The sequence below is a fragment of the Streptococcus sp. CL5.50 genome, assembly GCF_049738015.1.
GTDB classification, from domain to species: Bacteria; Bacillota; Bacilli; order Lactobacillales; family Streptococcaceae; genus Streptococcus; species Streptococcus mitis_CA.
The window spans coordinates 1-56,588 of the sequence record NZ_JBKOTR010000009.1; the positions used below are offsets into that span (position 1 = coordinate 1).

Annotated in this window: 57 protein-coding genes and 2 pseudogenes (1 of these 59 running past the window's edge); 36 read left to right on the forward strand and 23 right to left on the reverse strand. The window is 39.5% G+C overall.

What is annotated here, in order from left to right; genetic code table 11:
• Positions 1–4: 4 nt before the first annotated feature.
• The 3 genes from ACLNCV_RS06925 to ACLNCV_RS06935 are packed head-to-tail and all read right to left on the reverse strand — an operon-like array spanning position 5 to position 1,854.
• The gene (locus ACLNCV_RS06925) at positions 5–820 is read right to left on the reverse strand and encodes a TIGR03943 family putative permease subunit (protein ID WP_084887046.1); all 816 of its coding nucleotides are present in this window, start codon (positions 818–820) and stop codon (positions 5–7) included.
• Entirely contained in the window at positions 817–1,722 is a 906-nt protein-coding gene (locus ACLNCV_RS06930) for a permease (RefSeq protein ID WP_084887048.1), read from the reverse strand. Before ACLNCV_RS06930 ends, ACLNCV_RS06925 begins: the two co-directional genes overlap by 4 nt.
• On the reverse strand, positions 1,723–1,854 hold the full coding sequence (locus tag ACLNCV_RS06935) for an SPJ_0845 family protein (protein ID WP_084887050.1): 132 nt from the start codon (positions 1,852–1,854) through the stop codon (positions 1,723–1,725).
• 281 nt (positions 1,855–2,135) lie between these two features.
• On the opposite strand from ACLNCV_RS06935, the gene ACLNCV_RS06940 reads away from it, so the two are divergent.
• The 3 genes from ACLNCV_RS06940 to ACLNCV_RS06950 are packed head-to-tail and all read left to right on the forward strand — an operon-like array spanning position 2,136 to position 5,032.
• The gene (locus ACLNCV_RS06940) at positions 2,136–4,265 is read left to right on the forward strand and encodes a Tex family protein (RefSeq protein WP_424845030.1); all 2,130 of its coding nucleotides are present in this window, start codon (positions 2,136–2,138) and stop codon (positions 4,263–4,265) included.
• Positions 4,252–4,701 carry a SprT family protein gene (locus ACLNCV_RS06945; RefSeq protein WP_247930289.1) on the forward strand — a complete coding sequence of 150 codons (450 nt, stop codon included), beginning with the start codon at positions 4,252–4,254 and terminating at the stop codon, positions 4,699–4,701. Before ACLNCV_RS06940 ends, ACLNCV_RS06945 begins: the two co-directional genes overlap by 14 nt.
• A 58-nt stretch (positions 4,702–4,759) precedes the next feature.
• Positions 4,760–5,032: a PspC domain-containing protein gene (locus tag ACLNCV_RS06950; RefSeq protein WP_049487080.1), complete on the forward strand. Its 273-nt coding sequence runs from the start codon at positions 4,760–4,762 to the stop codon at positions 5,030–5,032.
• A gap of 142 nt (positions 5,033–5,174) precedes the next feature.
• Here ACLNCV_RS06950 and ACLNCV_RS06955 read toward each other — a convergent pair whose 3' ends face one another.
• Positions 5,175–5,366 carry a hypothetical protein gene (locus ACLNCV_RS06955; RefSeq protein WP_261008956.1) on the reverse strand — a complete coding sequence of 64 codons (192 nt, stop codon included), beginning with the start codon at positions 5,364–5,366 and terminating at the stop codon, positions 5,175–5,177.
• Positions 5,367–5,794: 428 nt separating this feature from the next.
• On the opposite strand from ACLNCV_RS06955, the gene ACLNCV_RS06960 reads away from it, so the two are divergent.
• Both ACLNCV_RS06960 and ACLNCV_RS06965 read left to right on the forward strand, forming a co-directional pair.
• Positions 5,795–6,553, forward strand: coding sequence for an ABC transporter ATP-binding protein (locus ACLNCV_RS06960; protein ID WP_261065200.1), 759 nt, complete (start codon positions 5,795–5,797; stop codon positions 6,551–6,553).
• A 1-nt stretch (position 6,554) separates the two neighbouring features.
• Positions 6,555–8,543: an ABC transporter permease gene (locus tag ACLNCV_RS06965; protein ID WP_424845031.1), complete on the forward strand. Its 1,989-nt coding sequence runs from the start codon at positions 6,555–6,557 to the stop codon at positions 8,541–8,543.
• A gap of 194 nt (positions 8,544–8,737) precedes the next feature.
• On the opposite strand, the gene ACLNCV_RS06970 is transcribed toward ACLNCV_RS06965, so the two are convergent.
• A complete protein-coding gene (locus ACLNCV_RS06970; RefSeq protein WP_033681722.1) occupies positions 8,738–9,433 on the reverse strand; it encodes a VIT1/CCC1 transporter family protein in 696 nt (231 codons plus the stop codon).
• A gap of 230 nt (positions 9,434–9,663) precedes the next feature.
• On the opposite strand from ACLNCV_RS06970, the gene ACLNCV_RS06975 reads away from it, so the two are divergent.
• Genes ACLNCV_RS06975 through ftsY form a run of 3 tightly spaced genes read left to right on the forward strand, consistent with a single transcriptional unit; the run spans position 9,664 to position 12,566 of the window.
• Positions 9,664–10,455, forward strand: coding sequence for a Cof-type HAD-IIB family hydrolase (locus ACLNCV_RS06975; protein ID WP_227325797.1), 792 nt, complete (start codon positions 9,664–9,666; stop codon positions 10,453–10,455).
• Positions 10,455–11,273 carry a Cof-type HAD-IIB family hydrolase gene (locus ACLNCV_RS06980; RefSeq protein WP_227325798.1) on the forward strand — a complete coding sequence of 273 codons (819 nt, stop codon included), beginning with the start codon at positions 10,455–10,457 and terminating at the stop codon, positions 11,271–11,273. The genes ACLNCV_RS06975 and ACLNCV_RS06980 overlap by 1 nt, the downstream gene beginning before the upstream one ends.
• A gap of 3 nt (positions 11,274–11,276) precedes the next feature.
• Positions 11,277–12,566 carry a signal recognition particle-docking protein FtsY gene (gene ftsY / locus ACLNCV_RS06985; RefSeq protein ID WP_424845032.1) on the forward strand — a complete coding sequence of 430 codons (1,290 nt, stop codon included), beginning with the start codon at positions 11,277–11,279 and terminating at the stop codon, positions 12,564–12,566.
• Between the two features lie 47 nt (positions 12,567–12,613).
• Here ftsY and zwf read toward each other — a convergent pair whose 3' ends face one another.
• The 3 genes from zwf to ACLNCV_RS07000 form a co-directional block, all read right to left on the reverse strand.
• Entirely contained in the window at positions 12,614–14,101 is a 1,488-nt protein-coding gene (zwf, locus tag ACLNCV_RS06990; protein WP_424845033.1) for a glucose-6-phosphate dehydrogenase, read from the reverse strand.
• Between the two features lie 289 nt (positions 14,102–14,390).
• Positions 14,391–15,131, reverse strand: a complete 741-nt coding sequence (locus ACLNCV_RS06995) for an amino acid ABC transporter ATP-binding protein (protein ID WP_001096315.1) — start codon at positions 15,129–15,131, stop codon at positions 14,391–14,393.
• A complete protein-coding gene (locus tag ACLNCV_RS07000) occupies positions 15,131–17,296 on the reverse strand; it encodes an ABC transporter substrate-binding protein/permease (protein ID WP_424845034.1) in 2,166 nt (721 codons plus the stop codon). The genes ACLNCV_RS06995 and ACLNCV_RS07000 overlap by 1 nt, the downstream gene beginning before the upstream one ends.
• Before the next feature lie 173 nt (positions 17,297–17,469).
• Between ACLNCV_RS07000 and ACLNCV_RS07005 the strand changes: the two genes are divergently transcribed.
• From ACLNCV_RS07005 to ACLNCV_RS07015, 3 genes are all read left to right on the forward strand, one after another.
• Positions 17,470–18,423 (forward strand): CPBP family intramembrane glutamic endopeptidase, encoded by a 954-nt coding sequence (locus ACLNCV_RS07005; RefSeq protein WP_424845035.1) that lies wholly within the window; start codon positions 17,470–17,472, stop codon positions 18,421–18,423.
• 76 nt (positions 18,424–18,499) lie between these two features.
• Positions 18,500–20,488: an excinuclease ABC subunit UvrB gene (gene uvrB / locus ACLNCV_RS07010; protein WP_049544180.1), complete on the forward strand. Its 1,989-nt coding sequence runs from the start codon at positions 18,500–18,502 to the stop codon at positions 20,486–20,488.
• A gap of 22 nt (positions 20,489–20,510) precedes the next feature.
• Positions 20,511–20,978, forward strand: coding sequence for an 8-oxo-dGTP diphosphatase (locus ACLNCV_RS07015; protein ID WP_424845036.1), 468 nt, complete (start codon positions 20,511–20,513; stop codon positions 20,976–20,978).
• Here the strand turns inward: ACLNCV_RS07015 and ACLNCV_RS07020 are convergent.
• A pseudogene (locus tag ACLNCV_RS07020) lies at positions 20,975–21,052 on the reverse strand (DNA-binding transcriptional regulator); the annotation flags it as partial. The gene ACLNCV_RS07015 and the pseudogene ACLNCV_RS07020 sit on opposite strands and share 4 nt — an antisense overlap.
• Positions 21,053–21,185: 133 nt before the next feature.
• On the opposite strand from ACLNCV_RS07020, the gene ACLNCV_RS07025 reads away from it, so the two are divergent.
• The 7 genes and pseudogenes from ACLNCV_RS07025 to ACLNCV_RS07055 all read left to right on the forward strand — a co-directional run.
• On the forward strand, positions 21,186–22,163 hold the full coding sequence (locus tag ACLNCV_RS07025; protein ID WP_000207598.1) for a LacI family DNA-binding transcriptional regulator: 978 nt from the start codon (positions 21,186–21,188) through the stop codon (positions 22,161–22,163).
• Positions 22,160–23,071, forward strand: coding sequence for a ribokinase (gene rbsK, locus ACLNCV_RS07030; RefSeq protein WP_261050747.1), 912 nt, complete (start codon positions 22,160–22,162; stop codon positions 23,069–23,071). The genes ACLNCV_RS07025 and rbsK overlap by 4 nt, the downstream gene beginning before the upstream one ends.
• On the forward strand, positions 23,046–23,444 hold the full coding sequence (gene rbsD, locus ACLNCV_RS07035) for a D-ribose pyranase (RefSeq protein WP_000759835.1): 399 nt from the start codon (positions 23,046–23,048) through the stop codon (positions 23,442–23,444). The genes rbsK and rbsD overlap by 26 nt, the downstream gene beginning before the upstream one ends.
• Before the next feature lie 13 nt (positions 23,445–23,457).
• Positions 23,458–24,936 carry a sugar ABC transporter ATP-binding protein gene (locus ACLNCV_RS07040; protein ID WP_033685159.1) on the forward strand — a complete coding sequence of 493 codons (1,479 nt, stop codon included), beginning with the start codon at positions 23,458–23,460 and terminating at the stop codon, positions 24,934–24,936.
• A gap of 1 nt (position 24,937) precedes the next feature.
• A complete protein-coding gene (locus ACLNCV_RS07045) occupies positions 24,938–25,882 on the forward strand; it encodes an ABC transporter permease subunit (RefSeq protein ID WP_004248623.1) in 945 nt (314 codons plus the stop codon).
• 103 nt (positions 25,883–25,985) lie between these two features.
• Positions 25,986–26,951, forward strand: coding sequence for a substrate-binding domain-containing protein (locus tag ACLNCV_RS07050; protein ID WP_000789622.1), 966 nt, complete (start codon positions 25,986–25,988; stop codon positions 26,949–26,951).
• A gap of 77 nt (positions 26,952–27,028) precedes the next feature.
• Positions 27,029–27,169, forward strand: a pseudogene (locus tag ACLNCV_RS07055) (8-oxo-dGTP diphosphatase); the annotation flags it as partial.
• Here the strand turns inward: ACLNCV_RS07055 and ACLNCV_RS07060 are convergent.
• The 5 genes from ACLNCV_RS07060 to coaB all read right to left on the reverse strand — a co-directional run bounded on the left by ACLNCV_RS07060 (position 27,166) and on the right by coaB (position 30,311).
• Positions 27,166–27,681: a transcription repressor NadR gene (locus ACLNCV_RS07060; RefSeq protein ID WP_173212542.1), complete on the reverse strand. Its 516-nt coding sequence runs from the start codon at positions 27,679–27,681 to the stop codon at positions 27,166–27,168. The pseudogene ACLNCV_RS07055 and the gene ACLNCV_RS07060 overlap by 4 nt on opposite strands.
• 11 nt (positions 27,682–27,692) lie before the next feature.
• A complete protein-coding gene (locus ACLNCV_RS07065; protein WP_060628206.1) occupies positions 27,693–28,220 on the reverse strand; it encodes an ECF transporter S component in 528 nt (175 codons plus the stop codon).
• A gap of 291 nt (positions 28,221–28,511) precedes the next feature.
• Positions 28,512–29,075, reverse strand: coding sequence for an ECF transporter S component (locus ACLNCV_RS07070; protein ID WP_000747412.1), 564 nt, complete (start codon positions 29,073–29,075; stop codon positions 28,512–28,514).
• Entirely contained in the window at positions 29,059–29,610 is a 552-nt protein-coding gene (gene coaC / locus ACLNCV_RS07075) for a phosphopantothenoylcysteine decarboxylase (RefSeq protein ID WP_414304965.1), read from the reverse strand. Before coaC ends, ACLNCV_RS07070 begins: the two co-directional genes overlap by 17 nt.
• An 11-nt stretch (positions 29,611–29,621) precedes the next feature.
• Positions 29,622–30,311 (reverse strand): phosphopantothenate--cysteine ligase, encoded by a 690-nt coding sequence (coaB, locus tag ACLNCV_RS07080; RefSeq protein ID WP_261804721.1) that lies wholly within the window; start codon positions 30,309–30,311, stop codon positions 29,622–29,624.
• 136 nt (positions 30,312–30,447) lie between these two features.
• Here coaB and ACLNCV_RS07085 point away from each other — a divergent pair, with 136 nt between their 5' ends.
• The 5 genes from ACLNCV_RS07085 (at position 30,448) to radC (ending at position 38,209) form a co-directional block, all read left to right on the forward strand.
• Positions 30,448–31,614 (forward strand): hypothetical protein, encoded by a 1,167-nt coding sequence (locus ACLNCV_RS07085; protein WP_261126593.1) that lies wholly within the window; start codon positions 30,448–30,450, stop codon positions 31,612–31,614.
• Positions 31,607–33,082 (forward strand): hypothetical protein, encoded by a 1,476-nt coding sequence (locus ACLNCV_RS07090; RefSeq protein WP_261126595.1) that lies wholly within the window; start codon positions 31,607–31,609, stop codon positions 33,080–33,082. The genes ACLNCV_RS07085 and ACLNCV_RS07090 overlap by 8 nt, the downstream gene beginning before the upstream one ends.
• 174 nt (positions 33,083–33,256) lie before the next feature.
• Positions 33,257–34,927, forward strand: a complete 1,671-nt coding sequence (locus ACLNCV_RS07095) for a formate--tetrahydrofolate ligase (RefSeq protein WP_000845297.1) — start codon at positions 33,257–33,259, stop codon at positions 34,925–34,927.
• A gap of 267 nt (positions 34,928–35,194) precedes the next feature.
• Complete coding sequence (gene pcrA, locus ACLNCV_RS07100; protein WP_261126597.1) at positions 35,195–37,486, forward strand: DNA helicase PcrA; 2,292 nt, start codon at positions 35,195–35,197, stop codon at positions 37,484–37,486.
• Between the two features lie 42 nt (positions 37,487–37,528).
• Positions 37,529–38,209, forward strand: a complete 681-nt coding sequence (radC, locus tag ACLNCV_RS07105) for a RadC family protein (RefSeq protein ID WP_261126598.1) — start codon at positions 37,529–37,531, stop codon at positions 38,207–38,209.
• Here the strand turns inward: radC and ACLNCV_RS07110 are convergent.
• The 7 genes from ACLNCV_RS07110 to ACLNCV_RS07140 all read right to left on the reverse strand — a co-directional run bounded on the left by ACLNCV_RS07110 (position 38,206) and on the right by ACLNCV_RS07140 (position 42,977).
• Positions 38,206–38,895 (reverse strand): gamma-glutamyl-gamma-aminobutyrate hydrolase family protein, encoded by a 690-nt coding sequence (locus ACLNCV_RS07110; protein ID WP_261126600.1) that lies wholly within the window; start codon positions 38,893–38,895, stop codon positions 38,206–38,208. The two genes, radC and ACLNCV_RS07110, sit on opposite strands and share 4 nt — an antisense overlap.
• 17 nt (positions 38,896–38,912) lie before the next feature.
• Positions 38,913–39,554, reverse strand: a complete 642-nt coding sequence (locus ACLNCV_RS07115; protein WP_061438969.1) for a redox-sensing transcriptional repressor Rex — start codon at positions 39,552–39,554, stop codon at positions 38,913–38,915.
• An 82-nt stretch (positions 39,555–39,636) separates the two neighbouring features.
• On the reverse strand, positions 39,637–39,852 hold the full coding sequence (locus ACLNCV_RS07120; protein WP_424845037.1) for a DUF4649 family protein: 216 nt from the start codon (positions 39,850–39,852) through the stop codon (positions 39,637–39,639).
• Between the two features lie 7 nt (positions 39,853–39,859).
• A complete protein-coding gene (locus ACLNCV_RS07125; protein ID WP_000863540.1) occupies positions 39,860–40,207 on the reverse strand; it encodes a DUF1831 domain-containing protein in 348 nt (115 codons plus the stop codon).
• Positions 40,208–40,211: 4 nt separating this feature from the next.
• On the reverse strand, positions 40,212–41,327 hold the full coding sequence (locus ACLNCV_RS07130; RefSeq protein ID WP_424845038.1) for a cysteine desulfurase family protein: 1,116 nt from the start codon (positions 41,325–41,327) through the stop codon (positions 40,212–40,214).
• Between the two features lie 9 nt (positions 41,328–41,336).
• Complete coding sequence (locus tag ACLNCV_RS07135; protein ID WP_424845039.1) at positions 41,337–42,296, reverse strand: ribose-phosphate diphosphokinase; 960 nt, start codon at positions 42,294–42,296, stop codon at positions 41,337–41,339.
• A 111-nt stretch (positions 42,297–42,407) separates the two neighbouring features.
• Entirely contained in the window at positions 42,408–42,977 is a 570-nt protein-coding gene (locus ACLNCV_RS07140; RefSeq protein ID WP_424845040.1) for a CYTH domain-containing protein, read from the reverse strand.
• A gap of 128 nt (positions 42,978–43,105) precedes the next feature.
• On the opposite strand from ACLNCV_RS07140, the gene ACLNCV_RS07145 reads away from it, so the two are divergent.
• The 11 genes from ACLNCV_RS07145 to ACLNCV_RS07195 all read left to right on the forward strand — a co-directional run bounded on the left by ACLNCV_RS07145 (position 43,106) and on the right by ACLNCV_RS07195 (position 52,178).
• A complete protein-coding gene (locus ACLNCV_RS07145) occupies positions 43,106–43,777 on the forward strand; it encodes a GTP pyrophosphokinase (protein WP_000171682.1) in 672 nt (223 codons plus the stop codon).
• Positions 43,761–44,579 (forward strand): NAD kinase, encoded by an 819-nt coding sequence (locus tag ACLNCV_RS07150; RefSeq protein WP_261028767.1) that lies wholly within the window; start codon positions 43,761–43,763, stop codon positions 44,577–44,579. The genes ACLNCV_RS07145 and ACLNCV_RS07150 overlap by 17 nt, the downstream gene beginning before the upstream one ends.
• A complete protein-coding gene (locus ACLNCV_RS07155) occupies positions 44,576–45,472 on the forward strand; it encodes an RluA family pseudouridine synthase (RefSeq protein ID WP_261028768.1) in 897 nt (298 codons plus the stop codon). Before ACLNCV_RS07150 ends, ACLNCV_RS07155 begins: the two co-directional genes overlap by 4 nt.
• A 43-nt stretch (positions 45,473–45,515) precedes the next feature.
• On the forward strand, positions 45,516–46,490 hold the full coding sequence (gene pta, locus ACLNCV_RS07160; RefSeq protein WP_000451580.1) for a phosphate acetyltransferase: 975 nt from the start codon (positions 45,516–45,518) through the stop codon (positions 46,488–46,490).
• Positions 46,491–46,678: 188 nt separating this feature from the next.
• Complete coding sequence (gene mutY, locus ACLNCV_RS07165) at positions 46,679–47,854, forward strand: A/G-specific adenine glycosylase (RefSeq protein WP_261028769.1); 1,176 nt, start codon at positions 46,679–46,681, stop codon at positions 47,852–47,854.
• A 55-nt stretch (positions 47,855–47,909) separates the two neighbouring features.
• Positions 47,910–48,617 carry a response regulator YycF gene (gene yycF, locus ACLNCV_RS07170; RefSeq protein WP_000722072.1) on the forward strand — a complete coding sequence of 236 codons (708 nt, stop codon included), beginning with the start codon at positions 47,910–47,912 and terminating at the stop codon, positions 48,615–48,617.
• On the forward strand, positions 48,610–49,959 hold the full coding sequence (gene vicK / locus ACLNCV_RS07175; RefSeq protein ID WP_084926525.1) for a cell wall metabolism sensor histidine kinase VicK: 1,350 nt from the start codon (positions 48,610–48,612) through the stop codon (positions 49,957–49,959). Before yycF ends, vicK begins: the two co-directional genes overlap by 8 nt.
• Before the next feature lies 1 nt (position 49,960).
• Positions 49,961–50,770 (forward strand): MBL fold metallo-hydrolase, encoded by an 810-nt coding sequence (locus ACLNCV_RS07180; RefSeq protein WP_004254224.1) that lies wholly within the window; start codon positions 49,961–49,963, stop codon positions 50,768–50,770.
• A 90-nt stretch (positions 50,771–50,860) separates the two neighbouring features.
• On the forward strand, positions 50,861–51,103 hold the full coding sequence (relB, locus tag ACLNCV_RS07185; RefSeq protein ID WP_000208079.1) for a type II toxin-antitoxin system RelB family antitoxin: 243 nt from the start codon (positions 50,861–50,863) through the stop codon (positions 51,101–51,103).
• 1 nt (position 51,104) lies between these two features.
• The gene (locus tag ACLNCV_RS07190) at positions 51,105–51,359 is read left to right on the forward strand and encodes a type II toxin-antitoxin system RelE family toxin (RefSeq protein ID WP_004254226.1); all 255 of its coding nucleotides are present in this window, start codon (positions 51,105–51,107) and stop codon (positions 51,357–51,359) included.
• Between the two features lie 45 nt (positions 51,360–51,404).
• Positions 51,405–52,178, forward strand: coding sequence for a potassium channel family protein (locus ACLNCV_RS07195; protein WP_004254229.1), 774 nt, complete (start codon positions 51,405–51,407; stop codon positions 52,176–52,178).
• 37 nt (positions 52,179–52,215) lie between these two features.
• Here the strand turns inward: ACLNCV_RS07195 and ACLNCV_RS07200 are convergent, their stop codons facing one another.
• Both ACLNCV_RS07200 and ACLNCV_RS07205 read right to left on the reverse strand, forming a co-directional pair.
• Positions 52,216–52,563: a thioredoxin gene (locus tag ACLNCV_RS07200; protein WP_004254233.1), complete on the reverse strand. Its 348-nt coding sequence runs from the start codon at positions 52,561–52,563 to the stop codon at positions 52,216–52,218.
• Positions 52,564–52,674: 111 nt separating this feature from the next.
• Positions 52,675–54,393, reverse strand: a complete 1,719-nt coding sequence (locus tag ACLNCV_RS07205) for a phospho-sugar mutase (RefSeq protein WP_004254235.1) — start codon at positions 54,391–54,393, stop codon at positions 52,675–52,677.
• Between the two features lie 153 nt (positions 54,394–54,546).
• Between ACLNCV_RS07205 and ACLNCV_RS07210 the strand changes: the two genes are divergently transcribed.
• Together ACLNCV_RS07210 and ligA are read left to right on the forward strand one after the other, a co-directional pair.
• Positions 54,547–56,448, forward strand: a complete 1,902-nt coding sequence (locus ACLNCV_RS07210; protein ID WP_084947058.1) for an ABC transporter ATP-binding protein — start codon at positions 54,547–54,549, stop codon at positions 56,446–56,448.
• A 63-nt stretch (positions 56,449–56,511) separates the two neighbouring features.
• A protein-coding gene (gene ligA, locus ACLNCV_RS07215; protein ID WP_424845041.1) for an NAD-dependent DNA ligase LigA crosses the window boundary here: on the forward strand, positions 56,512–56,588 show its beginning. Its footprint extends 1,882 nt past the window's final position; 77 of the gene's 1,959 nt are visible here — the first part of the coding sequence; the start codon lies at positions 56,512–56,514; its stop codon lies off the right edge, out of view.

Sequence of the window (56,588 nt, forward strand, 5' to 3'; positions counted from 1 at the left end):
TTTTTTAAAACACGCGATACACATAGGGATTCTCTGGTTTATCGACTTTGGTAAAGCTATCGATTTCCAAGGTTGGGAGGTTTTGTTTGAGTTCTTTATGATAGTGATTGACCAGTTTTCCTTTGGCTGTTATCCAGGTGTTGTTCTCATACTGACGGGTATTTCCCTTGGTCAGCAATCCATAGACACCGGAATCTGCGATACAGTGGATAATGCCGAAGCGGAACAGAAATTGACTATCAGCATGACTGGGGTCATTATAGACAAAGCCTGTGAACTGGACTGTCTTGCCCTCAAATTCATCTGGATAGTCATAAATAGCCTCCATGACTTCCATATAGTTTTCATTCGTAATCTGAATACTATCTTGGGACAAGTATTTATCTGCTGCCGTTCGCATCTCCTTTTCATAGGCTGATTTTGAAAAATAAGAACTGGTATCTGGTTTCAAATATTGGCTTGTCGTCCCTTCACTTGTCTGAATGGCTTGATCAGTGCCTTCTGATAAGGGGAAATGATAGCCTTTGGCAGAAACGGTCTGAGAATCCAAGCTAACAGTTGGGAAAGTTAAGCCGACGACAATTGGAATGGCAAGAAGAGCAATACTAGTTCCTTTAGCTAATCGGCTATTCAGATGACTATGGGTTTTGACTGGCTTCATCCAGATATACAGTTGAACAATTGCCAAAATAAAGGAAAGTACCATGGAAATATAGGCCAGATAGGAATAGTGCATGTTGATGTACTGGTTTAATTTGCCCGACAGATGGAGATAAATGGTCAGTTCAAAATAGCCAGCTAAAACTAAAAATCGAATCATAGAATGACTCCAATCAATAGAGAATATACTAAGACAACGAGTGTCACAATCGTTATGAAGTGACTGATAAATCGTGCTTTCAAGTAATTTTTCATCATGAGAATATTTTTGATATCCAGCATTGGGCCAATGACGAGAAAGGCCAAAACTGGTGCTAAGCCGAAACTCGAGAGAAGAGAAGCCCCGATAAAAGCATCGGCTTCACTACAGAGCGAAAGAAGAAAGGCCAAAAGCATCAAGAGCAGGATGGCAAAAAGAGGGGTTGCGCTGATAGAAGTCAGAATCCGAGTCGGAACATAGACCTGTATCATAGAGGCAAAGAGACAGCCGAATACCAAATAACGTCCCGTATCAAAAAATTCATCAATTGCTTGCACAAAGACCTGAAAAACTTTTTTTGCAGGGCTCAAGTGAGAAAAATCGTGCTCATGACAGGCCAAACGATTTTCTTTTTGAATCGGTTCTTGCCAGAAAAATCCTAGAAAAATCCCAAGTATCACAGCTACAAGAATGGAACCTAGAGCTCGTAACAGAGCGACATGGAAGGAGTTGCCAAAGGCAGAATAGGTCGCAAAGAGAACAATGGGATTGATGACAGGTGCTGTTACGAGAAAGGGAACGGCCGTGTAACTGGGAACCTTTTTTTCCAGAAAACGATTGATAATGGGGACAATCCCACATTCACAAGAAGGGAAAAGCATCCCGACAAAGGTCCCAAAAAAGATTCTCCCCCAACGATTTCGAGGGAGAAAATGATAAACCTTATCAGGTGTGATATAAACCTCAATTAGCCCTGAAACAATACTTCCTATCAGAACGAAGGGTAGGGCTTCAATGATTATAGAGAGAAAAATAGCCCCAGTCTGAAGCAAACTAGAAGGGAGTTGTTGGAAAGCAGTCATCTAGTTTTTCTTTTCTGCTTTGGATTTTTTCTCTTTGTCATCAGGGAAAGTGACTTGTTTCAAATCAGGGAGTTTAGCAAACTCTTCAAACATCTTGTCCAAGTCGTCCGTTTTTGTAAATTTTACAGCCATAGGTGTACCTCGATTCTAAATTCTACCTCTATTATACTATTATTTTGAGGAAAAGGGCGGTTTTTAATTTGTTTTCGATAGTTGATATTCTTCGAAAATCTCTTCAAACCACGTCAGCTTCGCCTTGCCGTAGATATATGTAACTGACTTCGTCAGTCTTATCTGCTACCTCAAAACGGTGTTTTGAGCAACCTGCGGCTAGCTTCCTAGTTTGCTTTTTGATTTTCATTGAGTATGAAAGGGATTGGAGCAAGCCTTCCAGCTTGTGGTATAATAGGTTTATGGATAAAAAATATGAAAAAATCTCTCAGGATTTGGGAGTGACGTTAAAGCAAATTGATACCGTTCTAAGTTTGACAGCTGAAGGGGCGACAATTCCCTTCATAGCGCGTTATCGCAAGGACATGACTGGTAGTTTGGATGAGGTGGCAATTAAGGCCATTATCGACTTGGATAAAAGTCTGACAAATCTCAACGACCGTAAGGAAGCTGTTTTAGCTAAGATTCAAGAACAAGGCAAGTTGACCAAGGAGTTGGAAGAAGCTATCTTAGTTGCCGAAAAATTAGCAGACGTTGAAGAACTCTATCTTCCTTACAAGGAAAAGCGTCGGACCAAGGCAACCATTGCCCGTGAAGCAGGGCTTTTCCCACTTGCTCGCTTAATCTTGCAGAATGTAACTGACTTAGAGAAAGAAGCTGAGAAGTTTGTCTGTGAAGGATTTGCGAATGGGAAGGAAGCTTTGGCTGGTGCAGTTGATATCTTGGTCGAAGCCTTATCGGAAGATGTTACACTGCGAGCCATGACTTATCAGGAGGTGCTGAGACACTCTAAACTTACTTCTCAAATTAAGGATGAAAGTCTCGATGAAAAGCAGGTCTTTCAGATTTACTATGATTTTTCAGAGACAGTTGGAAATATGCAAGGCTATCGTACCTTAGCCCTCAATCGTGGGGAGAAGCTAGGTGTCTTGAAGGTCGGTTTTGAACATGCGACGGACCGTATTCTTGCCTTCTTTGCTACTCGTTTCAAGGTGAAAAATGCTTATATTGATGAAGTGGTTCAGCAATCTGTTAAGAAAAAAGTCTTGCCTGCTATCGAGCGCCGTATTCGGACAGAATTGACTGAAAAAGCAGAAGAAGGAGCTATCCAACTCTTTTCTGACAACCTGCGCAATCTCCTTTTGGTTGCTCCATTGAAAGGGCGCGTGGTTCTTGGGTTTGACCCAGCCTTTCGTACAGGTGCCAAGCTAGCTGTCGTGGATGCAACAGGGAAAATGCTGACGACTCAGGTCATTTATCCTGTCAAACCAGCATCAGCTCGTCAAATCGAAGAAGCCAAGAAAGATTTGGCAGATTTGATTGGTCAATACGGTGTAGAGATTATTGCCATCGGTAATGGAACGGCCAGTCGTGAAAGTGAAGCCTTTGTGGCAGAAGTCCTTAAGGATTTTCCAGAAGTCAGCTATGTTATCGTCAATGAAAGTGGTGCTTCGGTCTATTCTGCCAGCGAACTTGCTCGTCAGGAGTTTCCAGACTTGACCGTTGAAAAACGCTCTGCTATTTCTATCGCCCGTCGTTTGCAAGATCCTCTTGCAGAGTTGGTTAAAATCGATCCTAAGTCAATCGGTGTCGGTCAGTACCAGCACGATGTCAGCCAGAAGAAGTTGTCTGAAAGTTTGGACTTTGTCGTGGATACAGTGGTTAACCAAGTCGGTGTCAACATCAATACAGCCAGTCCTGCTCTTCTTTCACACGTAGCTGGACTCAATAAAACCATCTCTGAAAATATCGTCAAATACCGTGAGGAAGAAGGAAAAATTACTTCACGTGCCCAAATCAAGAAAGTTCCTCGTCTGGGGGCCAAGGCCTTTGAACAGGCAGCTGGTTTCCTCCGTATCCCTGAAAGTAGAAATATCCTTGATAATACAGGGGTTCACCCAGAAAACTATGCTGCGGTTAAGGAGCTCTTCAAACGCTTGGATATCAAGGACTTAAATGAAGAAGCACAAAATAAGCTTAAGTCCCTTTCTGTCAAGGAAATGGCGCAAGAGCTAGACCTTGGTCCAGAAACTCTTAAAGATATCATTGCAGATCTTCTCAAACCAGGTCGAGATTTCCGTGATTCCTTTGACGCACCTGTGCTTCGCCAAGATGTCCTAGATATCAAGGATTTAGTGGTTGGTCAGAAGCTAGAGGGTGTGGTGCGTAATGTAGTTGACTTTGGTGCCTTCGTTGACATTGGAATTCACGAAGACGGCTTGATTCACATTTCCCATATGAGTCGCAAGTTTATCAAACACCCTAGTCAAGTTGTGTCAGTCGGAGATTTGGTGACCGTTTGGGTCAAGAAAATTGATACTGAACGTGAAAAAGTCAATCTGTCGCTTCTCGCTCCAAATGAAACTGACTGATTACGTCAAGCAAGTTTCGCTAGAAGACTTCGGGAGACCTTTTATCCATCAAGCTCAGTGGAATTCTCGTCTACGTTCGACAGGTGGGCGATTTTTCCCCAAAGATGGGCATTTGGATTTTAATCCCAAGGTTTATCAGGAACTGGGTCTGGATGTTTTTAGGAAAATTGTCCGACATGAACTCTGTCATTATCACCTCTATTTTCAAGGGAAGGGCTATCAACACAAGGATCGTGATTTTAAGGAACTTTTGAAAGCAGTGGATGGATTACGCTTTGTGCCCTCCTTGACAAATAGCCACTCTAAACCACTCAAACTCTATCGTTGTCAATCCTGCCAGCAAAGGTATCAGCGTAAGCGTAGGATTGATACCAAACGCTATCGCTGTGGACTTTGTCGAGGAAAGTTATTACTAGTAAATCAGCCTGAGGACTGATGAAAGCCGAGCCTACCCGTGATATACTATGACTAACCTAGCAGAAAGAGGAAATATTATGAACAGTAAATTTTATAAAATGAGACGAAACCGTATGGTGTCAGGAGTTTTAGCTGGTCTATCAGATAAGTGGAATTTTGATGTTACCCTTGTTCGTTTTCTATTTGCTATTTTTACAGTCGCAAACTTTGGACTTGGCGTGATTATCTATATCATCCTAGCTTCTATCATGCCAACCAAGGAAGAAATCGAAGCAGAAATGTACGGAACAGGCCCACGTAAACGCAAAGAAGCCCAGGCCATTGACGATAATGAAGGATGGTTTTGGTGAGGTTCTTCAAAAGATTTGGAATAAGCAAAAAGCTTTAAATCAATAGTCTAAACTGCTTGATTTAAAGCTTTTTTACTTTTAATGATATTTTTCCAGTTTCATCTGTAAACTAAAAATATTATTTTAAACTCAGTTTTTTAATCTATTTTTGCTGCTGAGAGAAAACTGTTTTTGAAAAATGGTGGATGCTGATAACAACTGATAACCAGCAAACAACATAAGCAGTACCTGTAAATTCTGTACCGATAAAGTATGTTTTTTCAACTAAGAGCTGACCGATGAATGGGGAGAGGAGATAGAGAATTCCGATGAGTATATGTTCTTTATGTTTCATTAAAGCGCACCTTCTTTCCTGATGCTTAGAACGACTTACAAGTGTTAAATTGAATGGTGTTTCATCGAAGTAAGCTTACTAGAGTAATAATTTTCGATTCCCTCCTTTTCAAAGTAAGCCTTTTCACACTTATATTTTACAATTTTAAAAACAGGAAATCAAATCATTTTCTAAGTAATTTGGCTTACATTTCCCCCAATCTTACAAAAATGTAAGATTAAAGTCTCTTTTGTAAGGTTAGGTTATGGCAAGCGGTCTTTTTTTGATGTAAACTAGACTCATAAAGAACAAAGGAGTAACATCATGAAACAAATCTTACAGAAGAAAACAAGAAAACCAAGCCACAAAGATATCGAGCGTGTTCAACTGGGATGCGCTATGATGCAAGCAACATTTCATTTGATGGGATATTAAGAAAGGAGATTCTCATGACACTTTTAGATGTAAAACACGTTCAAAAAATTTACAAAACTCGTTTTCAGGGCAACCAAGTAGAAGCCCTTAAGGATATTCACTTTACCGTCGAAAAGGGTGACTACGTTGCCATCATGGGTGAGTCTGGTTCTGGTAAATCAACTCTTCTCAATATCCTAGCTATGCTGGACAAACCAACTCGTGGCCAGGTTTACTTAAATGGAACTGACACAGCAACCATTAAAAATTCACAGGCTTCTAGCTTCCGTCGTGAAAAATTGGGCTTTGTCTTTCAAGATTTTAACTTGCTAGATACTCTGTCTGTTAAGGACAATATCTTGCTTCCGCTTGTCTTGTCAAGGAGACCTATTACGGAGATGATGAAGAAATTGGTGGTGACAGCTGAGAATCTAGGCATCAACCAATTGCAAGAGAAGTACCCTTACGAGATTTCTGGTGGTCAGAAACAGCGTGTAGCAGTAGCACGCGCCATCATCACAGAACCTGAAATTCTCCTTGCTGACGAACCAACAGGGGCCCTTGATTCCAAGTCATCTGCAGCTCTTCTTGATGTTTTTGGTGAAATCAATGAGCGTGGCCAAACCATTCTTATGGTAACCCACTCAACAGCAGCAGCTAGCAGAGCTAAACGTGTACTCTTTATCAAAGACGGCATTCTTTACAATCAAATCTACCGTGGAGAGAAGACAGAGCGTCAGATGTTCCAAGAAATCTCTGATACCTTGACTGTCATGGCAAGCGAGGTGAATTAGTATGTTTCGATTAACCAATAAGTTAGCGGTATCGAACTTGATTAAAAACCGCAAACTCTACTATCCTTTTGCGCTGGCTGTTCTCTTGGCAGTCACCGTCACCTATCTCTTTTACTCTCTAACCTTCAATCCCAAGATTTCGGAAATCCGTGGAGGGACAACCATTCAAGCTACTCTTGGATTTGGTATGTTTGTCGTCACCCTTGCGTCAGCTATTATCATCCTTTATGCCAATAGTTTTGTTATGAAAAACCGTTCCAAGGAACTAGGGATTTATGGCATGTTGGGCTTGGAGAAGCGCCATCTAATCAGTATGACCTTTAAAGAGTTAGTGCTATTTGGAATTCTAACTGTTGGAGCAGGTATCGGTATTGGAGCCTTATTTGACAAGTTGATTTTTGCATTCTTGCTCAAACTGATGAAATTGAAGGTTGAACTGGTCGCCACCTTCCAAATGAATGTTGTCATTGCAGTACTTGTTGTCTTTGGATTGATTTTCCTAGGCCTCATGTTCCTGAATGCCCTTCGAATCGCCCGTATGAATGCCCTCCAGCTCTCGCGTGAGAAAGCAAGCGGAGAGAAAAGAGGTCGTTTCCTACCTCTACAAACTATTCTTGGTTCCATAAGTTTAGGGATTGGTTATTATCTTGCGCTTACTGTAAAAGATCCTCTTACAGCCCTAACAATCTTCTTCTTAGCTGTTTTGCTGGTTATCTTTGGTACTTATCTTTTGTTCAATGCAGGAATTACAGTTTTCCTTCAAATCTTAAAGAAAAACAAGAAATACTATTACCAGCCCAATAACCTTATCTCAGTGTCCAACTTGATTTTCCGTATGAAGAAAAATGCGGTTGGACTAGCAACTATCGCTATTTTGTCAACAATGGTTTTGGTAACCATGTCAGCAGCGACTAGTATTTTCAATGCCTCAGAAAGCTTTAAAAAAGTTCTAAATCCTCATGATTTTGGGGTTTCAGGACAAAATGTTGAAAAAGAAGACTTGGACAAACTCTTGAGCCAGTTTGCAAGTGACAAAGGTTATAAGATTAAAGAGAAAGAAGTTCTTCGTTACGCTTACTTTGGTGTTGCAAACCAAGAAGGTAGCAAGTTAACCCTTTTTGAAAAAGGACAAAATCGTGTCCAACCCACAACAGTTTTCATGGTATTTGACCAAAAAGATTATGAAAATATGACTGGCCAAAAATTGTCTCTATCAGGAAATGAGGTCGGACTCTTTGCAAAGAATGAGGGAGTTAAAGAACAGAAAGCTCTAACTCTAAATGATCATCAATTTTCTGTCAAAGAAGAATTTACTAAAGATTTCATTGTAAACCATGTTCCAAATCAGTTTAATATTTTGACTGCTGATTACAATTACCTTGTTGTACCTAATTTACAAGCCTTTTTGGATCAATTCCCAGATTCGGCTATCTATAATCAGTTTTACGGTGGTATGAATGTAAATGCCAACGAAGAAGAACAACTCAAGGTCGCTGAAGAATATGATAAATACCTCAATCAGTTTAATGCTCAATTAAACACGGAAGGTAGCTATGTTTACGGTAGCAATCTAGCAGATGCTCGTTCTCAGATGAGTGCCCTCTTTGGTGGTGTCTTCTTTATCGGTATTTTCCTATCCATTATCTTTATGGTCGGAACCGTTCTGGTCATCTATTACAAACAAATTTCTGAAGGCTATGAAGACCGTGAGCGCTTTATTATCTTGCAGAAAGTTGGTTTAGATCAAAAGCAAATCAAGCAAACCATTAACAAACAGGTTTTAACTGTTTTCTTCCTTCCTTTGCTCTTTGCCTTCATACACCTAGCCTTTGCCTACCATATGCTTAGTCTGATTTTAAAAGTGATTGGTGTAATAGATACGAATATGATGTTGATTGTGACCTTGTCTATCTGCGCTATCTTCCTCATCGCCTATGTGCTGATTTTCATGATTACTTCTAGAAGTTATCGTAAAATTGTGCAAATGTAAAAAAAGATACCTCGACTTCAAAATCGAGGTATTTCTTGTATTTTATACTCAATGAAAATCAAAAAGCAAACTAGGAAGCTAGCCGCAGGTTGCTCAAAGCACTGCTTTGAGGTTGCAGATAGAACTGACGAAGTCAGTAACCATATATACGGCAAGGCAACGCTGACGCGGTTTGAAGAGATTTTCGAAGAGTATTAAATGCTGAAAAGTTGTCCGAGCAGGAAAGTAACTCCCATGGTCAAGAGACCAATAGCTAGGTTCCGAATCATAGCTGTTTTGGTTGGGGCTTTTCCAAGTTTGGCACTAGTGTAACCAGTGAGAAGAAGGGCCACACCGACGATAAGGACAGTAGCAGGGATGCGGTATTCACTTGGGAAAATGGTAATTGAAAGCATTGGTGGTAAGCTACCAAGGAAAAAGGAAATAAAGCTAGAGATGGCAGCATGCCAAGGGTTGGTAAATTCTTCATACTCAATCCCATATTTTTCCTCTACCAAAGCCTTGAGCGGATTATTTAAAAAGGCTTTGTTGGTGAGAAGTTGGGCTGATGTTTCACATTCTCCATTTTGGATATAGGCAGCATAGAGAGACTTTTTGGCTAATTCCATATCTTGGTCTAGCAAGACTTGCTCACGCGCAACGGCTGCTTCCTCGGTATCTTTTTGAGTTGAAACGGACACATATTCTCCACCAGCCATTGAAAAGGCACCGGCCAAAATAGCTGCAAATCCAGATAAAAAGATAATCCAGATATTGCTGGTAGCACTGGCAACCCCGATAACCACACCAGCAATGGAAATAATCCCATCGTTGGCACCAAGAACACCCGCACGCAGGATATTTAAACGACCTGCAAAATTTGAATCGATTTCGTGATTTGTTTCTGACATACTATTCTCCTTTTTATCCAGTATAAAGGAAAAATATAGGGAAATCAATCTTTTAAAAGTATCTGAAAAAAGTTGCACGATTTTAATTTTACGAGCTTTTTTAAAAGTTAGAAACAGTACTAGCTAGTAGAGAAGGATAAAAGAGATGCAAAGCTGATAGACTAGTCCTTTTTCTACTTATCTATGGTATAATAGGAGGTAGATTTACTAATCGGAGTAAGAAAGATTTTATGATTAAACTAGTAGCAACAGATATGGATGGAACCTTTCTAGATGGGAATGGGCGCTTTGATATGGACCGTCTCAAGTCTCTCTTGGTTTCCTACAAGGAAAAAGGGATTTACTTTGCGGTGGCTTCGGGGCGCGGATTTCTGTCTCTAGAAAAATTATTTGCTGATGTTCGTGATGACATTATTTTCATCGCGGAAAATGGCAGTTTGGTAGAATATCAAGGTCAGGACTTGTATGAAGTGACTATGTCTCGTGACTTTTATCTATCAACTTTTGAAAGGCTGAAAACGTCACCTTATGTAGATATCAATAAACTGCTCTTGACGGGAAAAAAGGGAGCTTATGTTCTAGATACGGTTGATGAGACCTATTTAAAAGTGAGCCAGCATTATAATGAAAATATCCAAAAAGTAGCAAGTTTGGAAGATATCACAGATGACATTTTCAAATTTACAACCAACTTCACAGAAGAAACGCTGGAAGCTGGGGAGGCTTGGGTAAACGAAAATGTCCCTGGTGTTAAGGCCATGACAACTGGCTTTGAATCCATTGATATTGTTCTGGACTATGTCGATAAGGGTGTGGCTATTGTTGAATTAGCTAAAAAACTTGGTATCACAATGGATCAGGTTATGGCTTTTGGAGATAATCTAAATGACTTGCATATGATGCAGGTTGTGGGACATCCTGTAGCTCCTGAAAATGCACGACCAGAAATTTTAGAATTAGCAGAGACTGTGATTGGTCACCATAAGGACCAGTCGGTTATAGCTTATATGGAGGGTTTATAATGGCAGATATAAAATTGATTGCATTGGACTTGGACGGTACCTTGCTGACTACTGATAAAAGGCTGACGGATCGCACCAAGGCAACCTTGAAAGCTGCGCGTGATCGTGGTATCAAGGTCGTATTGACAACTGGTCGTCCCTTAAAAGCCATGGATTTCTTTCTCCATGAGCTAGGGACTGACGGTCAGGAAGATGAGTATACGATTACTTTTAATGGTGGATTAGTTCAGAAAAATACAGGTGAGATCCTTGATAAAACAGTCTTTTCATATGATGATGTGGCACGCTTGTATGAGGAAACAGAGAAATTATCACTGCCTCTTGATGCTATCTCAGAAGGAACTGTTTATCAAATCCAATCGGACCAAGAAAGTCTTTATGCCAAATTCAATCCAGCATTGACCTTTGTTCCAGTGGACTTTGAAGACTTGTCTAGTCAAATGACTTATAATAAATGCGTAACTGCCTTTGCTCAAGAACCCTTGGATGCAGCTATTCAGAAGATTTCTCCAGAATTGTTTGACCAATATGAAATCTTTAAATCACGAGAAATGTTGCTAGAGTGGTCACCAAAGAATGTTCATAAAGCAACAGGTTTGGCAAAACTAATCAGCCATCTTGGAATCGACCAAAGCCAAGTCATGGCCTGTGGAGATGAGGCCAATGATTTGTCTATGATTGAGTGGGCAGGACTTGGTGTTGCCATGCAAAACGCTGTTCCTGAAGTCAAGGAAGTCGCAAATGTGGTAACTCCAATGACCAATGATGAAGAGGCTGTCGCCTGGGCTATCGAAGAATATGTGCTAAAGGAGAACTAAGATATGGGATTATTTGACCGCCTATTCGGAAAAAAAGAAGAACCTAAAATCGAAGAAGTTGTAAAAGAAGCTCTGGAAAATCTTGATTTGTCTGAAGATGTTGAGCCTGCCTTAACAGAAGCTGAGGAAGTTTTTCAAGAAGAAGCAGAGGTTGAAAGTTCTGAAGAAGCTGTGTTTAAAGAAGACGAAAATCAAGAGACAGTTGAAGAAAATAACAATTTAGAGCCAGTTGTAAAAGTTCCTCAAGAAGAAATAGAAGAATTACCAAACTCAGAAGAAGTCTCATATGAAGAGAAGGTTGAGCACGAAGGAACTGTAGAAGAAAATAGTTCTGAAGTTCTTGAACCAGAAACTCCTCAAGCAGAAGAAACCGTTCAGGAAAAATATGACCGTAGTCTTAAGAAAACTCGTACAGGCTTTGGTGCTCGCTTGAACGCCTTCTTTGCTAACTTCCGCTCTGTTGACGAAGAATTCTTTGAGGAGCTAGAAGAACTGCTGATCATGAGTGACGTTGGTGTCCAAGTTGCTTCTAACTTAACAGAGGAGCTACGCTACGAAGCCAAGCTTGAAAATGCCAAGAAACCTGACGCACTTCGTCGCGTCATCATTGAGAAATTGGTTGAGCTTTATGAAAAGGATGGTAACTACGATGAAAGTATCCACTTCCAAGATGGCTTGACAGTCATGCTCTTTGTCGGGGTCAATGGTGTTGGGAAAACAACTTCTATCGGAAAACTAGCCCACCGCTACAAACAAGCTGGTAAGAAGGTCATGTTGATTGCGGCAGATACCTTCCGTGCAGGGGCAGTAGCCCAGTTAGCTGAATGGGGCCGTCGTGTAGGTGTTCCAGTTGTAACTGGACCTGAAAAAGCTGACCCAGCCAGTGTCGTATTTGATGGCATGGAACGTGCCGTTGCTGAAGGTATCGACATTCTCATGATTGATACGGCTGGTCGTCTGCAAAACAAGGACAACCTTATGGCTGAGTTGGAAAAGATTGGTCGCATCATCAAACGTGTGGTGCCAGAAGCACCCCATGAAACCTTCTTGGCTCTTGATGCTTCAACAGGTCAAAACGCTCTTGTACAGGCCAAAGAATTTTCGAAAATCACTCCTTTGACAGGAATTGTCTTGACTAAGATTGACGGAACAGCTCGAGGTGGTGTTGTTCTAGCCATCCGTGAAGAACTCAATATTCCTGTAAAATTGATTGGTTTTGGTGAGAAAATCGATGATATTGGAGAATTTAACTCAGAAAACTTTATGAAGGGTCTCTTGGAAGGCTTAATCTAATCAGAAGCAAAAATCCTGCAAGGTACAAACTTGCAGGAATTTTTTTATTATTCTAAGCGACCATCTTGACGATAGGCGATATCTGGTTGCCAAGTCCATTTGGCACCGAATTTTTCAAGTAAGTCAAAGCTTGCTTGAGGTCCCATGCTTCCAGCTTTATAGTCATGAAGTGGGGCACCATTTTCAGCCCAGAGTTCTTCGATACGGTCAATCAACTTCCATGATGCACCAACTTCATCCCAGTGACTAAAGTTAGTTGAGTTGTTATTTAAGACATCATAAATCAATTTCTCGTATGGTTCTGGAGAAGCACCAGTTGCGGTCGCGTCTGTACGGTAATCAAGTGAGTTCGGAGCCAAGTTGAATTCTTCTCCTACTTGCTTTCCATTTAGGCTAAGAGAGAAGCCTTCTGTTGGTTGGATATAGATGGTCAAAATGTTTGGAGCAAGTGGTTCTCCAAAGATAGAATCCATTTGTTTAAAGACGATGTTGACATGAGTTCCTTTTTCAGTCAGACGTTTACCAGTACGGAAGAAGAAAGGAACACCACGGAAGCGATCGCTGTCTACAAAGAAGGCACCAGATGCAAAGGTTTCAGTTGTAGATTCTGGATTCACATTTGGCTCGCTACGATAAGAGATGTATTTCATGCCATCAATCTTACCTGAACGGTATTGGCCACGGATAAAGTGTTCTTTAAGCTCTTCATCTGTTGGATGATAGAGGTTTTTAAAGACCTTAATCTTTTCGGCACGAATCTCGTCTTTTGTGAAGCTTGCTGGCTTGTCCATGGCAAGGAGGGAAAGCAGTTGTAGTGTATGGTTTTGTACCATGTCACGGAGGGCACCAGATTGATCATAGTAGCCACCACGTTCTTCTACGCCTAAGCGCTCCGCAAAGGTAATTTGAACATTATCGACAAAGTCCTTGTTCCACACATTTTCAAAAATCAAGTTTGCAAAGCGAACTGCAAAGATACTTTGGATCATTTCCTTACCAAGATAATGGTCGATACGGAAAATTTGTTCTTCGTCAAATGTTGCTAGGAGCTCGTCATTCAACTTGCTTGCAGTTGCGTAATCTGTACCAAATGGTTTTTCAACGATTAAGCGTTCAAAACCTTTACCGTCAACAATGTTTTCAGACTTGAGGTGTTTGGCAATAGTTCCAAAGAACTGAGGTGCCATAGACAAGAAGAAGAGCTTGTTGTGTTCAGCTTGGTACTTGTCATTTAGTTCAGTCTGCAATTGACGTAAAGCAATGTAGTGTTCTGTATCGTTGACATCATGACTTTGATAGTAGAAGTGGCTAGCGAATTCTTGAGCCTGTTCGGTACTATCTGCCAAATCAAGGATTGATTCGACTACTACAGATTCAAAATATTCCTTGCTCCAAGGACGACGTGCAGTTCCAATGACTGCAAAGTGCTCGGAAAGATTGCCGGATTTATATAGTCTAAAAAGGGAAGGGTAGAGCTTGCGTTTAGCCAGGTCCCCACTCGCACCGAAAATTGTAACAATAACCTTAGATGACATCTAGCTACCTAATTTCTATTTTTATTCCTAGTCTTGCTAGGTATGAGGAAACCTCATTTCATAAACTTAATTCTAACATAATTTTCCGAAAAATCAAAAAATCCAATACGAGATAGAAAAAAACTGCAAGGAAATCCTTACAGTTTGAGTTTATACTCAATGAAAATCAAAGAGCAAACTAGGAAACTAGCCGCAGGTTGCTCAAAGCACTGCTTTGAGGTTGTAGATAGAACTGACGAAGTCAGTAACATATCTACGGCAAGGCGACGTCGACGCGGTTTGAAGAGTATTAGACGTTTAAGACCTTGTCCAAGAACTCTTTCAGACGTGGGTGTTGTGGGTTGTCAAAGATTTGATCAGGTGTGCCGTCTTCAAGGAATTCACCGTCTGCAGTAAAGATAACGCGGTTGGCAACCTGACGAGCAAATCCCATCTCATGGGTTACGATAATCATGGTCATACCTTGCTCAGCCAATTCCTTCATAACGTTTAGTACGTCTCCGACCATCTCAGGGTCAAGGGCAGAAGTTGGTTCATCAAAGAGCATGATGTCTGGATTCATTGCTAGTCCACGAGCGATGGCCACACGTTGTTTTTGTCCCCCTGATAGGCTATCTGGGTTGGCATTAGCTTTATCTGCTAGACCAACCTTGTCAAGCAGCTCCATTCCCAATTTCTCAGCTTCTTCCTTAGTCATCAACTTGTGCTCAATAGGAGCAAAGGTAATGTTGTCCAATACAGACATGTGTGGGAAGAGGTTGAAGTGTTGGAAAACCATTCCAATATTTTCACGGACGTGGTCAACGTTGGTAGTTTTTTCAGTTAAGTCATAACCGTTCACAGTGATGTGACCACTCGTAACTTCTTCTAAAAGATTAAGGCTACGGAGGAAAGTTGACTTACCAGAACCTGAAGGACCAATGATACAAACAACATCTCCTTCATAGAACTTAGTCGTGATTCCTTTTAAAACCTCATTTTTTCCATAGTGCTTGTGTAAATCATTTACATCAATTTTTAGTTTTGCCATTAACGAATCCTCTTTTCTAAGCGTTTCGCTAGTCTAGTCAAAAGTGTGATAATTACAAGATAGAAGATAGCAAGGATTGCATACATCTTGAAACTTTGGTAGTTACGGGCGATGATAATCTTACCAGTTTGGAAGAGTTCAACCAAACCGATAGCAGATACGATGGTTGTATCTTTAAGAGCGATAACGAATTGGTTAACAAAGTTTGGCAACATCAATTTAGTTGCTTGTGGCAGGATAATCTTACGCATGGTTTTGCCATAAGAGATACCCAAGCTTCGGCTGGCTTCCATTTGACCAACTGGAACGGCTTGAATACCACCACGAACGATTTCAGCGATATAAGCCGCTGCATTGAGTGAGAGGGCGATAGTACCAGCTACGAAGTCGTTAATTGGACTTTGTTGGCCTGTGATAGACTCGATGAAGTTTGGAATTCCCCAGAAGATGAAGGCTGCAAGAATCATCAATGGAATACCACGGATAACGTCCACGAAAATCTCAGAGATCACACGAAGAGATTTGTAGGGGCTGACACTAAACATACCGAAGATAATTCCGATAACAATGGCAATAGCAAATGAGATAAGAGCTAGAGCAAGAGTGATACCAAGCCCGCTAAGAAGTTGTTTGTAGTTGTTTTGAAGCAAACCCCAGATAGTTGTTTCGTCAACAGTACTTGTTGAAGCAGTTGATGATTCGCTAGCTAGATATTTATCAAGAATCTTTTGGAATTCTCCGTTTGCTTTAAGGTTTGCAAGTCCTTTATTGAACATTTCAATCAATTCTGGATTTGCTCCTTTTTTAACGGCAAAGGCTGTTTCACCGATTGGAGTTCCAGCGATTGGAGTTTTCAATTTTTGTCCTTGGCTGATAGAATATTTGAGGACAGGCTCATCATCCATAACGGCATCGATAGCACCAGTGTTTAAACTGTCATACATTGAAGAACCATCAGCAAAAGTTTTGATTTTGTAACCGTATTTGCTTTGATTTTCTGTTAGGAAGGTTTGAGAGGCAGTTCCGTTTTTAACACCAACTGTCTTTCCTTTTAAATCTTCATAAGAAGCAATGGTGCTTGATTCTTTGACACCAAGGATTGTATTAGCAGTGTAGTATGATTCTGAGAAGTCAAAAGTTGCCTTACGAGCATCTGTGACAGACATACCAGCAATGATACCATCAGCTTGTCCAGCTTGAACAGCACTGATAGCGGCATCGAAACCAGGATTGGTGATTTCAATTTCAAAACCTTGGTCTTTAGCGATGGCCTTAATCAAGTCTATATCAATACCGGTAAATTGGTTGCTTGAGTTTTGGAACACAAAAGGTGCAAAAGAAGAATCGCTGGCAATGATGTATTTAGCTTTAACAGGAGTTGCTTTTAGACCAGCTGTAGTCGTTGTAGTTGGTACTGCTGAAGAAGATGATGCAGTCCATTTCTTGATGATTTTATCAAGACTTCCATCTTTTTTCATTTCAGCCAAGGCTTGGTTAAATTCAGTCACCAGGTGCTCGTATTTACTTCCTTTTTTCACACCAAAAGCAAAACTTCCTACAGCTTCACCATCCATTTCAATATGGAGGTCTTGACCTTGGTTAATGGCATACTCGATAACAGGTTTGTCATCCATCATAGCATCGATAGCACCAGCAGTCAAGCTGTTGTTCATCAAATCACCAGTGTCAAATGTTTTAATAGTAAAGCCGTATTTGTCTTTGATACTTTCAAGGAAACGTTGAGCGGCTGTTCCGTTTTTAACACCAACGGTTTTACCAGTTAATTGGTCGTACTTGCTAATCTTGTGTGCCTTTGTAGTAGCAATGACAACTTTTGTATCATAGTAAGTATCAGACATGGTGAAAACTTTTTCACGTTCTGCAGTTTTTGTCATTCCTGCCATGATAGCGTCAGCTTGACCAGCTTGAACTGCATTCACAGCTGCGTCAAATCCAGGATAGGACATCTGAATGTTCCATCCTTTAATCTCAGCGACTTTATTGATAATGTCCACATCAATTCCTTTATAAGTTTGATCTGAATCTTTAAACTCAAAAGGTGCATAGGCGGTATCAGACACAATCTTAATCGTCTCTGCTTTTGCAATACCTAATGAGAAAATTGGGAATAAAATTAGCAAAAATGCTAGAAATTTTTTCTTCATTTTTAGTCTCCTTTTCCGAATATTTTCCCATTATATCAGAAAAAACTAAAAAATGCAAATTTAGGGACTTTTATGTTAGAAGATATAACATAAAAACCCTTTATTTCTTTCTTGAACTGCTACCACAAAGTGCTATAATAATAGTATATAATAGAAGAAAAGAGGACAGGAATATGAAGAACAAAAGAATATTTAAAGACTTCCAAGCTTCTCAAATGCGGTTAAACATTTACACAAGCCCCTTGTTAGCCTTTGCTTTTGTCTTCATAGGAGAGTTTGTGGCTTATACTCTGTATGGTATTAGTTTGTTAGCTCTCATCGGACTTGCTAGAAATTTTGGAGAGGCTGGTCAAGCTTTTGCTACCTACTTGCAGACTTTGCAGCAGAGCATGATGGATAAAACAAGTGATTTTCATTTAATTTTAGAATTGCTGGCCTTTGGTTTTATTCTCAACACTGTGTTCAGATGGACTAGAAAAGTTGAGAAAAGACCTATTCGAACCTTGGGATTTTATAGAGAAAATTTCCTCAGCAGTCTTCTGAAAGGATTTGGGCTAGGTCTGGCACTTTTTCTTCTGACCTTGTTAGGTTTAGTAGCATTAGGGCAATATCGTTTTGAGTCCATTCATTTGAATCCTTATTCGCTTGCCTTTGTCATTTTTACCATTCCATTTTGGATTTTACAGGGGACAGCAGAAGAAGTGGTATCCCGTGCTTGGCTCCTTCCTCAATTGGCATCAAGAACCAATCTAAAACTTGCTGTTCTTATATCTAGCCTGTTCTTTACCCTGCTTCATATGGGCAATTCGGGTCTCACACCTCTATCTCTAGTGAATCTCTTTTTATTCGGAGTTGCCATGTCACTTTACCTTCTCAAAACTGATACAGTTTGGGGTGTTGCAGGTATTCATGGAGCCTGGAATTTTGCTCAGGGTAATCTCTTTGGGATTTTAGTTAGTGGTCAACCATCCGGAACGTCTCTGATGACCTTTTTTCCACAAGGCGATCAAGGCTGGCTATCAGGTGGTTCTTTTGGCATAGAAGGTTCTATCATGACAAGTCTAGTTTTGTTACTGCTGATTCTCTATCTCGTCTATCAATTAAAGAAAGAAAATGAAAGGATGTGACTTCGATCCGTCCTTTTCTTCGTGAAAATGCTATAAGTATGCTAAAATAGGAATAGCATATCGAGAGAGGATTCTTATGATTAACCGCATTACTGACAATCAATTTAAACTAGTATCAAAATATCAACCATCAGGAGATCAACCCCAAGCTATTGAGCAGTTGGTTGATAATATCGAGGGGGGAGAAAAAGCTCAGATTCTGATGGGGGCGACCGGAACAGGGAAGACCTATACCATGAGTCAGGTCATTTCTAAAGTCAATAAACCAACTCTGGTCATTGCCCACAATAAAACTCTGGCAGGACAGCTCTATGGGGAATTTAAGGAATTTTTCCCTGAAAATGCAGTTGAGTACTTTGTGTCTTACTATGATTATTACCAACCTGAGGCCTATGTCCCTTCTAGCGATACCTATATTGAAAAGGATAGCTCTGTCAATGATGAGATTGACAAACTTCGACACTCAGCGACTTCAGCCCTTCTGGAGCGTAATGATGTTATTGTCGTTGCCTCAGTCTCTTGTATCTATGGTTTGGGGTCGCCCAAGGAATACGCTGATAGTGTCGTTAGTCTCCGTCCAGGTCTTGAAATTTCTCGTGATAAACTCTTGAATGACTTGGTTGATATCCAGTTTGAACGAAATGATATTGATTTCCAACGCGGAAGATTTCGCGTTCGTGGGGATGTAGTGGAGATTTTCCCAGCCTCCCGTGATGAGCATGCCTTTCGAGTAGAATTTTTTGGAGACGAAATTGACCGTATTCGTGAGGTTGAAGCCTTGACTGGTCAGGTATTGGGAGAAGTGGATCATTTGGCGATTTTCCCTGCGACTCATTTCGTGACCAATGATGACCACATGGAAGTTGCCATTGCTAAAATTCAAGCAGAGTTAGAGGAGCAGTTAGCTGTCTTTGAAAAGGAAGGTAAACTGCTAGAAGCCCAGCGTTTGAAACAGCGGACAGAGTATGATATTGAGATGTTGCGTGAGATGGGCTATACCAACGGGGTTGAAAACTATTCACGCCACATGGATGGTCGTAGCGAAGGTGAGCCTCCTTATACGCTTCTCGATTTCTTCCCAGATGATTTCTTAATCATGATTGACGAGAGTCACATGACTATGGGGCAAATCAAGGGAATGTACAATGGAGACCGTTCGCGTAAGGAAATGCTGGTTAATTATGGTTTTCGTTTGCCATCAGCTTTGGACAATCGGCCTCTCCGTCGTGAAGAGTTTGAAAGCCATGTGCATCAGATTGTTTACGTTTCAGCGACACCTGGTGACTATGAAAATGAACAGACTGAGACAGTGATTGAGCAAATCATTCGTCCAACAGGACTATTGGATCCAGAGGTAGAAGTCCGTCCGACAATGGGACAGATTGATGACCTCTTAGGTGAAATTAATGCCCGTGTTGAAAAGAACGAACGAACCTTTATCACCACCTTGACCAAGAAAATGGCAGAAGACTTGACCGACTACTTCAAAGAAATGGGCATCAAGGTCAAGTACATGCACTCAGATATCAAGACTTTAGAGCGGACAGAGATTATCCGTGACCTGCGCTTGGGTGTCTTTGATGTCTTGGTCGGAATCAACCTCCTTCGTGAAGGAATTGACGTTCCTGAAGTGAGCCTCGTAGCGATTCTCGATGCTGACAAGGAAGGCTTCCTTCGTAACGAGCGTGGTCTCATTCAGACCATTGGTCGTGCTGCTCGTAATAGTGAGGGACATGTCATTATGTATGCGGACACTGTGACTCAGTCTATGCAACGTGCCATTGATGAAACTGCCCGCCGTCGGAAAATTCAGATGGCCTATAATGAAGAACACGGTATTGTGCCTCAGACAATCAAGAAAGAAATCCGTGACCTGATTGCTGTGACCAAGGCAGTTGCTAAGGAAGAAGACAAGGAAGTCGATATCAATAGTCTTAATAAACAAGAGCGCAAGGAACTCGTCAAAAAACTGGAAAAACAAATGCAAGAAGCCGTTGAAGTGCTTGACTTTGAACTAGCAGCTCAGATCCGAGATATGATGCTGGAAGTCAAGGCGTTGGATTAGAATATTACCTAAAGGAGAAAATATGTCCCGTTCCCAATTAACGATTTTAACAAACATTTGTCTGATTGAAGATCTCGAAACCCAGCGCGTGGTGATGCAGTATCGCTCTCCTGAAACCAATCGCTGGTCTGGTTATGCCTTTCCAGGAGGCCATGTAGAAAATGGCGAGTCTTTCACAGAGTCTGTCATTCGTGAAATCTACGAAGAAACAGGGTTGACTATCCAAAATCCTCAACTTGTCGGCATTAAAAATTGGCCTCGGGATACAGGCGGGCGCTATATCGTCTTTTGTTATAAGGTGACTGAGTTCTCTGGTACCCTTCGCTCTTCAGATGAAGGAGAAGTTTCTTGGGTGCAAAAAGACCAGATTCCAAACTTGGATCTGGCCTATGATATGTTACCATTGATGGAGATGATGGAAGCTCCTGACAAATCTGAATTTTTCTACCGCCACCGTACAGAAGATGGCTGGGCGAAGAAAATCTTCTAGTCTTTTACTAAATAACCTAGCTGATCTAAGGCCTCCTCGATATAGTGGAGGTCTTGTTGTGTTTCGTATCTAATAGTAATAGGAGATTAGTAAAAACATGTGTACTCTGAAATAAATTTAAAATATTTCTAAAAAAGTATTGACAAAACAAAAGAAAACGCTTACTATATAAATAAGGGAACGGTTCCACAATAAAAAGGAGGAGTGATGACTACAATAAAACAGGTTGCTGAAGAAGCTGGAGTATCAAAGTCAACAGTTTCAAGATATATTTCGAAAAAAGGCTATGTCGGAGATGATGCGAGAGAAAAGATAAAAAATGCTATCAAGAAATTAAATTACACACCAAATGTATTAGCACAATCTTTAAAAACTAAAAAAAATCAAATGGTAGGACTCTTATTGCCAGATATTTCTAATCCGTTCTTCCCAAGATTGGTTCGAGGAGCCGAATCATATTTGAAAGATAAAGGTTATAGGATTATGGTTGGTACTATTTCAGATCATGATTCGTTAGAAGAATATATAAACCTTTTGTTAAAAACAAATGCAGCTGGTATTATAACAACCCTTGACTTTACAAAGGAATTTCCAAATCTAACATTACCTGTTGTTGTGGTTGACCGGATTAGTAAAGATACAGGCTATGGTGTTTTTTCTGATAATCAGTTGGGTGGACGTTTGGCTGCTAAAGCAATTTGGAATGCTGGCGCTGAGCAGGTTATGATCATCAAAGTTTTAGATGATAAAGCTGAGAATATTGTGGAACGATTTGAAGCAAGTTTAAACTATTTGAGGAATAAAAATTTAGAAATTTGTATTGAAGAAAGTGAAACTTTTGACTTTGAAAAAATTCAAAAAGAAGCTAAAGAGAATCTAAAAAGAAATCCAAATATTGATAGTATTATAGCACCTTCTGATATTCATGCGATAGCTTATATTCATGAAATTTTAGCAATTGGGAAAAAAATTCCAGATGATATTCAAATCATTGGTTATGATGATATTGTACTTAGTCAATTTATTTATCCTTCTTTATCAACTATCCACCAATCATCATATAAAATGGGAGAACAGGCTGCAAAGCTAATCTATAATATGGCAAATAAGTTCTCTATAGATGAAGCTAAAATTAAACTCCCTGTTAGGTACATAGAAAGAAATACATTAAGGAGAAAGAAATGAGTAAAATTGTTGTTGTTGGAAGCATTTCAATGGACTTAGTTATGAGAACAAAAAGGATTCCAGAAGGAGGTGAAACGATTTTTGGCGATTCATTTAATATAGTTCCAGGTGGAAAAGGTGCAAATCAAGCTGTAGCTATTGGTAGATTATCCAGTGTTGAAGATAATATTTACATATTTGGGAACGTAGGAGAAGATATTTTTTCAGCAGATTTATTAAGTAATCTGCAAAATAATGATATTTCTACAGCATATGTGGGAACGGTACCACAGTCTTCAGGAGTTGCACAAATTACTTTATATGGAGGTGATAATAGGATTATTTATTATCCCGGAGCTAATAATTTAGTTAAAACAAATGATTGGAAAAATGAGTGGAAATTACTTAGTGATGCAAGTATTGTTGTATTACAGAATGAAATACCACATGAAGCCAACTTATCTATAGCTAAATTTTGCCAAGAAAATCAAGTTAAGGTTCTTTACAATCCTGCACCAGCTAGAGAAACAGACAAAGAGATGATTCCTTTTTGTGATTTTATTACTCCTAACGAGCACGAATGTTCAGAGCTTTTTCCAGATAAGAAATTTGAAGAAATTATTAAAATTTATCCTAATAAAATGATTGTGACATTAGGAGTTGAAGGTTCTATTTATTATGATGGGACAGCAGTTAAGAAAATTCCTGCTATAAAAGCAGAAGTAGTTGATACTACAGGAGCAGGAGATACGTTTAATGGTGCTTTTGCTTATGCTATCTCAAAAGGAAAAGAGATGGATGTTGCATTGTCCTTTGCAACGATTGCTTCACATCTTTCTGTTCAAAGATTTGGAGCGCAAGGAGGTATGCCGAGTTTGAAAGAAATAAAGGAGCATTCAGGATATGAAGAAATATGGGATTTTAAATAGTAATATAGCTAAACTAGCTGATGATTTAGGTCATATGGATTTGGTTTGTATCGGAGATTTAGGATTGCCAGTTCCAAAAGGTGTTGATAAAATTGATTTAGCATTAAGAAAAGGTAGTCCAAGTTTTTTAGAAGTTTTAAAAGAATATTCAGATCATGTACTTATCGAAAAAATTTTCTTAGCAGAAGAAATTAAGGAAAAAAACAAAGAACAGTGGCAAGCAGTTCTAGATCTTTTAGGATCGAATATAATTATTGAATATATTAGTCATGAAGAATTGAAAGCTATGAATACTAAAGTTAAGGCAGTTATTCGCACTGGGGAAGATACACCATATTCGAATATAATCTTGCAATCAGGAGTTATTATTTAGAAGGAGGTTGCCTATGAAAATTGAAATGAAGAACATTTCAAAATCTTTTGGGAATAATCGTGTTTTAGAAAGTATTGATTTGGTTCTTAATTCAGGAGAAGTTCATGCTTTAATGGGGGAGAATGGCGCAGGCAAATCAACCTTAATGAATATTTTAACTGGACTTTTTCCAGCTACTTCAGGAACTATTTTTATTGATGGAAAAGAAAAAACATTTTCTAATCCTCAAGAGGCAGAACGGTTTGGACTGAGTTTTATTCATCAGGAAATGAATACTTGGCCAGATATGACTGTACTTGATAATCTTTTTTTAGGAAGAGAAATTAAAAATTCGATTGGGTTTCTAGATAAAGTTAGTATGGAAAGGAAAGCTAAAGAAGCATTTAAACGTCTTAATATCTCTATTCCTCTCGATGCAATCATTGGTCAATTATCAGTCGGACAACAACAAATGATAGAAATAGCAAAATGTTTATTATCAGAAGTTTCCTTGTTAATTATGGATGAACCCACAGCAGCTTTAACTGATCGTGAAACTGAAACACTTTTTAAAGTGATAGAAGGATTAAAATCTGATGGTGTAGGTATTGTGTATATTTCACATCGGATGGAAGAAATCTTTAAGATCACAGATCTTATAACTGTTATGAGGGATGGGTTTGTAATTGATACCAAGAAAACGAAGTTAACTAATGCAGATGAATTAGTTCAGAAGATGGTAGGCCGTGAATTAGAAGATTATTATCCAGAAAAAAAGGCTGAGATTGGGAATATTGTTTTTCAAGCTAAGAATCTTTCTGGTGATGCTTTTACGGATATTTCTTTCTATGTACGTCAAGGGGAAATTCTTGGTTTTTCTGGTTTGATGGGTGCTGGTCGTACTGAAATAATGCGAGCAATTTTTGGAATTGATTCTTTAAAATCTGGTCAAATTATAATAAACGGAGAACAACTGATAATTAAAAATCCTTTTGAAGCAATTAAGCATGGAATTGGTTTCTTAACAGAAGATCGTAAAGATGAGGGATTGATTTTAGATTTTTCTATTAAAGATAATATGACTTTACCTAGTACTCGTGATTTTGTTAAAAATGGCATTTTCGATAATAAAACAAGTGGTATATTTGTACAACGCTTAATTGATAGGTTACAAATTAAATCAGGTTATCCAGATAAGGAAGTTGGGACACTTTCTGGTGGTAATCAACAGAAAGTAGTTTTAGCAAAATGGATAGGTATTGCACCAAAAGTACTGATTTTAGATGAGCCAACTCGTGGGGTAGATGTTGGAGCTAAGCGTGAAATTTACCAATTAATGAATGAATTAGCTGAACGAGGTGTACCGATTATTATGGTCTCTTCAGATTTACCAGAAGTGATTGGAGTCAGTGATCGCATTATGGTCATGCATGAAGGTAGAATTAGTGGGGAATTAACACGTCGAGAAGCTACACAAGAAAAAGTTATGCAACTAGCTACAGGAGGACAATAGTGTGAAAAATACTATGAAGTACATGTCAGAATTGACAACGGTAATAGCATTGATAATTTTAATGGCTGTCATCACTATTATCAATTCAAATTTTTTAACAGCAAATAATCTGTTAAATTTACTATTGCAAGTAACATCAAATGCACTGATTGCTTTTGGAATGACTTTTGTTATTCTAACAGGTGGAATCGATTTATCAGTAGGATCAATTTTAGCCTTATCCAGCGCGCTAACAGCAGGTTTATTAGGATCTGGAATGCCTGTTACGTTAGCAATTCTCATCTCTTTAATTTTGGGTTGCATTCTAGGTATGATGAATGGGTTATTGATTTCCTACGGGAAATTAGCTCCATTTATCGTCACTTTAGCGACTATGACTATTTTTAGGGGAGCAACACTTGTTTATACAAATGGGAATCCTATTACAAAAGGATTAAGTGATACATTCTTATTTCAATTTTTGGGGCAAGGTTACATAGTAGGAATTCCATTTCCTGTAATTATTATGTTTATTGTATTTATTGTTTTATATGTTTTACTTCATAAAACAGCATTTGGTAAATCTGTATATGCTATAGGGGGGAATGAAAAAGCAGCATATATATCAGGTGTGAAATTAAATAAAGTGAAAATTATCATTTATTCAATATCAGGTATTATGGCTTCAATTTCTGGATTAATTATAACATCACGCTTAAGTTCTGCTCAACCAACAGCAGGTGCTAGTTATGAAATGGATGCTATTGCAGCTGTTGTTCTTGGAGGAACCTCTTTATCTGGAGGTAAAGGTCGTATACTTGGGACTCTAATAGGTGCTTTAATTATTGGAGTTTTGAATAATGGACTTAATATTATTGGTGTTTCAGCATTTTGGCAACAAGTAGTAAAAGGAGTTGTAATCTTAATTGCTGTTCTGATTGATCGTTTTAAAGTTGTAAAACAGTAGAATAATTTTCAATTTTTTTGGAAATAGTAACAATTTATTAGATGACGTACAATAATCGGGATTGAAACTATCCCTATAGATATATATTACGAGGAGTAATAACATGAAAAATATTAAAAAAATTAGCATTTTTGCTTTGTTTGTAACATTTATTTTTGCTTTAGTAGCTTGTGGAAAAACTGGTTTAGGAAATTCATCAAATGATAATAAATCTACGACTCAAAAGTCGGCAAAAGAATTAAAATTAGGAGTTTCTATTTCTACTACTAACAATCCTTATTTTGTGGCTATGAAAGATGGCCTTGAAAAAGCTGCAGGGGAAAAAGAAGTAACTTTGAAGATAGCAGATGCACAAGATGATGCTGCTAGACAAGCAGATGATATTCAAAATTTTATTAGTCAAAATGTAGATGCTTTACTAATTAATCCAGTTGATTCTGATGCAATTGTTACATCTATTAAAGCTGCTAATAATGCAAACATTCCGGTAATCTTAATTGACCGCGGTAGTAATGGTGGTGAAGTCTTGACAACTGTTGCTTCTGATAACGTAGAAGCAGGTAAAATGGCTGCAGAATTTATTACCAAGCAATTGGGAGAAAAAGCAAAAACTTTTGAATTATCAGGAGTCCCTGGCGCTTCTGCAACTGTAGATAGAGGTAAAGGATTTGAACAAATTTCAAAGACAAATTTAGATGTTCTTTCTAGTCAATCCGCTAATTTTGATCGCGCAAAAGCTTTGAATACAGCGCAAAATATGATTCAAGGAAACAAAGAAGTACAAGCAATCTTTGCACAGAATGATGAGATGGCGTTAGGAGCTGCACAAGCAGTAAAAGCAGCTGGTCTTAGCAATGTATTAATTGTTGGTATTGATGGTCAACCAGATGCACATGATGCTATTGCAAAAGGTGATATTACTGCCACTATTGCTCAGCAACCAGCTAAGATGGGTGAAATTGCTATTCAATCAGCAATAGATCATTATCAAGGGAAAAAACTGGAAAAAGAAACAGTTTCTCCAATTTATCTTGTGACTAAGGATAATGTTGATCAACATAACTGGTGATATATTTTTAGTAAGCAAGTAGTTGTTAATTTTCATTCAATGTGGTTTTTAAATATCATTGTTACTATTTGAACTATTGGATTCAAAAAGACCAGATTCCAAGCTTGGATCTGGCCTATGATATGTTACCATTGATGGAGATGATGGAAGCTCCGGACAAATCTGAATTTTTCTACCCTCGCTGTACAGAAGACGATTGGGAGAAGAAAATCTTCTAGTCTTTTACTAAATAACCTAGCTGATCCAAGGCCTCCTCGATATAGTGGAGGTCTTGTTGTGTTTCAGCTTCGACTAGGTGGTAATGGATGCCATCTGTCAATTCAGACAGAGGTCTAAAATCAGAATGCTCGACTTGTTCTAGAAAATGTTGCACATCTCTGCGACAAGACAGTTTAAGCAAGGTTTCGATTTCTCCATAAACGGGATGGTCAATCAAGGTATTTTGAACACGTCCACCATTATCAACGATAGCAAGGAGTTCTTGACCGATTTCTTCAACTTCATGTTTCACTTTGAAAAGTTTGTGAACATAAGGATTGGTTTCAATTTGCTTATAGATGTAGCCACGATTGGTGGATAGGATAGGAGCACCATCGGCTCTCAAAATTGCAATGTCCTGTACAATGACCTGGCGTGTAACATGAAAATGTTCAGCTAAACTTTGGCCATTGAGGGCTTTAGGAGTTTCTTTCAAGAGTTGGAGCAGGGCTTGTTTGCGATCTTTTGTCATAGTTCTTCCTTTTAACGGCGTTTGCGAAGCACTTTATAGACAGCTAGTGCTAATGTATAGTCTACCATACTATGGATAATTGTGCCAAATCCAACTAGTACAAATAGAACATAAAACATATTTTCTACATTGGTACCAGAAGTTGCGTAAAAAACGACACAGGCCAATACTTCAGCAAGGGCATGGATAAGCGCTAAAACAAAGTTAAAAATCCAGGAAGATTTTGGTTTATCAAGGGTTTCGGGGAATTTTTGTAGGTAAAGAGCTCCTAGAGTCCCAAAAAAGATATGGGAAAAAGCTCGAAATACGATAACCATAGGATAGCCAGCCATCAAAAATCCAAAACTAGAGGCTATGATGACAAAAATTGCCATCAAGGGCGACAAGAACATAGCGATAAAAATAGCGATGTGGCTCCCCAAAGTGTAAGAAGCAGGTGGAATGACAATCTTAAAGGGCATAACAATTGGAATCAAAATCGCAATAGCCGTTAAGAGGGCAGTCATTGTCATAAATTGTGTCTTTTTCCGTGTATTCATAAGAATCTCCTTTTTAACTGTATATACACTAGTATAGTACTATAAACAAGACAATAAAGCAAGGATTTACTTGGGTTTATAGGTCGTTTTTAAGTTAATAATCTTCGAAAATCTCTTCAAACAATGTCAGCTTCCATTTGCAACCTCAAAACCGTGTTTTGAGGAACCTGCAGCTAGCTTACTAGTTTACTCTTTGATTTTCGTTGAGTATAAATATTGGTAAAGATTTAACTAAAAAGGAACTACTTCAAACAAAATCTCCACCTTCAGGTTTGAAAGTGGAGATTGTTTTTATTTCTTCAAAGTTTGTAGTCTTGGAACAATGGCTAAGGTTAGAACTGCGGAAATGACTAATTCGGCAATCGAATTTGTTGAGATAACAGTTGCTAGGAGTTTTTGGATATTACCATCAAAAACATTTCCAAAAAGGTAGAAAATTCCACCAAGTACAAAGACTGTGTTGGTAAGTGAACCAAGGGCACCAGCTAGAATCAGACCAGTTTTATTTTTCATCAGTTTATAGACTAGATACGGAGTTAAACCAATCAAAATACGTGGAACGATAGCAATGATAGCTGAATAGATGTTTCCGTTTGGGACGAATGGTGAGAAGAGGTAGCTTGTCGGTAGAATTGTAATCGTGTTAACAGTTAAGCTAAGTAGCCCCATCAAAAATCCAAGTGTAACCCCAACGCGTGGACCGTAAATAATGCTGGCAATAATGACAGGAATATGAACGATGGTCGGTTTGATTGGAAATGGAAAAAGGTTAAAGATAAGTGAGCTCAGAAAGTGTATCACGAGCATGGTTGCAAAAAAGATAGCAATGGGTGCAATATTAGAGCGTTTTTTCATCGAGAGTTTCCTTTATTCTTTCTAAAATAATTGTGAGATCAGCTAAAGCTCCTCGTCCGTGGTCTCCACAAGCTAATAGGGATTCCTTAGGAGCAATCAGATGATAGCCGTAGCTTTCTAATGTTTTCAGATTAGCCTGAGTTGCTGGATGGTCATACATTTTTGTATTCATTGCTGGTGCGATGAGTTTGGGAATATGACTTGGCAAGGCTAGAGCCGTACTGGTCACCATATTGTCCGCAAAGCCGTGGGCTAGTTTTGCAATAGTGTTAGCAGTTGCAGGGGCCACGATAAATAAATCTTCTTTTTTTCCAAGTTCGATATGATTGACTTGATCAGGATAGGGTTCCTTCATGACATCTAAGTGGACAGGATTCTGAGAGAGTACCTGTAGTGTCAAAGGTTGAATAAACTCTGTAGCAGCCTGGGTCATTAAAACAGTAACTTGATGGCCTTGTTTTTTTAGAGAACTGACTAAATCTGCCGACTTGTAAGAGGCAATTGAGCCCGTTACAGCCAAGAGAATGTTTGCCATAGCTTTCCTTTCTAAGAATGATAGGCTTGAATTTTTTCAAGGAGGAGTTTTGCAATTTCTTCTTTAGTGTTAACCGTTTGAAGATAATCTTTCTCAACAAAGATTGCACGATGCTGGTTTGCTGAGATTTGAGTCAGGTCATTTGCGATAATCAAGTCTGCTTGGTTCTTGATAAGACTTTTTCTGGCAATCTCGATGAGATAATCCTCAGAGACATCAACCAGCAGTTTGAAACCAATCAGATGAATAGCAGGATTCCACTCCTTGACTAGAGAGATGATTTTGGGTGTCTTTTTTAGGAACAAAACCTGAACCTCGTCAGTTGAAGAAATCTTAGCTTGATGATTCTGCTTGCTTAAAAATTCTTCTAGATTGGAGCTAGATTGAACTTCCTCAAACCCTGTCATATAAACAGGAGTGTAATCGGACACAGCCATTGAGTGAATCAAGACCTGATAGTCCTTGACACGTTCTTGCATTTCAAGGAGAAGGTCCTTGGTATTGTTAATTTCTCGAATGCTTAGGTTGGGATGGGCTTCTGGCTTCAGAGCTCGTTTTGTTGTTATCAAACAAACTTCATGCCCTGCAGCAAGCAAGGTTTCTGTGATGATTTTCCCCAAGCGTCCTGTAGAATGGTTAGTGATAGAACGGACGCTATCGATAGCTTCACTGGTACCGCCCGATGTAACTAAAATTTTCATAGCACTATTGTACACAAAAATAAACGGTAAGTAAAATGAAAGTGATAAAAATTAAGTAAATTAATATATGGTCGATTTTGACAATCTCTCCTGTTTATAGGATAATAGAAATATATACAATAAAGGAGAATGCTGAATGAATTTTTTTAAATTTGCTGACAATTTTGCAAAAGAAGCTAGTAAGGTATTGAATGATGCTGGATCCGCTACCAGTAAAGTATTAAATGAAGCAGGTAAATATACTGGAGAAGCTATTACAGAGTCTGTAAAAGTTATAGAAGATGTTTCAAGTCAGGTTGGCGATGTTATCACAGATGTTTCTGAAAAAGCTATTGGGGTAGCTAGTGATGTGGTAGAACATGTAACTAAAGCTTCATCGGAAACTTTTAATGAAGCAGGTAAAATAGCGAATAATACGAAAGAACAAATTGATGCTGTTGACCTCTTTAATTCTAAACTTAGACAAGAAGCTGTCGAGGGATATAAAGAATCTATAAGATTGTATAACGATGAAGCTGATAATTTGGCTAATAAATCAACAGAACTCTATCAGGTTAGGGAAAAAGCGGTCAAAGTTGTAAAAATTATTGAAGAAAGAATTAGTAAGCTAGCAAATAAGCCAAAAGAGTTTGAAACAAAATTAGAAGAAATTGATGTTGAAATTCAGAATTTTGAAGATAAGCAAATTGCTATTTCACAGTCAATTAAGGAAGCTGAATTAGCAAGTGGTAGTACTGCAGCTACAGCTTCTTTAAGTGCTTTAGGAGTCACAGTTGCAACTTTAGGTCCTACTGCGGCTATGGGAGTCGCAACTACTTTTGGTGTCGCATCAACAGGAACTGCTATTTCTACTCTTTCAGGTGCAGCTGCAGAAAGTGCAGCAATAGCTTGGTTAGGTGGTGGAAGTGTAGCAGCTGGTGGAGGTGGAGTGGCAGCGGGAAAGGCATTTTTAGCATTGGCTGGTCCCGTTGGTTGGGGAATTGCAGGAGTTATGTTGACCGCTTCTGTAGGCGCTGGTGTTGTAGCTAATAGGAAAAATGAAGAAGTTGCAAAAGAGGCTATAGAGGAACAGAAAAAGGTAGAATTGTTGGCTCGACAACTTAAAGAAAAAGTATTAGAAGTTACGGAATTAATAGAACTAACAGAAAAACAAACAGAAGGAATTTATTTAGCCAATTTATCTTTAACTGGAATGGACTATAGCTTATTTACTGAAGATGAAAAATATCAAGCAGGTGCTTTAGTGAATTCAACTCTATCATTGACTGCTATGGTAAATAAGGAAATTAGAATAAATGAGTAATCAGATTTTTAATCAGGCTTTTAATCAAGGTATTGGTGCATATGTCAATTGTTTAAATCATTTAAGGATTCAAGACTTACAAATTGCTATGAAAATCATAGAGGATGAAGCACGCAAAGTCATCTTAAACAAGGACAAAGCCTCAAAAATTTTAAACAAAATGAGAGACAATATTGAAGACGTTATTCTAAAGAAGCGTGGAGGAGATTATGGTGGTCACGGCTTCATCGCTGAATTTGCAGAAGCAGGGATTGTAAATGCGAGGAGAGCCATGGAAGGGTTAAATCCTATTGTCAAAGTATTGAATGACAATGGACCAGCCGATTTATTAATTGGTAGAAATACCATTCAAATGAAGTTTTATGGTAATTTACGTGACGAACTAGCTCAATCGTTTCATTACAGTTCAAAAATGAAAATGATGTTTCCAAAAGATCACGTTCAAGTATTTGAAAAAATAATGGCGGGAGCAAAAGAAGTTGAATTGAATGGCAAGAGATTATCCATTAAACAAATTACGGATATACGCCAAATGATTAATGATATCACTGAAAGCAAGGGACTTACTTCGTACAAATCTTGGATGAAATCCTCTGCTCTAGATTATAAAGACGCTCAAAAAAATTCAATTCATTCTCTTTTAGATTCCGAAGAGAAGAATATTCGTAAAACAGTCAGACTAAAACAACAAGAATTAAATAAAAAAAGATTAGTGGCCCAAAAACATGCATTACCAAATTTAAAAGAAGCTAACAAGGTTGCAAGAAACGCAGCTTTTTTACAAGGTGGTTTAGCATTAATGTCGACTGTGTATGGAAAATACAAAGAAGGAAAAAGTATCTTTGAATTCGAACAATCAGATTGGTTAGATTGTGGATTGGACACAGCTGAAGGAGTTGTAAAGGGGGCAATATCTGGTTATTCCATTTACGGATTAACAAATATTTTGGGTATTAGCGCTCCAAATGCCAGTGCTTTAGTAATGGCTACTTATGGGATGATAGATGTTGTTTTGAGATTCAGATCTTCCGAAATAACTCAAGATGAACTTATGAATCTGTTGACATTAAATGTAATAGATGCTTCCTTTGCTACAATTGGTGCTTGTATTGGTCAAGCAATGATTCCTATACCAGTTCTAGGTTCTGTAGTAGGTTCAATAGCCAGCTCAATCATTTGGGAAATAGGGAAGGGAATATTAAATGATAGCGAACAAAAAATCATTCAAGACTACCAGGAAAATCTGAATAATTATATAAAAATATTAGATAAGCATTATCTTGCTATTTATAATGAAATCATAGAAAAATATAAAAAACTGGGTGAATTACAAGATTACTCGTTTGATTTATCGTTAAACACTAAACTTAGTTTTGAATATTCTATTGAGTTGGCAGAAAAATTAGAAATTGAAAACACAAGAATTTTACATAATTTATCTGAAATTGACAGCTATTTTCTTGACTAAATTATTTTTTCATTATTCTATAGTTTCAAACTATATAGCCATATAAAAATTAAGAAAGGGCTCTAAAAACCTTAAAAACAGGGATATTTACGAACGTTTAGAGAGTTTTAGGATGTTAAAAATCTTGTTTTGTGTTATAATGAGTTATCATATAAGAGGTTAGAGGAGTTTTGAATGAAAACAGATATTGAAATCGCACAGAGTATTGAGTTGAAGCCAATTGTTGATGTTGTAGAGAAACTTGGTATTTCTTACGACGATTTGGAGTTGTATGGAAAGTACAAGGCTAAACTCAGCTTTGATAAAATTCGTTCAGTTGAGAGCAATCCAGTTGGGAAATTGATCTTGGTTACTGCCATCAACCCAACACCTGCAGGTGAAGGAAAATCAACCATTACCATTGGTCTTGCGGATGCCTTGAACAAGATTGGCAAGAAAACCATGATTGCTATCCGCGAACCATCTCTTGGTCCAGTAATGGGGATTAAGGGTGGTGCTGCTGGTGGTGGTTACGCCCAAGTGCTGCCAATGGAAGACATCAACCTCCACTTTACGGGGGACATGCATGCCATTACGACTGCCAACAATGCTCTTTCTGCCTTGATTGACAACCATTTGCACCAAGGCAATGAGCTAGGAATTGACCAACGTCGTATCCTTTGGAAACGTGTTGTGGACTTGAACGACCGTGCACTTCGTCATGTTACAGTTGGGCTTGGTGGTCCTCTAAACGGAATTCCACGTGAGGATGGCTTTGATATTACCGTTGCTTCAGAGATAATGGCCATTCTTTGCTTGGCTACGGATATCGAGGACTTGAAACGCCGTTTGGCTAATATCGTTATCGGTTATCGTTACGACCGTACACCTGTTTCTGTAGGTGATTTGCAGGTTGAAGGTGCCTTGGCTTTGATTTTGAAGGATGCTATTAAGCCAAACTTGGTGCAGACAATTTACGGTACACCTGCCTTCGTACATGGTGGTCCATTTGCCAATATTGCTCATGGATGTAACTCTGTCTTGGCAACAAGCACAGCCCTTCACTTGGCTGATTACACAGTTACTGAAGCTGGTTTTGGTGCAGACCTTGGTGCCGAGAAATTCCTTGATATTAAGACACCAAACTTGCCAACTTCTCCAGATGCAGTAGTTATTGTAGCAACCCTTCGTGCCCTTAAGATGAATGGTGGCGTGGCTAAAGACGCTTTGACAGAGGAAAACGTAGAAGCAGTGCGTGCAGGTTTTGCCAACTTGAAACGCCACGTTGAAAATATCCGTAAATTTGGAGTACCTGCAGTTGTAGCAATCAATGAATTTGTTTCTGATACAGAAGCTGAAATTGCAGCCTTAAAAGAACTTTGTGCCTCAATCGATGTACCAGTTGAATTGGCTAGTGTCTGGGCTGATGGTGCAGAAGGTGGAGTAGCACTTGCCGAAACAGTTGTTAAGACTATCGCTGAAAACCCATCTAACTATAAACGTTTGTATGACAATGACCTTTCTGTCCAAGAAAAGATTGAAAAGATTGTTACTGAAATCTACCGTGGTAGCAAAGTAAACTTTGAGAAGAAAGCTCAAACACAAATTGCTCAAATCGTTCAAAACGGTTGGGACAAATTGCCAATTTGTATGGCTAAGACCCAGTATAGCTTCTCAGACAATCCAAATGCACTTGGAGCACCTGAAAACTTTGAAATTACCATTCGTGAATTGGTACCAAAATTAGGTGCAGGCTTCATCGTAGCCCTAACTGGCGATGTGATGACCATGCCTGGACTTCCAAAACGACCAGCAGCTCTCAATATGGATGTTGAAAGTGACGGAACTGTCCTAGGCTTGTTCTAGTATATTGAAATTGACTTTATACTCTTCGAAAATCAAATTCAAACCACGTCAGCTTCACCTTGCCGTACTCAAGTACAGCCTGCGGCTAGCTTCCTAGTTTGCACTTCGATTTTCATTGAGTAAAAAATGAGTTTGGAAATAATATCCAAGCTCATTTTTTATCTAGTTATAAGAAGTTGCCTTCTAGACGTAACCAGTCTAGGTAAAGATATTTTCCCTGAATTCTGATATAATAGAAATATTGACTTCAAGAGTAAGGAAGAGAAGATGAACGCATTATTAAATGGAATGAATGACCGTCAGGCTGAGGCGGTGCAAACGACAGAAGGGCCCTTGTTGATTATGGCAGGGGCTGGTTCTGGAAAGACTCGTGTTTTGACCCACCGTATTGCTTATCTGATTGATGAAAAGTTAGTCAATCCGTGGAATATCTTGGCCATTACCTTTACTAACAAGGCTGCGCGAGAGATGAAAGAGCGTGCTTATAGCCTCAATCCAGCCACTCAGGACTGTCTGATTGCGACCTTCCACTCCATGTGTGTTCGTATTTTGCGTCGCGATGCGGACCATATTGGCTACAACCGCAATTTCACTATTGTAGATCCTGGTGAACAGCGAACGCTCATGAAACGTATTCTCAAACAGTTGAACTTGGATCCTAAAAAATGGAATGAACGAACTATTTTGGGGACCATTTCCAATGCTAAGAATGATTTGATTGATGATGTGGCTTATGCTGCTCAAGCTGGAGATATGTACACGCAAATTGTGGCCCAGTGTTATACAGCCTATCAGAAAGAACTGCGTCAGTCGGAGTCGGTTGACTTTGATGATTTGATTATGCTGACCTTGCGTCTCTTTGATCAAAATCCTGATGTCTTGACCTACTACCAGCAGAAATTTCAGTACATCCATGTTGATGAGTACCAAGATACCAACCATGCTCAGTACCAATTGGTCAAACTCTTGGCTTCCCGTTTTAAAAATATCTGTGTGGTTGGGGATGCGGACCAGTCTATCTACGGTTGGCGTGGTGCTGATATGCAGAATATTTTGGATTTTGAGAAAGATTATCCCCAAGCCAAGGTTGTTTTGTTGGAGGAGAATTACCGTTCCACTAAAAAAATTCTCCAAGCGGCCAACGAGGTCATTAAAAACAATAAAAATCGCCGTCCTAAGAATCTCTGGACTCAAAACGCTGATGGAGAACAAATCGTTTACTATCGTGCCAATGATGAGCTAGATGAGGCTGTATTTGTAGCCAGAACTATCGATGAACTTAGTCGCAGTCAAAACTTCCTTCACAAGGATTTTGCAGTTCTCTATCGGACTAATGCGCAGTCCCGTACTATTGAAGAAGCCCTGCTCAAGTCAAATATCCCTTATACCATGGTTGGGGGAACCAAGTTCTACAGCCGTAAGGAAATCCGAGATATTATCGCTTACCTCAATCTTATTGCCAATTTGAGTGACAATATCAGTTTTGAGCGTATTATCAACGAGCCTAAACGTGGAATTGGACCAGGTACAGTTGAGAAAATCCGTGACTTTGCGAATATGCAAGATATGTCCATGCTAGATGCTTCAGCTAATATCATGTTATCTGGAATCAAGGGTAAAGCAGCCCAGTCTATCTGGGATTTTGCCAATATGATTCTAGATTTACGAGAGCAGCTAGATCAATTAACTATTACAGAGTTGGTTGAGGCTGTTTTAGAAAAAACAGGTTACGTCGATATTCTAAATGCTCAAGCGACCTTAGAAAGCAAGGCTAGGGTTGAAAATATCGAGGAGTTCCTTTCTGTAACGAAAAACTTTGATGACACCTCTGATGGGCCAGAAGAGGAAACTGGTCTGGACAAGCTGAGTCGTTTCTTAAATGACTTGGCCTTGATTGCGGACACAGATTCAGGTAGTCAGGAGACATCAGAAGTGACCCTGATGACCCTGCATGCTGCCAAAGGTCTCGAGTTTCCAGTTGTCTTTTTGATTGGGATGGAAGAAAATGTCTTCCCGCTTAGCCGTGCGGCTGAAGATCAAGATGAACTAGAAGAAGAACGCCGTCTGGCCTATGTAGGAATTACCCGTGCAGAGAAAATTCTCTATCTGGCCAATGCCAACTCGCGCTTGCTTTTCGGTCGTACCAACTACAACCGTCCGACTCGTTTTATTAATGAAATCAGTTCAGACTTGCTTGAGTATCAAGGATTGGCTCGTCCAGCAAATTCAAGCTTTAAAGCATCATATAGCAGTGGTGGCCTTACCTTTGGTCAAGGTATGAGTTTGGCTCAAGCTCTTCAAGACCGTAAACGCAGTGCTGCTCCAAAATCTATCCAGTCAAGCGGTCTCCCATTTGGTCAATTTACAGCTGGCACAAAATCAGCTTCTAGCGAGACAAATTGGTCCATTGGTGACATTGCCCTCCACAAGAAGTGGGGAGAGGGAACTGTTCTGGAAGTTTCAGGTAATGGAGCTACTCAGGAATTAAAAATCAATTTCCCAGAAGTAGGTTTGAAAAAACTTTTGGCTAGTGTAGCCCCAATTGAGAAAAAAATCTAATTTTCCATCCTTCTCACGAATAATAAAGTGAGGAGGATTTTTATGTATAGTATTTCATTCCAAGAAGATTCATTATTGCCAAGAGAGAGATTGGCCCAAGAAGGAGTGGAAGCGCTCAGTAACCAAGAGTTGCTAGCTATTTTACTCAGGACAGGAACACGTCAAGCTAGCGTTTTTGAAATAGCCCAGAAAGTCTTGAGCAATCTTTCAAGCCTAACGGATTTGAAAAAAATGACCCTGCAGGAATTGCAGAGTCTGTCTGGTATCGGGCGAGTTAAGGCAATAGAGTTGCAAGCCATGATTGAACTGGGGCATCGTATTCACAAACATGAGACTCTTGAGATGGAAAGTATTCTCAGTAGCCAAAAGCTTGCCAAGAAGATGCAACAGGAGTTGGGACATAAAAAACAAGAGCACCTGGTGGCGCTCTATCTCAATACTCAAAATCAAATCATCCATCAACAGACCATTTTTATCGGCTCAGCTACTCGTAGTATTGCTGAACCACGTGAGATTCTTCACTATGCTATCAAGCATATGGCGACTTCACTCATCTTGGTTCACAATCATCCTTCAGGAGCGGTAGCCCCAAGCCGAAATGATGATCATGTGACTAAACTTGTAAAAGAAGCTTGCGACCTGATAGGAATTGTCCTCTTGGACCATTTGATTGTCTCTCACTCCAGTTATTTTAGTTACCGTGAAAAGACAGATTTAATCTAAAGTTCATTAACGACATAGTCAAAGAGGTTTTTATCTTTGGGACGATTTTCAAATAGAAATTCTGGATGCCACTGGACACCGAGAAAGGCGACATCATCTGTACTCATGACAGCTTCAATGATACCATCCTTAGGATCATGAGCCGCAACTTTTAAATTTGGTGCTAAATCCTTGATACTCTGGTGGTGGAAGGAGTTGATATGGGAGATTTCTCCATAGATTTCTCGAAGAACAGTATCTGGTTCTGTTACCAAACGTTGTGTTGTGTACTCGGCAGAACAATCCTGCCAGTGGTCTTCGATATCTTGATACAGCGTTCCACCCATGGCAACATTAAAGAGTTGAGTCCCACGGCAGACAGAAAAAACTGGCTTTTTCTGTTTGATAGCTTCCTTGATGAGGGCTAGTTCGAATATGTCTCTTTGAAGGTGGTAGTCGTCGCTATCAATGGTTTTTGCTTCACCATAGAATTTTGGATCAACATTTTGCCCACCTGTCAAGATGAGCTTGTCAATCATACTGATATAGTGGCTAGCCATTTCTTGATCACCAATCGGTAGGATGATGGGAATCCCTCCAGCGTCTTTAACGCCTTCCACAAAGCCTTTTGCTGCGTAGCTCATCATGATGTCATCATCTGGATGAGTTTTTTCGTTTCCTGTAATCCCAATAACTGGTTTTTTCATAAAATGATTTTCGCTTTCTAATCCTCTTTTCGCATGAAATAGAGGAGGGTTTGGAGTTCACTTGTCAGATCGACATATTGAACGACCACGTCTTTTGGCAAATGCAGATGGACTGGTGAAAAACTGAGAATCCCTTTCACGCCAGCATCCACCAAGAGATTGGCAACCTCTTGGGATTTAACGCTAGGAACAGTCAGGATAGCAGTCTTCACATCAGCATCCTGAATTTTATCCTTGATTTGAGAAATTCCGTAAATAGGAATCCCGTCGGGAGTTTGGGTACCAACTTCAGGATGATCATCTAGGTCAAAGGCCATGATAATCTTCATCTTGTTACGCTCATGGAAGCGGTAGTGGAGAAGGGCATGGCCCATATTTCCAATACCTACTAGCATGACATTGGTAATAGAGTTATCATTGAGCAAGTCGGCAAAAAACGTCATCAGTTTTTTTACATCATAGCCAAAACCACGGCGACCAAGTTCACCAAAATAGGAAAAATCACGACGTACGGTCGCTGAGTCAATACCGATGGCTTCTGCAATTTGCTTAGAGTTGGCACGTTCAATCTTTTCTGCATGAAATCTCTTAAAAATTCGATAGTAGAGAGAGAGTCTTTTCGCTGTTGCTTTTGGAATAGCAGACTGTTTATCTTTCACAAAATCACAACCTTTCTATTCTTCTATTTTATAGAAACATTGTGAAAAAATCAACAAAAATAAGAAAAAACTAAGAAAAATCTTAGTTTTGATGTAAAAAATCTGCATGTGATAGAAATCGGTAGAGGTCTCCGACCAGACCGTGATAAACTTTCTGGCCATTAAAAGTCAGAGAAGTCACATAAAGTGTATCTGGTAGGGTCACACATCCTGACAGAGCCAGCATGAGAGCTTCATAATCCTCATACTTGAGTGTACGCTCTACATGATAGTTGTCCTTATAGGTCAGTTCAAACATATGGGACCTATCTTTCCGATTTTGTAAAGACACCACGTTCTACCAAGCTATCCATGAGGAAGTAGAATTTTTCCTGATGAATGTGGTGGTCTTCTGATTTGAAAATATCAACTAGGCGTAGCCCAAACTTGTCAGTGATATTGATTTTAGCACCTGTAAGTTCCTTGTTAATGATGATTTTGAGTTGGAATCCCTCACCGCTGTTCGGAACTTTTTCCAAAAGGCGAGTCAATTCATAGTTACCAACCTTAGTCTCAAAAAAGGTGTTGTCCTTAAGGGTGAATTTCTTAACAGAAGGGCTAAGAGTGTAGTCGTAACGACAATTTTTTAACTGAATGGTTTTTTCAAATGCCATATGGCTAACCTCCGATAATTTCTTTTAAGGTTTTTGCGAGGGTATGTAGGTCTTCAACAGTATTTTGTGGCGACAAACTGATACGAACGGATTCCTTCAAGCGTTCTGAATTTGCCCCGTACATGGCTTCAAGAACATGGCTGGATTGGACAATACCTGCAGTGCAGGCTGAGCCAGTAGAGATTGAAATTCCAGCTAAATCTAGACGAAGGAGTAAGAGGTCATTTTTCTGACCAGGAAATCCAATATTGAGAACATAAGGGAGATGATGTTCTCCTCTATTCAAGTAATATTGAATGCCCTCTAGCTCTGCAAGAAAGGCAGTTTCTAAATTTTGTACATGTTGAAAATGTTCTTCTTGCTGTTTTAGGTCTTCTTTTAGGGCTGCAACCATGCCTATGATGGCAGCCAGATTTTCAGTCCCTGCACGTTTTTTCTGTTCTTGGTCTCCACCATGGAGATAGGAATCAAAGTCCATGCTAGATGCGTAGAGAAAACCGATTCCCTTAGGACCATGGAACTTGTGGGCAGAAGCAGTGAGAAAATCAATGCCCAATTCTTCGGGGTGAATTGGTATTTTACCAATAGCTTGAACTGCATCAACATGATAGGCAGAAGGGTGTTGCTTGAGTATTTGGCCAATTTCAGCAATGGGAAGTAGGTTTCCTGTCTCATTATTAGCAAACATGGTAGAAACCAAAATCGTATCATCACGTAAGGCCTTTTGAATTTGTTGGGCTGTGATTTCTTGATTTTCTGGTTGGATAATGGTTGCTTCAAAACCAAAGTGTTGAACCAAGTAATCAATGGTTTCAAGGACGGCATGGTGCTCAATGGCAGTCGTGATGATATGTTTTCCTTGCTCTTGGTGACGAAGGCAGTAACCAATGATGGCAGTATTGTTGCCTTCAGTCCCACCAGAAGTGAAAAAGATATGTTGAGGTTTTGTCCCCAGTAACTGAGCTAGTTCTTGACGGGCTTCTCTCAAGAGTTTACCAGCTTGACGACCATGACCATGAATACTAGAAGGGTTTCCGTGGGTTTCTTGCATAACCTTGGTCATCGCTGAAATAGCAACTGCTGACATGGGAGTCGTTGCAGCATTGTCCAAATAAATCAAAGAATCACCTTATTTCTTTTTGTTGTAGGCAAAGAGTGGGCTGACTGGTTTTCTTTCGTGGATACGGACGATAGCATCACCAATTAACTCACTAGCAGTGATGTAGCATACGTTTTTAGGAGTTTTTTCTTTTGTTGCTACTGAATCAGTCACAAGAATTTCCTTAATATTAGTATTGTCAAGAAGTTCAGCAGCTCCTTCGACGAAGAGGCCGTGGCTAGAAACAGCATAAATTTCTGTAGCCCCTTCACGTTCAACGATTTTAGCAGCTTCAGAGAAGGTACGTCCTGTATTTAGAATATCGTCAATTAAAATAGCTTTTTTACCTTCAACATCACCGATAATATAACCTTCGTTGCGAGTTGCATCGTCTTGAGGGTAGTCGATAATGGCGATAGGAGCATCAAGATACTCAGCCAAGCTACGAGCACGTTTTACACCTGAATTTTTAGGGCTAACCACGACAACATCTGAACCGAGTATGCCCTTATCGCAGTAATGTTTTGCAAATAGAGGAACTGTATAGAGGTTGTCAACAGGAATATCAAAGAAGCCTTGCACCTGAACAGCATGCAAATCAAGCGTAAGAACACGGTCAACTCCAGCCTTAACTAGCATATTAGCAACTAGTTTAGCTGTAAGTGGCTCACGTGGTGAAGCAATGCGGTCTTGACGTGCATAGCCAAAATATGGAAGGACAACGTTGATACTGTGGGCACTTGCGCGAACACAAGCATCTACCATGATTAACAATTCCATTAGGTGGTTGTTAACAGGGAAACTTGTTGATTGGATGATGTAAACATCATAACCACGGACACTTTCTTCTATATTCACTTGGATTTCTCCGTCTGAAAATTGACGTGATGATAGTTTTCCAAGTGGGACACCAACAGCTTGAGCAATTTTCTGTGCTATCTCTTGGTTAGAGTTGAGTGCGAAAAGTTTCATGTTTTTTCTATCTGACATTATAGACCGTCCTCTGTAAACTTTTTAAATCCTAGCCATATCTGCCTAGCCTATATGAGCAGGGATTTTTGTATTTTATCTTTTCTATTTTACCAAAAAATAGAGATTATTTCAGCTATTTTTCATGCTTTTGACAAATCGGACCAATTTTGAGGGAGCTTTTTGATAAGCAATCTGATTTTCCTCTAAAAATTGCTGGAAATCTTGTTTCCCTTGCTCGTGATTCTCAACTTCAAGCTCTAATTCGTAATCTGTAATATCAAAGTACTGACTTTCATCCAGCGCCATGAGACCAATAGCTGTTTGCATTTCATAGCGAAGTGTCGTTAGACAACCAAGGATCTGCCATTCACTTGTTTTAATACCATGTTTCGCCAATTCATTAAGAACCAGTCCCTGAGGAAGTTCTTTATTGCTCAGATAGTTTTCAGCATCTTTTAGTTGCAATTTTTGATTGTATTCCATGTTTCCGATATTTTGAGGGACTTTGAGTGTCAATTCTGCCCAGTCTTCAAAAGTACGAATGCGCATAGCAACTTTCTTTTCTCGAAGTTCAAAATTAGGCGTGTCGATGTAGTAATTTTTTTGAAAAACAGGAGTGACGTCTGTGAACTGGTCTTTTAGACGATTGTATTCATCTTTTTTCAAGAGTGTTTTCAATTCAATTTCTAAATGTTTCATTTTTCTTACCTTTTCTTTATCGTTGAAAGCGGATTATATGATATAATAGCATTGTATTTATTGTATATGAATCTGGAGAAAAAATCAAAGATATTTTTGAAGGATAATATGAGAACAAGGGAGAATATATGACCTTAGAATGGGAAGAATTTCTAGATCCTTACATTCAAGCTGTTGGTGAGTTAAAGATTAAACTACGTGGTATTCGTAAGCAATATCGCAAGCAAAATAAGCATTCTCCGATTGAGTTTGTGACTGGTCGAGTCAAGCCAATTGAAAGTATCAAGGAAAAAATGGCTCGACGTGGTATTACTTATGCGACCTTAGAGCACGATTTGCAAGATATTGCTGGTTTACGTGTGATGGTTCAGTTTGTAGATGACGTTAAGGAAGTAGTGGAGATTTTGCGCAAACGTCAGGATATGCGGATCATACAGGAGCGAGATTACATTACTCATCGAAAAGCATCAGGCTACCGTTCCTATCACGTGGTAGTAGAATATACGGTTGATACCATTAATGGAGCCAAGACCATTTTGGCGGAAATTCAAATTCGTACCTTAGCCATGAATTTTTGGGCAACGATAGAACATTCTCTCAACTACAAGTATCAAGGGGATTTCCCAGAGGAGATTAAGAAGCGGCTGGAAATCACGGCCAAGATTGCCCATCAGTTGGATGAAGAAATGGGTAAAATTCGTGATGATATCCAAGAAGCCCAGGCTCTTTTTGATCCTTTGAGTAGAAAATTAAATGACGGTGTAGGAAACAGTGACGATACAGATGAAGAATACAGGTAAACGAATTGACCTGATAGCCAATAGAAAACCGCAGAGTCAAAGGGTTTTGTATGAATTGCGAGATCGTTTGAAGAGAAATCAGTTTATACTCAATGATACCAATCCGGATATCGTTATTTCCATTGGTGGGGATGGCATGCTCTTGTCGGCCTTTCATAAGTACGAAAACCAGCTTGACAAGGTCCGCTTCATTGGTGTTCACACTGGACATTTGGGCTTCTATACGGACTACCGTGATTTTGAGTTGGACAAGCTAGTGACTAATTTGCAGCTAGATACCGGAGCAAGAGTCTCTTACCCTGTTCTGAATGTGAAGGTCTTTCTTGAAAATGGTGAAGTGAAGATTTTTAGAGCACTAAATGAAGCCAGTATCCGCAGGTCTGATCGAACCATGGTGGCGGATATTGTAATCAATGGTGTTCCCTTTGAACGTTTTCGTGGAGATGGGCTAACAGTTTCGACCCCGACTGGTAGTACAGCCTATAACAAGTCGCTCGGTGGAGCTGTCTTACACCCTACCATTGAAGCTCTTCAGTTGACGGAAATTGCCAGCCTTAACAATCGTGTTTATCGAACGCTGGGTTCATCTATTATTGTTCCTAAGAAGGATAAGATTGAACTCATCCCAACGAGAAACGATTACCATACTATTTCGGTTGACAATAGCGTTTATTCTTTCCGTAATATTGAGCGTATCGAGTATCAAATTGACCATTATAAGATTCACTTCGTCGCGTCGCCGAGCCATACCAGTTTCTGGAATCGTGTTAAGGATGCTTTTATCGGCGAGGTGGATGAATGAGGTTTGAATTTATCGCAGATGAGCATGTCAAGGTTAAGACCTTCTTAAAAAAGCACGAGGTTTCTAAGGGGCTGCTAGCTAAGATTAAGTTTCGAGGCGGAGCTATTCTGGTCAATGATCAACCACAAAATGCGACGTATCTATTGGATATTGGAGACCGAGTTACCATTGATATTCCCGCTGAGGAAGGTTTTGAAACTCTCGAAGCTATCGAGAGACCATTAGATATTCTCTATGAGGATGACCATTTTCTGGTCTTAAATAAACCCTATGGAGTGGCTTCTATTCCTAGTGTTAATCACTCCAATACCATCGCTAATTTTATCAAGGGTTACTACGTCAAGCAAAATTACGAAAATCAGCAGGTTCACATTGTGACCAGACTTGATAGAGATACTTCTGGCTTGATGCTCTTTGCTAAGCACGGCTATGCCCACGCACGATTAGACAAGCAGTTGCAGAAGAAGTCCATTGAAAAACGCTACTTTGCTTTGGTTAAAGGTGATGGACACTTGGAGTCAGAGGGGGAAATTATTGCTCCGATTGCGCGTGATGAAGATTCCATTATTACCAGACGTGTAGCTAAAGGTGGAAAGTATGCTCATACTTCTTACAAGATTGTAGCATCTTATGGGAATATTCACTTGGTAGACATTTGCCTGCACACTGGTCGAACCCACCAAATACGAGTCCATTTTTCTCATATTGGTTTCCCTTTGTTGGGCGATGACTTGTACGGAGGTAGTCTGGATGACGGTATTCAACGTCAGGCCCTGCATTGCCATTTCCTATCCTTTTATCATCCATTTTTAGAGCAAGACTTGCAGTTAGAAAGTCCCTTGCCGGATGATTTCAGTAACCTTATTACCCAGTTATCAACTAATACTCTATAAAAACTGATTCAGAGTATAATTATTATTTTAAAGGAGAAAACTCATGGAAGTTTTTGAAAGTCTCAAAGCCAACTTGGTTGGTAAAAATGCTCGTATCGTTCTCCCTGAAGGGGAAGAACCTCGTATTCTTCAAGCGACTAAACGCCTGGTAAAAGAAACAGAAGTGATTCCTGTTTTGCTTGGAAATCCTGAAAAAATTAAAATTTATCTTGAAATTGAAGGGATCATGGATGGTTATGAAGTCATTGACCCTCAACATTATCCTCAATTTGAAGAAATGGTTGCTGCCCTGGTGGAGCGTCGCAAGGGCAAAATGTCTGAAGAAGATGCACGCAAGGTTTTGGTTGAAGATGTCAACTATTTTGGTGTTATGTTGGTTTACTTGGGCTTGGTTGATGGAATGGTGTCAGGAGCGATTCACTCAACAGCTTCAACAGTTCGTCCAGCTCTTCAAATCATCAAAACTCGTCCAAATGTAACGCGTACTTCAGGTGCCTTCCTCATGGTTCGTGGTACGGAACGTTACCTATTTGGTGACTGTGCCATCAACATTAATCCAGACGCAGAAGCTTTGGCTGAAATTGCCATCAACTCAGCAATTACAGCTAAGATGTTTGGCATCGAACCTAAAATTGCTATGCTAAGCTATTCTACTAAAGGTTCAGGATTTGGAGAAAGCGTTGATAAGGTTGTTGAAGCAACTAAAATTGCTCACGACTTGCGTCCTGACCTTGAAATCGATGGGGAGTTGCAATTTGATGCAGCCTTTGTTCCTGAAACTGCAGCTCTGAAAGCTCCTGGAAGTACGGTAGCTGGTCAAGCAAATGTCTTCATCTTCCCAGGTATCGAGGCAGGAAATATCGGTTACAAGATGGCTGAACGTCTTGGTGGTTTTGCAGCTGTAGGACCTGTTTTGCAAGGTTTGAACAAACCAGTTAACGACCTTTCTCGTGGATGTAATGCAGATGATGTTTACAAGTTAACCCTTATCACAGCAGCTCAAGCAGTTCATCAATAAGATTTAGTCCTCTTTCCCTTGGGAAGAGGCTTTTTATACTCAATGAAAATCAAAGAGCAAACTAGGAAACTAGCCGCAGGCTGTACTTGAGTACGGCAAGGCGACGTTGACGTGGTTTGAATTTGATTTTCGAAGAGTATTAATACTAGGAAAAGGACAGTTAGAATCTTCTGTGTTATACTAGAGATATGTTAGATTTGAAAGAATACGGTATCGTCATGTGGCCGGATGAGAAGATTGTTTCTTTCCGTGAGAAACTTCTTGCCTGGTATGATGAAAACAAAAGAGATTTACCCTGGCGTAGAAGTAAAAATCCTTATCATATCTGGGTTTCTGAAATTATGCTCCAGCAGACTAGGGTGGATACGGTTATTCCCTATTACGAACGATTCTTGGACTGGTTTCCAACAGTGGAAAATTTGGCGAATGCGCCTGAAGAATGTTTGTTGAAGGCTTGGGAAGGTTTGGGTTACTATTCTCGAGTTCGTAATATGCAGGCTGCGGCCCAGCAGATTATGGCTGACTTTGGTGGTCAATTTCCAAACACCTATGAAGGAATTTCCAGCTTGAAAGGTATTGGTCCTTACACTGCAGGAGCGATTTCCAGTATTGCTTTTAATTTGCCTGAGCCGGCTGTAGATGGTAATGTCATGCGGGTCTTGGCGCGTCTATTTGAAGTTAATCACGATATTGGGATTCCTAGCAATCGAAAGATTTTCCAAGCCATGATGGAAATCCTGATTGACCCAGAACGGCCAGGTGACTTTAATCAAGCCTTGATGGACTTGGGATCTGATATTGAGGCTCCTGTAAATCCCAGACCAGAAGAAAGCCCAGTTAAGGACTTTAGTGCGGCATATCAGAATGGAAGCATGGACCGTTATCCAATTAAGGCTCCAAAGAAAAAGCCAATTCCCATTTATCTTAAAGCCTTAGTTGTGAAAAATTCTCAGGGACAATTTTTACTTGAAAAAAATGAAAGTGAAAAGCTATTGGCAGGTTTTTGGCATTTCCCACTGGTAGAAGTAGATAACTTTTCGCAAGAGGAGCAGTTTGACCTCTTTCATCAGGTTGCGGAAGAAAGTGTGAACTTTGGTCCCAGTCCAGAGGAGAGTTTTCAGCAGGACTATGACTTAGATGTTGATTGGCTTGATGTTTATTTTGAGACTGTCAAGCATATCTTTAGCCATCGCAAGTGGCATGTTCAAATTGTAGCAGGTCAGGTGACTGACTTCCATGATTTTTCAGATAGAGAAGTTCGCTGGCTTTCACCAGAAGAATTCAAGAATGTTCCACTTGCCAAACCCCAACAAAAAATCTGGCAGGCTTATGCAAAAGCCAACTTAGACAGTAGCAAAGATTAGCTATTGTGTCTTCTTGTTATTTTTTTGGTATAATAGTAGAGAAAAAGGTGAACAAATGAAAAAAATATTAATTGTAGATGATGAGAAACCAATCTCGGATATTATCAAGTTTAATATGACCAAGGAAGGTTACGAGGTTGTAACTGCTTTTAACGGTCGTGAAGCGCTAGAGCAATTTGAAGCAGAGCAACCAGATATTATTATTCTGGATTTGATGCTTCCCGAAATTGATGGCTTAGAAGTTGCTAAGACTATTCGCAAGACTAGTAGTGTGCCTATTATCATGCTTTCAGCTAAGGATAGCGAATTTGATAAGGTTATCGGTTTAGAGCTTGGTGCAGATGACTATGTAACCAAACCCTTCTCAAATCGTGAGTTGCAGGCGCGTGTCAAAGCCCTTCTTCGTCGCACGGACTTGGTTTCTGTAGATAATCAAGAATCAGATGAAAAGAAAACCCAACCCTTGCAAATTGGGGACTTGGAGATTGTACCAGATGCTTATGTAGCTAAAAAATACGGTGAAGAACTAGATTTAACTCATCGTGAATTTGAGCTTTTGTATCACTTGGCTTCTCATATCGGTCAAGTAATTACGCGAGAACACTTACTTGAAACGGTCTGGGGTTACGATTATTTCGGAGATGTTCGAACAGTTGACGTAACTATCAGACGTTTGCGTGAGAAGATTGAAGATACACCAAGTCGTCCAGAGTATATCCTAACACGTCGCGGTGTTGGTTATTATATGAGAAATAATGATTGAATTTATTAGAAAAAATATTCTTACTAGTGATTTTATCTTCATTTTAATTTTATTGGGTTTTATCTTGATTGTTACCTTACTTTTGCTAGAAAATCGGCGAGATAATATTCGGTTGAAGCAAATTAATCAAAAAGTTAAAGACCTGATTGCAGGAGATTATTCTCAGGTATTGGATATGCAGGGAAGCTCTGAAATCACTAATATTACCAATAATCTCAATGATTTATCAGAAGTAATCCGTTTGACCCAAGAAAATCTGGAACAAGAGAGTAAACGATTGCACAGTATCCTCTCATACATGACAGACGGAGTCCTTGCGACCAATCGTCGTGGCAAGATTACTATGATTAATGACATGGCTAAGAAACAGCTAGGTGTTCAGAAAGAAGAGGTTCTCAATAAAAGTATTCTAGAATTGCTTAAGATTGAAGATGAGTATGAACTTCGTGATTTGATTACCCAAGTTCCTGAGCTTATGATTGATTCTCAGGATGCCAATGGTGAGTATTTGAGCCTTCGTGTACGTTTTGCCTTGGTCCGTCGTGAGTCTGGCTTTATCTCAGGTTTGGTTGCTGTTTTGCATGATACGACGGAGCAGGAGAAGGAAGAACGGGAACGGAGACTCTTTGTTTCTAATGTTAGTCATGAGTTACGAACTCCTTTGACTAGCGTAAAATCCTATCTTGAAGCTTTGGATGAGGGGGCCTTGTCAGAACCTGTCGCGCCAGACTTTATTAAGGTGTCTCTAGATGAAACCAACCGTATGATGAGGATGGTGACGGATCTCCTCCATCTTTCACGTATTGATAATGCAACCAGTCACCTAGATGTGGAATTGATCAATTTCACTGCCTTTATTACCTTTATCCTCAACCGTTTTGATCAGATAAGAGGGCAGGACGAAGAGAAGAAATACGAACTGGTGAGAGATTACCCCATTACCTCAGTTTGGATAGAGATTGATACAGATAAGATGACACAGGTGATTGATAATATTCTTAACAATGCAATCAAGTATTCTCCAGATGGTGGGAAAATCACAGTGACCATGAAGACAACTGATGATCAGATGATTTTATCCATTTCAGACCAAGGATTGGGGATACCAAAGCAAGATTTACCACGTATCTTTGACCGTTTTTATCGTGTGGATCGTGCTAGAAGTCGTGCCCAAGGTGGTACTGGTTTAGGACTAGCTATTGCTAAAGAGATTATCAAACAACATGATGGCTTTATTTGGGCCAAGAGTGAATACGGTAAGGGTTCAACCTTTACCATTGTACTCCCTTATGATAAGGATGCAGTAAAAGAAGAAGTATGGGAGGATGAAGTAGAAGACTAGAATGAGTGAAACAGGCTTTAAATACAGTATTTTAGCGTCGGGTTCCAGTGGAAATTCCTTTTATCTGGAAACCCCAAAAAAGAAACTTTTAGTGGATGCAGGCTTGTCGGGCAAGAAAATTACCAGCTTACTTGCTGAAATAAATCGCAAACCAGAGGACTTGGATGCCATCTTGATTACGCATGAGCATTCTGACCATATTCATGGAGTGGGTGTTTTGGCTCGCAAGTATGGTATGGATTTGTACGCCAATGAAAAGACCTGGCAGGCTATGGAAAATAGCAAGTATCTTGGCAAGGTGGATGCCTCGCAAAAGCATATTTTTGAAATGGGCAAAACCAAAACATTTGGAGATATTGATATTGAGAGTTTTGGTGTTAGCCATGATGCGGTCGCACCGCAGTTCTATCGCTTTATGAAGGATGACAAGAGTTTTGTCCTTTTGACAGATACAGGTTATGTTAGTGACCGTATGGCAGGAATTGTCGAGAATGCAGATGGCTATCTTATCGAGTCCAACCATGATGTAGAGATTTTGCGAGCAGGTTCTTACGCTTGGCGACTCAAACAACGAATCCTATCGGATCTGGGTCACCTTTCTAACGAGGACGGTGCTGAAGCTATGATTCGGACGCTAGGAAATCGCACTAAGAAAATCTATCTTGGTCACTTGTCTAAGGAAAACAATATCAAGGAACTGGCTCACATGACCATGGTCAATCAGCTGGCGCAAGCTGATTTGGGAGTTGGAATAGACTTTAAAGTATATGATACTTCACCAGATACAGCAACACCATTGACAGATATATAGAGAGAACGCTAAGAAGGTGTTCTTTTTATATTGACTGAACACCTAAAAAGTAATACAATGGTGTTACTATTAAAAAAGGGAGTGCAAAAGATGACTACTATTACATTAAAAGTTTCTGAAGCTGATAAAACATTTATGAAAGCAATGGCTAAGTTTGAAGGAGTTTCCCTGTCGGAACTTATCCGCACCAAAACTCTTGAAGCTCTAGAAGATGAATACGATGCTCGTGTGGCAGATTTAGCCTATCAAGAGTATTTAGAAGACTTGGAAAAAGGAGTTGAACCCATTACTTGGGAAGAAATGATGCATGATTTAGGCTTGGAGGATGAATAATTTGTATAAATTAGTTCCAACAAGACGTTTCATCAAGCAATTGAAAAAATTGGATCGTTATACGCAGAAGATAATTACAAACTATTTACAAACCAATGTTTTGGAAGACCCGAGACGACACGGAAAGGCTTTGGTTGGTAATCGCGTTGGTCAATGGCGCTATAGAATTGGTAATTATCGAGTTATCGTACAAATTGTAGATGATGAAGTAGTCATTGCTACTTTAGAAGTTGGTCATCGGAGAGATATTTATTGAATTAAAGTTGAGTAATAACAGTATAGAAAGTGAGGAGAGTAAAATTTGAAGAAAAAATGGTTTTTTGCAGATTATTATGATACAACAATTATTTTACTTGCTTTAATCTCTGTTATTCTGGTATTACTTGGATTTGCTGAGATGATTGATTTAGACAGTCCTCCATACAGTATTATTGACTTACAACTTTGGTTTGTGTTTGTGGTAGATTATGGTTGGCGGTTCTTTTCAAGTAAAGCAAAATGGAGGTTTATAATTGAAAATATCTTTGATCTGCTAGCTATCCTGCCTTTAAATGCTATTTTTACAGTATTTCGATTAGGGCGTATCTTCCGCTTAGCAAGGTTGACAAAATTACTGAAACTGACTCGTTTACTTAGAATAATTGGACTTACAGGTAAATTAGAAAGAAAAATTAGTAGATTCTTACGGACAAATGGCCTGATTTATATCTTGTATGTTAATATCTTTATTGTGCTAGTAGGAAGTTCAATTTTATCTGTAGTTGAAGAGAAATCCTTCTCAGATAGTCTTTGGTGGGCTCTTGTGACAGTAACTACTGTTGGTTATGGTGATATTGTTCCAATTTCACTTTTTGGGAAATGGATAGCTGTTTTATTAATGTTGGTAGGGATTGGTACAATAGGAATGTTAACAAGTGCCTTGACGAACTTTTTTGTAAAAGATAATCCAGATGAACAGATAAAACTTGATAAACTTAAAGACGAATTATCGAGCCAAAGAATATTAATAGAGAAACAATCTGAGAAAATCGAAGAACTGCATCGGATGATACAAGATTTGCTTGAAAAAACGTAATTTTGACCATTTAAAAACCACTCGATGAGTGGCTTTTTTACAATCCAGCGAAATCTTTGATTTCTTGTGCTGACATTGAAGAGTCGCAACGGACATTGATTTGTCCATCCGCAATGTGAACAAATCCTGGTACAGTTGGGATTCCGTAGCGTGAGCGGAATGCTTGCAACTCATTGAGTTGGCTTGGTTCTTCACTATTGATGAAGTAGATGTGGGCTTTGGTTTCAGCTACGACACCTGCCAAAGTACCTGCAAATTTACGGCAGTAAGGGCAAGTTTTGCGACCAATAAAGAAGGTTGCAGTTTCTTTTTTATCAAGAGCTTCTTGCGCACGCGCAACTGTAGTGACTTCAAGGTTTTTGATATTATCTAAAAATTGTTCCATGAGATTACCTCGCTTTCATTGATAAGTCTAGTATGCCATAAAGTTTCTAAAATTGCTTAGATTTGATACGAAAAAAAGATGAGATTAGTTAGTCTCATCTTTTATAGGACCTTATTTTACAAAAGCATTAATTTCTGCTTCAATGTTAGCAATCTTAGCTTGTGATTCTTCGTTTGTTTCACCTACAACTGCAATGTAGAACTTGATTTTTGGTTCTGTACCTGAAGGGCGAACGGCAATCCATGAACCGTCAGCAAGTGTGTATTTCAACACATCACTTGGAGGAGTTGTTAAGTTTGTAACGGTACCGTCAGCAGCAGTAGCAGTTTGTGCCTTGAAGTCTTCTACGACAGTGATAGCTGTTGTGTTCCATTCTTTTGGAGCGTTGTTACGGAATTTAGCCATAATCGCTTTGATTTGTTCAGCACCATCGACGCCAGAAAGGGTAACAGAGATAGTCTTTTCAGCGTAGTAGCCGTACTCTTTGTAGATTTCTTCGATACCGTCTGCAAGTGTCAAACCACGTGAACGGTAGTAGGCAGCAAGTTCAGCAACGACAAGGACGGCTTGGATTGCATCTTTATCACGTACAAATGGTTTAATCAAGTAACCGAAGCTTTCTTCAAATCCCATCATGTAAGTGTGATTGTGTTTTTCTTCGAATTCTTGGATTTTTTCAGCGATGAATTTGAAACCAGTCAAGACGTTGAACATAGTTGCGCCGTAGCTTTCAGCAATCTTCGTTACCAAGTCAGTTGATACGATAGATTTACATAGGGCTGCATTTTCTGGAAGAGTTCCAGCATTTTTGTGGGCTTCCAAGATGTATTTAGCCATGATAGCACCGATTTGGTTACCTGAAAGGTTGAGGTAGCTACCATCTTTTTGAAGAACTTCAACACCAACACGGTCAGCATCAGGGTCAGTTGCCACAAGAACATCTGCACCAACTTGACGACCAAGTTCTTCAGCAAGGGCAAAGGCTGCTTGGCTTTCTGGGTTTGGAGATTTTACAGTTGAGAAGTCTGGGTCAGCAGTTGCTTGCGCTTCAACGACTTGAACAGAGTCAAATCCTGCTTGGGCAAGAGCGCGACGAGCCAACATTTCACCAGTACCATGAAGTGGTGTGTAGACAATTTTCATGTCTTTACCAAATTCTTCAATCAAGGCTGGGTTGATGTTTACGTCCTTAACTTCTTTGAGGTATTCAACATCGACAGCTTCGCCGATAACTTCAATCAAGCCAGAAGCTTTTTCAGCTTCCACATCAGCAACTTCTACAGCAAATGGATTTTCGATTGCACGGATATATGTAGTCAAAGCGTCTGCGTCGTGTGGAGGCATTTGTCCACCGTCTTCACCGTAAACCTTGTATCCGTTAAATGGTGCAGGGTTATGACTGGCTGTGACCATGATACCCGCAAAACAGTTGAGGTGACGAACTGCAAATGATAGTTCTGGAGTTGGACGAAGGCTTTCAAATACGTAAGATTTGATGCCGTGTTTAGCAAGAACTGCCGCAGATTCAAAGGCAAACTCAGGTGAGAAGTGACGGCTATCGTAGGCAATTGCTACACCGCGTTCTTTTTCGTTTCCACCTTTTGACTCAATCAAACGAGCCAATCCTTCAGTAGCTTGGCGAACAACGTAGATGTTGATACGGTTTGTACCCGCACCAATCAAGCCACGCATACCTGCAGTACCAAATTCAAGATTTGTATAGAAGGCATCTTCCTTAGTTTTTTCATCCATATTTTCTAAATCTTGACGAAGGTAGTCAGGAAGTTCCGCAAAATCAACCCATTTCTGGTAATTTTCTTGGTAAGACATTGAAATTCTCCTTTTTGTAAATTGTTTTAACCGTTCACATTATAGCATTTTTTAGCATTTTAGTAAAACCCTAGCATAATTTACAGAAAAGTAGTGACATATGCCGGTTTATCAAGTCTTGAATGCCTTAGGGAAACATGCTATACTACTCTTATGATTATTTTACAAGCTAATAGAATTGAACGTTCTTTTGCAGGAGAGGTTCTTTTTGATAATATTAACCTACAAGTTGATGAACGAGACCGGATTGCTCTCGTTGGGAAAAATGGTGCAGGTAAGTCTACTCTTTTGAAGATTTTGGTTGGAGAAGAGGAGCCAACTAGTGGAGAAATCAATAAGAAAAAAGATATTTCTCTGTCTTACCTAGCCCAAGATAGCCGTTTTGAGTCTGAAAATACCATCTACGATGAAATGCTTCATGTCTTTGATGACTTACGTCGGACGGAGAAACAACTGCGTCAGATGGAGTTAGAGATGGGTGAAAAGTCTGGTGAGGATTTGAACAAACTGATGTCAGATTATGATCGTTTATCTGAGAATTTTCGCCAAGCAGGTGGCTTTACCTATGAAGCTGATATTCGAGCGATTTTGAATGGATTTAAGTTTGACGAGTCTATGTGGCAGATGAAAATTGCCGAGCTTTCAGGTGGTCAAAATACTCGTTTGGCACTTGCCAAAATGCTTCTTGAAAAGCCAAATCTCTTGGTCTTGGACGAGCCAACTAACCACTTAGATATTGAAACTATAGCCTGGCTAGAGAATTACTTGGTAAATTATAGCGGTGCCCTCATTATCGTCAGCCACGACCGTTATTTCTTAGATAAGGTTGCGACAATTACGCTAGATTTGACCAAGCATTCCTTGGATCGTTATGTGGGGAATTACTCTCGTTTTGTTGAGTTAAAGGAGCAAAAGCTAGCTACTGAGGCAAAAAACTATGAAAAGCAACAAAAGGAAATCGCTGCTCTGGAAGACTTTGTCAATCGCAATCTAGTACGTGCTTCGACGACCAAACGAGCCCAATCTCGACGCAAACAACTGGAAAAAATGGAGCGTTTGGACAAACCTGAAGCTGGCAAGAAATCAGCCAACATGACCTTCCAGTCTGAAAAAACGTCGGGCAATGTTGTTTTGACTGTTGAGAATGCAGCTATTGGCTATGATGGGGAAATATTGTCAGATCCTATCAACCTAGACCTTCGTAAGATGAATGCTGTTGCTATTGTTGGACCAAATGGTATTGGCAAGTCAACCTTTATCAAGTCTATTGTGGACCAGATTCCTTTTATCAAGGGTGAGAAGCGCTTTGGCGCCAATGTTGAGGTTGGTTACTATGACCAAACCCAAAGCAAGCTGACACCAAGTAATACTGTACTGGATGAACTCTGGAATGATTTTAAACTGACACCAGAAGTTGAAATTCGTAACCGTCTAGGTGCCTTCCTTTTCTCAGGAGATGATGTTAAAAAATCAGTCGGCATGCTGTCTGGTGGCGAGAAAGCCCGTTTACTTCTCGCTAAACTTTCCATGGAAAACAACAACTTCTTGATTCTGGATGAGCCAACCAACCACTTGGATATTGATAGCAAGGAAGTGTTGGAAAATGCCTTGATTGACTTTGATGGAACTCTTCTATTCGTCAGTCACGACCGTTACTTTATCAATCGTGTGGCAACTCATGTACTGGAATTGTCTGAGAATGGATCAACTCTCTATCTTGGAGATTACGACTACTATGTCGAGAAGAAAGCAGAAGTAGAAATGATTCAAACTGAGGAAATTTCAACTACTAATCAAGCAAAAGAAGCAAGTCCAGTTAATGACTATCAAGCTCAGAAAGAAAGTCAAAAAGAAGCCCGTAAACTCATGCGACAAATCGAAAGTCTAGAAGCTGAAATCGAAGAGTTAGAAAGTCAAAGCCAAGACATTTCTGAACAAATGTTGGAAACAAACGATGCCGGCAAACTGGTGGAATTGCAGGCTGAACTGGACAAAATCAGCCATCGTCAGGAAGAAGCTATGCTTGAGTGGGAAGAATTATCAGAGCAGGTGTAAGATTTCTAAGTTTTCTGCCCTTCTCGTTTGTGAGAAGGGCTTAATTTATGGTAAAATAGTTTTATGAATAAAAGAATGAATGAGTTGGTCGCCTTGCTCAATCGCTATGCGACTGAGTACTATACCAGCGATAATCCCTC

What these genes read in the sequence shown, in the direction of transcription:
- ACLNCV_RS06925 (WP_084887046.1), bottom strand. Translation starts at nt 820, where the DNA reads ATGATTCGATTTTTAGTTTTAGCTGGCTATTTTGAACTGACCATTTAT.
- ACLNCV_RS06930 (WP_084887048.1), bottom strand. Translation starts at nt 1,722, where the DNA reads ATGACTGCTTTCCAACAACTCCCTTCTAGTTTGCTTCAGACTGGGGCT.
- ACLNCV_RS06935 (WP_084887050.1), bottom strand. Translation starts at nt 1,854, where the DNA reads ATGGCTGTAAAATTTACAAAAACGGACGACTTGGACAAGATGTTTGAA.
- ACLNCV_RS06940 (WP_424845030.1), top strand. Translation starts at nt 2,136, where the DNA reads ATGGATAAAAAATATGAAAAAATCTCTCAGGATTTGGGAGTGACGTTA.
- ACLNCV_RS06945 (WP_247930289.1), top strand. Translation starts at nt 4,252, where the DNA reads ATGAAACTGACTGATTACGTCAAGCAAGTTTCGCTAGAAGACTTCGGG.
- ACLNCV_RS06950 (WP_049487080.1), top strand. Translation starts at nt 4,760, where the DNA reads ATGAACAGTAAATTTTATAAAATGAGACGAAACCGTATGGTGTCAGGA.
- ACLNCV_RS06955 (WP_261008956.1), bottom strand. Translation starts at nt 5,366, where the DNA reads ATGAAACATAAAGAACATATACTCATCGGAATTCTCTATCTCCTCTCC.
- ACLNCV_RS06960 (WP_261065200.1), top strand. Translation starts at nt 5,795, where the DNA reads ATGACACTTTTAGATGTAAAACACGTTCAAAAAATTTACAAAACTCGT.
- ACLNCV_RS06965 (WP_424845031.1), top strand. Translation starts at nt 6,555, where the DNA reads ATGTTTCGATTAACCAATAAGTTAGCGGTATCGAACTTGATTAAAAAC.
- ACLNCV_RS06970 (WP_033681722.1), bottom strand. Translation starts at nt 9,433, where the DNA reads ATGTCAGAAACAAATCACGAAATCGATTCAAATTTTGCAGGTCGTTTA.
- ACLNCV_RS06975 (WP_227325797.1), top strand. Translation starts at nt 9,664, where the DNA reads ATGATTAAACTAGTAGCAACAGATATGGATGGAACCTTTCTAGATGGG.
- ACLNCV_RS06980 (WP_227325798.1), top strand. Translation starts at nt 10,455, where the DNA reads ATGGCAGATATAAAATTGATTGCATTGGACTTGGACGGTACCTTGCTG.
- ftsY (WP_424845032.1), top strand. Translation starts at nt 11,277, where the DNA reads ATGGGATTATTTGACCGCCTATTCGGAAAAAAAGAAGAACCTAAAATC.
- zwf (WP_424845033.1), bottom strand. Translation starts at nt 14,101, where the DNA reads ATGTCATCTAAGGTTATTGTTACAATTTTCGGTGCGAGTGGGGACCTG.
- ACLNCV_RS06995 (WP_001096315.1), bottom strand. Translation starts at nt 15,131, where the DNA reads ATGGCAAAACTAAAAATTGATGTAAATGATTTACACAAGCACTATGGA.
- ACLNCV_RS07000 (WP_424845034.1), bottom strand. Translation starts at nt 17,296, where the DNA reads ATGAAGAAAAAATTTCTAGCATTTTTGCTAATTTTATTCCCAATTTTC.
- ACLNCV_RS07005 (WP_424845035.1), top strand. Translation starts at nt 17,470, where the DNA reads ATGAAGAACAAAAGAATATTTAAAGACTTCCAAGCTTCTCAAATGCGG.
- uvrB (WP_049544180.1), top strand. Translation starts at nt 18,500, where the DNA reads ATGATTAACCGCATTACTGACAATCAATTTAAACTAGTATCAAAATAT.
- ACLNCV_RS07015 (WP_424845036.1), top strand. Translation starts at nt 20,511, where the DNA reads ATGTCCCGTTCCCAATTAACGATTTTAACAAACATTTGTCTGATTGAA.
- ACLNCV_RS07025 (WP_000207598.1), top strand. Translation starts at nt 21,186, where the DNA reads ATGACTACAATAAAACAGGTTGCTGAAGAAGCTGGAGTATCAAAGTCA.
- rbsK (WP_261050747.1), top strand. Translation starts at nt 22,160, where the DNA reads ATGAGTAAAATTGTTGTTGTTGGAAGCATTTCAATGGACTTAGTTATG.
- rbsD (WP_000759835.1), top strand. Translation starts at nt 23,046, where the DNA reads ATGAAGAAATATGGGATTTTAAATAGTAATATAGCTAAACTAGCTGAT.
- ACLNCV_RS07040 (WP_033685159.1), top strand. Translation starts at nt 23,458, where the DNA reads ATGAAAATTGAAATGAAGAACATTTCAAAATCTTTTGGGAATAATCGT.
- ACLNCV_RS07050 (WP_000789622.1), top strand. Translation starts at nt 25,986, where the DNA reads ATGAAAAATATTAAAAAAATTAGCATTTTTGCTTTGTTTGTAACATTT.
- ACLNCV_RS07060 (WP_173212542.1), bottom strand. Translation starts at nt 27,681, where the DNA reads ATGACAAAAGATCGCAAACAAGCCCTGCTCCAACTCTTGAAAGAAACT.
- ACLNCV_RS07065 (WP_060628206.1), bottom strand. Translation starts at nt 28,220, where the DNA reads ATGAATACACGGAAAAAGACACAATTTATGACAATGACTGCCCTCTTA.
- ACLNCV_RS07070 (WP_000747412.1), bottom strand. Translation starts at nt 29,075, where the DNA reads ATGAAAAAACGCTCTAATATTGCACCCATTGCTATCTTTTTTGCAACC.
- coaC (WP_414304965.1), bottom strand. Translation starts at nt 29,610, where the DNA reads ATGGCAAACATTCTCTTGGCTGTAACGGGCTCAATTGCCTCTTACAAG.
- coaB (WP_261804721.1), bottom strand. Translation starts at nt 30,311, where the DNA reads ATGAAAATTTTAGTTACATCGGGCGGTACCAGTGAAGCTATCGATAGC.
- ACLNCV_RS07085 (WP_261126593.1), top strand. Translation starts at nt 30,448, where the DNA reads ATGAATTTTTTTAAATTTGCTGACAATTTTGCAAAAGAAGCTAGTAAG.
- ACLNCV_RS07090 (WP_261126595.1), top strand. Translation starts at nt 31,607, where the DNA reads ATGAGTAATCAGATTTTTAATCAGGCTTTTAATCAAGGTATTGGTGCA.
- ACLNCV_RS07095 (WP_000845297.1), top strand. Translation starts at nt 33,257, where the DNA reads ATGAAAACAGATATTGAAATCGCACAGAGTATTGAGTTGAAGCCAATT.
- pcrA (WP_261126597.1), top strand. Translation starts at nt 35,195, where the DNA reads ATGAACGCATTATTAAATGGAATGAATGACCGTCAGGCTGAGGCGGTG.
- radC (WP_261126598.1), top strand. Translation starts at nt 37,529, where the DNA reads ATGTATAGTATTTCATTCCAAGAAGATTCATTATTGCCAAGAGAGAGA.
- ACLNCV_RS07110 (WP_261126600.1), bottom strand. Translation starts at nt 38,895, where the DNA reads ATGAAAAAACCAGTTATTGGGATTACAGGAAACGAAAAAACTCATCCA.
- ACLNCV_RS07120 (WP_424845037.1), bottom strand. Translation starts at nt 39,852, where the DNA reads ATGTTTGAACTGACCTATAAGGACAACTATCATGTAGAGCGTACACTC.
- ACLNCV_RS07125 (WP_000863540.1), bottom strand. Translation starts at nt 40,207, where the DNA reads ATGGCATTTGAAAAAACCATTCAGTTAAAAAATTGTCGTTACGACTAC.
- ACLNCV_RS07135 (WP_424845039.1), bottom strand. Translation starts at nt 42,296, where the DNA reads ATGTCAGATAGAAAAAACATGAAACTTTTCGCACTCAACTCTAACCAA.
- ACLNCV_RS07140 (WP_424845040.1), bottom strand. Translation starts at nt 42,977, where the DNA reads ATGAAACATTTAGAAATTGAATTGAAAACACTCTTGAAAAAAGATGAA.
- ACLNCV_RS07145 (WP_000171682.1), top strand. Translation starts at nt 43,106, where the DNA reads ATGACCTTAGAATGGGAAGAATTTCTAGATCCTTACATTCAAGCTGTT.
- ACLNCV_RS07150 (WP_261028767.1), top strand. Translation starts at nt 43,761, where the DNA reads ATGAAGAATACAGGTAAACGAATTGACCTGATAGCCAATAGAAAACCG.
- ACLNCV_RS07155 (WP_261028768.1), top strand. Translation starts at nt 44,576, where the DNA reads ATGAGGTTTGAATTTATCGCAGATGAGCATGTCAAGGTTAAGACCTTC.
- pta (WP_000451580.1), top strand. Translation starts at nt 45,516, where the DNA reads ATGGAAGTTTTTGAAAGTCTCAAAGCCAACTTGGTTGGTAAAAATGCT.
- mutY (WP_261028769.1), top strand. Translation starts at nt 46,679, where the DNA reads ATGTTAGATTTGAAAGAATACGGTATCGTCATGTGGCCGGATGAGAAG.
- yycF (WP_000722072.1), top strand. Translation starts at nt 47,910, where the DNA reads ATGAAAAAAATATTAATTGTAGATGATGAGAAACCAATCTCGGATATT.
- vicK (WP_084926525.1), top strand. Translation starts at nt 48,610, where the DNA reads ATGATTGAATTTATTAGAAAAAATATTCTTACTAGTGATTTTATCTTC.
- ACLNCV_RS07180 (WP_004254224.1), top strand. Translation starts at nt 49,961, where the DNA reads ATGAGTGAAACAGGCTTTAAATACAGTATTTTAGCGTCGGGTTCCAGT.
- relB (WP_000208079.1), top strand. Translation starts at nt 50,861, where the DNA reads ATGACTACTATTACATTAAAAGTTTCTGAAGCTGATAAAACATTTATG.
- ACLNCV_RS07200 (WP_004254233.1), bottom strand. Translation starts at nt 52,563, where the DNA reads ATGGAACAATTTTTAGATAATATCAAAAACCTTGAAGTCACTACAGTT.
- ACLNCV_RS07205 (WP_004254235.1), bottom strand. Translation starts at nt 54,393, where the DNA reads ATGTCTTACCAAGAAAATTACCAGAAATGGGTTGATTTTGCGGAACTT.
- ACLNCV_RS07210 (WP_084947058.1), top strand. Translation starts at nt 54,547, where the DNA reads ATGATTATTTTACAAGCTAATAGAATTGAACGTTCTTTTGCAGGAGAG.